This window comes from Geobacillus sp. 47C-IIb, assembly GCF_014679705.1.
GTDB lineage: Bacteria > Bacillota > Bacilli > Bacillales > Anoxybacillaceae > Geobacillus > Geobacillus thermodenitrificans.
The window spans coordinates 1,626,963-1,684,633 of sequence record NZ_CP061473.1; the positions used below are offsets into that span (position 1 = coordinate 1,626,963).

At 48.4% G+C, this 57,671-nt stretch carries 50 protein-coding genes and 4 pseudogenes (1 of these 54 only partly in view); 17 read left to right on the forward strand and 37 right to left on the reverse strand.

The features are described from left to right. The first annotated feature begins 252 nt into the window (after positions 1–252). The 4 genes and pseudogenes from IC804_RS08305 to IC804_RS08320 all read left to right on the forward strand — a co-directional run bounded on the left by IC804_RS08305 (position 253) and on the right by IC804_RS08320 (position 2,740). Entirely contained in the window at positions 253–615 is a 363-nt protein-coding gene (locus tag IC804_RS08305) for a hypothetical protein (protein WP_011888272.1), read from the forward strand. 657 nt (positions 616–1,272) lie between these two features. Continuing rightward, positions 1,273–1,417: pseudogene (locus tag IC804_RS08310) on the forward strand (pre-toxin TG domain-containing protein); the annotation flags it as partial. 218 nt (positions 1,418–1,635) lie between these two features. Continuing rightward, a pseudogene (locus IC804_RS08315) lies at positions 1,636–2,058 on the forward strand (helix-turn-helix transcriptional regulator); the annotation flags it as partial. Between the two features lie 379 nt (positions 2,059–2,437). Then, positions 2,438–2,740 (forward strand): contact-dependent growth inhibition system immunity protein, encoded by a 303-nt coding sequence (locus IC804_RS08320; protein ID WP_008881307.1) that lies wholly within the window; start codon positions 2,438–2,440, stop codon positions 2,738–2,740. A gap of 155 nt (positions 2,741–2,895) precedes the next feature. Here IC804_RS08320 and IC804_RS08325 read toward each other — a convergent pair whose 3' ends face one another. The 4 genes from IC804_RS08325 to IC804_RS18845 all read right to left on the reverse strand — a co-directional run bounded on the left by IC804_RS08325 (position 2,896) and on the right by IC804_RS18845 (position 4,659). Continuing rightward, complete coding sequence (locus IC804_RS08325; protein WP_081157638.1) at positions 2,896–3,336, reverse strand: DUF4275 family protein; 441 nt, start codon at positions 3,334–3,336, stop codon at positions 2,896–2,898. Positions 3,337–3,725: 389 nt separating this feature from the next. Then, positions 3,726–4,109, reverse strand: coding sequence for a DUF1360 domain-containing protein (locus IC804_RS08330; protein ID WP_008881309.1), 384 nt, complete (start codon positions 4,107–4,109; stop codon positions 3,726–3,728). A gap of 221 nt (positions 4,110–4,330) precedes the next feature. Beyond that, entirely contained in the window at positions 4,331–4,489 is a 159-nt protein-coding gene (locus IC804_RS18840; RefSeq protein ID WP_370543787.1) for a DUF188 domain-containing protein, read from the reverse strand. Beyond that, positions 4,483–4,659 (reverse strand): DUF188 domain-containing protein, encoded by a 177-nt coding sequence (locus tag IC804_RS18845; RefSeq protein ID WP_255505909.1) that lies wholly within the window; start codon positions 4,657–4,659, stop codon positions 4,483–4,485. Before IC804_RS18845 ends, IC804_RS18840 begins: the two co-directional genes overlap by 7 nt. 297 nt (positions 4,660–4,956) lie before the next feature. Between IC804_RS18845 and gdhA the strand changes: the two genes are divergently transcribed. Then, complete coding sequence (gene gdhA, locus IC804_RS08340) at positions 4,957–6,282, forward strand: NADP-specific glutamate dehydrogenase (RefSeq protein ID WP_190300697.1); 1,326 nt, start codon at positions 4,957–4,959, stop codon at positions 6,280–6,282. 382 nt (positions 6,283–6,664) lie between these two features. On the opposite strand, the gene IC804_RS08345 is transcribed toward gdhA, so the two are convergent. Continuing rightward, a complete protein-coding gene (locus tag IC804_RS08345; protein ID WP_050772218.1) occupies positions 6,665–7,300 on the reverse strand; it encodes a TetR/AcrR family transcriptional regulator in 636 nt (211 codons plus the stop codon). A 144-nt stretch (positions 7,301–7,444) separates the two neighbouring features. On the opposite strand from IC804_RS08345, the gene kynU reads away from it, so the two are divergent. The 4 genes from kynU to kynB are packed head-to-tail and all read left to right on the forward strand — an operon-like array spanning position 7,445 to position 11,747. After that, positions 7,445–8,752, forward strand: coding sequence for a kynureninase (gene kynU, locus IC804_RS08350; RefSeq protein WP_081157308.1), 1,308 nt, complete (start codon positions 7,445–7,447; stop codon positions 8,750–8,752). Between the two features lie 19 nt (positions 8,753–8,771). Beyond that, positions 8,772–10,211 carry an amino acid permease gene (locus IC804_RS08355; protein WP_081157307.1) on the forward strand — a complete coding sequence of 480 codons (1,440 nt, stop codon included), beginning with the start codon at positions 8,772–8,774 and terminating at the stop codon, positions 10,209–10,211. A gap of 39 nt (positions 10,212–10,250) precedes the next feature. Continuing rightward, entirely contained in the window at positions 10,251–11,093 is an 843-nt protein-coding gene (gene kynA / locus IC804_RS08360; RefSeq protein WP_008881314.1) for a tryptophan 2,3-dioxygenase, read from the forward strand. A gap of 27 nt (positions 11,094–11,120) precedes the next feature. Then, a complete protein-coding gene (gene kynB / locus IC804_RS08365) occupies positions 11,121–11,747 on the forward strand; it encodes an arylformamidase (RefSeq protein WP_190300698.1) in 627 nt (208 codons plus the stop codon). Between the two features lie 265 nt (positions 11,748–12,012). Here kynB and rbsB read toward each other — a convergent pair. The 9 genes and pseudogenes from rbsB to IC804_RS08405 all read right to left on the reverse strand — a co-directional run bounded on the left by rbsB (position 12,013) and on the right by IC804_RS08405 (position 19,247). After that, positions 12,013–12,944: pseudogene (gene rbsB / locus IC804_RS08370) on the reverse strand (ribose ABC transporter substrate-binding protein RbsB). Between the two features lie 30 nt (positions 12,945–12,974). After that, positions 12,975–13,918, reverse strand: a pseudogene (rbsC, locus tag IC804_RS08375) (ribose ABC transporter permease). Then, positions 13,918–15,408, reverse strand: a complete 1,491-nt coding sequence (locus IC804_RS08380; RefSeq protein WP_011888299.1) for a sugar ABC transporter ATP-binding protein — start codon at positions 15,406–15,408, stop codon at positions 13,918–13,920. Before IC804_RS08380 ends, rbsC begins: the two are co-directional and overlap by 1 nt. A 33-nt stretch (positions 15,409–15,441) precedes the next feature. After that, positions 15,442–15,840, reverse strand: a complete 399-nt coding sequence (gene rbsD, locus IC804_RS08385; RefSeq protein ID WP_008881319.1) for a D-ribose pyranase — start codon at positions 15,838–15,840, stop codon at positions 15,442–15,444. Then, entirely contained in the window at positions 15,837–16,733 is an 897-nt protein-coding gene (gene rbsK, locus IC804_RS08390) for a ribokinase (RefSeq protein ID WP_081157305.1), read from the reverse strand. The genes rbsD and rbsK overlap by 4 nt, the downstream gene beginning before the upstream one ends. Beyond that, positions 16,730–17,719 carry a LacI family DNA-binding transcriptional regulator gene (locus IC804_RS08395; protein ID WP_008881321.1) on the reverse strand — a complete coding sequence of 330 codons (990 nt, stop codon included), beginning with the start codon at positions 17,717–17,719 and terminating at the stop codon, positions 16,730–16,732. The genes rbsK and IC804_RS08395 overlap by 4 nt, the downstream gene beginning before the upstream one ends. A gap of 285 nt (positions 17,720–18,004) precedes the next feature. Then, a complete protein-coding gene (locus IC804_RS18555) occupies positions 18,005–18,112 on the reverse strand; it encodes a putative holin-like toxin (protein ID WP_223812920.1) in 108 nt (35 codons plus the stop codon). Between the two features lie 350 nt (positions 18,113–18,462). Continuing rightward, a complete protein-coding gene (locus IC804_RS08400) occupies positions 18,463–18,942 on the reverse strand; it encodes a VanZ family protein (RefSeq protein WP_011888301.1) in 480 nt (159 codons plus the stop codon). Positions 18,943–18,944: 2 nt separating this feature from the next. Continuing rightward, positions 18,945–19,247, reverse strand: a complete 303-nt coding sequence (locus tag IC804_RS08405) for a TIGR04104 family putative zinc finger protein (protein ID WP_008881324.1) — start codon at positions 19,245–19,247, stop codon at positions 18,945–18,947. A gap of 388 nt (positions 19,248–19,635) precedes the next feature. Here IC804_RS08405 and IC804_RS08410 point away from each other — a divergent pair, with 388 nt between their 5' ends. The 4 genes from IC804_RS08410 to IC804_RS08425 all read left to right on the forward strand — a co-directional run bounded on the left by IC804_RS08410 (position 19,636) and on the right by IC804_RS08425 (position 23,339). Then, complete coding sequence (locus IC804_RS08410) at positions 19,636–19,980, forward strand: DUF3870 domain-containing protein (RefSeq protein ID WP_008881326.1); 345 nt, start codon at positions 19,636–19,638, stop codon at positions 19,978–19,980. A 79-nt stretch (positions 19,981–20,059) separates the two neighbouring features. Continuing rightward, positions 20,060–21,223, forward strand: a complete 1,164-nt coding sequence (locus IC804_RS08415; protein WP_008881327.1) for a DUF819 family protein — start codon at positions 20,060–20,062, stop codon at positions 21,221–21,223. A 22-nt stretch (positions 21,224–21,245) separates the two neighbouring features. Beyond that, a complete protein-coding gene (locus IC804_RS08420; RefSeq protein ID WP_011888302.1) occupies positions 21,246–22,313 on the forward strand; it encodes a dipeptide epimerase in 1,068 nt (355 codons plus the stop codon). Positions 22,314–22,331: 18 nt separating this feature from the next. After that, positions 22,332–23,339, forward strand: coding sequence for a C40 family peptidase (locus tag IC804_RS08425; protein WP_081157304.1), 1,008 nt, complete (start codon positions 22,332–22,334; stop codon positions 23,337–23,339). Between the two features lie 165 nt (positions 23,340–23,504). Here IC804_RS08425 and IC804_RS08430 read toward each other — a convergent pair whose 3' ends face one another. From IC804_RS08430 to brnQ, 6 genes are all read right to left on the reverse strand, one after another. Then, complete coding sequence (locus IC804_RS08430) at positions 23,505–24,977, reverse strand: sodium:solute symporter family protein (RefSeq protein ID WP_008881330.1); 1,473 nt, start codon at positions 24,975–24,977, stop codon at positions 23,505–23,507. Beyond that, positions 24,974–25,174, reverse strand: coding sequence for a DUF3311 domain-containing protein (locus IC804_RS08435; protein WP_008881331.1), 201 nt, complete (start codon positions 25,172–25,174; stop codon positions 24,974–24,976). Before IC804_RS08435 ends, IC804_RS08430 begins: the two co-directional genes overlap by 4 nt. Positions 25,175–25,217: 43 nt before the next feature. Beyond that, positions 25,218–26,402, reverse strand: a complete 1,185-nt coding sequence (locus tag IC804_RS08440) for a M20 family metallopeptidase (protein WP_008881332.1) — start codon at positions 26,400–26,402, stop codon at positions 25,218–25,220. 175 nt (positions 26,403–26,577) lie between these two features. Further along, positions 26,578–27,807 carry a hydantoinase/carbamoylase family amidase gene (locus tag IC804_RS08445; protein WP_081157303.1) on the reverse strand — a complete coding sequence of 410 codons (1,230 nt, stop codon included), beginning with the start codon at positions 27,805–27,807 and terminating at the stop codon, positions 26,578–26,580. A gap of 245 nt (positions 27,808–28,052) precedes the next feature. Next, positions 28,053–29,360, reverse strand: a complete 1,308-nt coding sequence (locus IC804_RS08450) for a helix-turn-helix domain-containing protein (protein WP_008881334.1) — start codon at positions 29,358–29,360, stop codon at positions 28,053–28,055. A 465-nt stretch (positions 29,361–29,825) separates the two neighbouring features. Then, positions 29,826–31,136 carry a branched-chain amino acid transport system II carrier protein gene (brnQ, locus tag IC804_RS08455; protein ID WP_008881335.1) on the reverse strand — a complete coding sequence of 437 codons (1,311 nt, stop codon included), beginning with the start codon at positions 31,134–31,136 and terminating at the stop codon, positions 29,826–29,828. A 346-nt stretch (positions 31,137–31,482) separates the two neighbouring features. Between brnQ and IC804_RS08460 the strand changes: the two genes are divergently transcribed. Beyond that, positions 31,483–31,716, forward strand: a complete 234-nt coding sequence (locus tag IC804_RS08460) for a hypothetical protein (RefSeq protein ID WP_008881336.1) — start codon at positions 31,483–31,485, stop codon at positions 31,714–31,716. 88 nt (positions 31,717–31,804) lie between these two features. Here the strand turns inward: IC804_RS08460 and IC804_RS08465 are convergent, their stop codons facing one another. After that, entirely contained in the window at positions 31,805–33,154 is a 1,350-nt protein-coding gene (locus IC804_RS08465; RefSeq protein WP_081157302.1) for an N-acetylmuramoyl-L-alanine amidase family protein, read from the reverse strand. Between the two features lie 394 nt (positions 33,155–33,548). After that, the gene (locus IC804_RS08470; RefSeq protein WP_081157301.1) at positions 33,549–35,669 is read right to left on the reverse strand and encodes a YecA family protein; all 2,121 of its coding nucleotides are present in this window, start codon (positions 35,667–35,669) and stop codon (positions 33,549–33,551) included. 125 nt (positions 35,670–35,794) lie between these two features. Here IC804_RS08470 and IC804_RS08475 point away from each other — a divergent pair, with 125 nt between their 5' ends. Beyond that, positions 35,795–36,511 carry a plasmid pRiA4b ORF-3 family protein gene (locus IC804_RS08475; RefSeq protein ID WP_081157300.1) on the forward strand — a complete coding sequence of 239 codons (717 nt, stop codon included), beginning with the start codon at positions 35,795–35,797 and terminating at the stop codon, positions 36,509–36,511. Positions 36,512–36,576: 65 nt separating this feature from the next. On the opposite strand, the gene IC804_RS08480 is transcribed toward IC804_RS08475, so the two are convergent. The 4 genes from IC804_RS08480 to IC804_RS08495 form a co-directional block, all read right to left on the reverse strand. Then, the gene (locus tag IC804_RS08480; RefSeq protein WP_081157299.1) at positions 36,577–37,896 is read right to left on the reverse strand and encodes a YecA family protein; all 1,320 of its coding nucleotides are present in this window, start codon (positions 37,894–37,896) and stop codon (positions 36,577–36,579) included. Positions 37,897–37,992: 96 nt separating this feature from the next. Next, positions 37,993–38,196, reverse strand: a complete 204-nt coding sequence (locus IC804_RS08485) for a hypothetical protein (protein ID WP_042382202.1) — start codon at positions 38,194–38,196, stop codon at positions 37,993–37,995. 226 nt (positions 38,197–38,422) lie between these two features. Continuing rightward, a complete protein-coding gene (locus IC804_RS08490; protein ID WP_050367910.1) occupies positions 38,423–40,618 on the reverse strand; it encodes a YecA family protein in 2,196 nt (731 codons plus the stop codon). A gap of 297 nt (positions 40,619–40,915) precedes the next feature. Then, positions 40,916–42,202, reverse strand: coding sequence for an SEC-C domain-containing protein (locus tag IC804_RS08495; protein ID WP_087960277.1), 1,287 nt, complete (start codon positions 42,200–42,202; stop codon positions 40,916–40,918). Positions 42,203–42,409: 207 nt separating this feature from the next. Between IC804_RS08495 and IC804_RS08500 the strand changes: the two genes are divergently transcribed. Both IC804_RS08500 and IC804_RS08505 read left to right on the forward strand, forming a co-directional pair. Then, positions 42,410–44,017: a hypothetical protein gene (locus IC804_RS08500; RefSeq protein WP_060476277.1), complete on the forward strand. Its 1,608-nt coding sequence runs from the start codon at positions 42,410–42,412 to the stop codon at positions 44,015–44,017. Next, entirely contained in the window at positions 44,014–46,794 is a 2,781-nt protein-coding gene (locus IC804_RS08505) for a DEAD/DEAH box helicase (protein ID WP_081157297.1), read from the forward strand. Before IC804_RS08500 ends, IC804_RS08505 begins: the two co-directional genes overlap by 4 nt. 436 nt (positions 46,795–47,230) lie before the next feature. Here IC804_RS08505 and IC804_RS08510 read toward each other — a convergent pair whose 3' ends face one another. The 11 genes from IC804_RS08510 to IC804_RS08560 form a co-directional block, all read right to left on the reverse strand. Continuing rightward, complete coding sequence (locus IC804_RS08510) at positions 47,231–47,794, reverse strand: Uma2 family endonuclease (protein ID WP_081157296.1); 564 nt, start codon at positions 47,792–47,794, stop codon at positions 47,231–47,233. 380 nt (positions 47,795–48,174) lie between these two features. Next, entirely contained in the window at positions 48,175–49,146 is a 972-nt protein-coding gene (locus IC804_RS08515) for an MTP-1 family protein (RefSeq protein WP_081157295.1), read from the reverse strand. Positions 49,147–49,430: 284 nt separating this feature from the next. Continuing rightward, positions 49,431–49,907 (reverse strand): macro domain-containing protein, encoded by a 477-nt coding sequence (locus IC804_RS08520; protein WP_081157294.1) that lies wholly within the window; start codon positions 49,905–49,907, stop codon positions 49,431–49,433. A 30-nt stretch (positions 49,908–49,937) separates the two neighbouring features. Then, a complete protein-coding gene (locus tag IC804_RS08525) occupies positions 49,938–50,315 on the reverse strand; it encodes a DUF488 domain-containing protein (RefSeq protein ID WP_081157293.1) in 378 nt (125 codons plus the stop codon). Positions 50,316–50,647: 332 nt separating this feature from the next. Continuing rightward, on the reverse strand, positions 50,648–51,532 hold the full coding sequence (gene galU / locus IC804_RS08530) for a UTP--glucose-1-phosphate uridylyltransferase GalU (RefSeq protein WP_008881347.1): 885 nt from the start codon (positions 51,530–51,532) through the stop codon (positions 50,648–50,650). A gap of 17 nt (positions 51,533–51,549) precedes the next feature. Continuing rightward, on the reverse strand, positions 51,550–52,902 hold the full coding sequence (locus IC804_RS08535; RefSeq protein ID WP_081157292.1) for a TrkH family potassium uptake protein: 1,353 nt from the start codon (positions 52,900–52,902) through the stop codon (positions 51,550–51,552). Between the two features lie 259 nt (positions 52,903–53,161). Then, complete coding sequence (locus tag IC804_RS08540) at positions 53,162–54,220, reverse strand: BtaManbiosPhlase (RefSeq protein WP_081157312.1); 1,059 nt, start codon at positions 54,218–54,220, stop codon at positions 53,162–53,164. 2 nt (positions 54,221–54,222) lie between these two features. Then, positions 54,223–55,170 carry an MTP-1 family protein gene (locus IC804_RS08545; RefSeq protein ID WP_029761191.1) on the reverse strand — a complete coding sequence of 316 codons (948 nt, stop codon included), beginning with the start codon at positions 55,168–55,170 and terminating at the stop codon, positions 54,223–54,225. Between the two features lie 39 nt (positions 55,171–55,209). After that, positions 55,210–56,040: a carbohydrate ABC transporter permease gene (locus IC804_RS08550; protein WP_008881351.1), complete on the reverse strand. Its 831-nt coding sequence runs from the start codon at positions 56,038–56,040 to the stop codon at positions 55,210–55,212. After that, a complete protein-coding gene (locus tag IC804_RS08555; protein ID WP_008881352.1) occupies positions 56,027–56,905 on the reverse strand; it encodes a carbohydrate ABC transporter permease in 879 nt (292 codons plus the stop codon). The genes IC804_RS08550 and IC804_RS08555 overlap by 14 nt, the downstream gene beginning before the upstream one ends. A gap of 1 nt (position 56,906) precedes the next feature. After that, positions 56,907–57,671 carry the 3' portion of an extracellular solute-binding protein gene (locus IC804_RS08560; RefSeq protein ID WP_081157291.1) on the reverse strand. 561 nt of this gene lie beyond the right edge of the window, so the window shows 765 of its 1,326 coding nt (coding positions 562–1,326); its start codon lies off the right edge, out of view — the gene reads right to left on this strand; its stop codon occupies positions 56,907–56,909.

Below are 57,671 nucleotides of genomic sequence, written 5' to 3' on the forward strand. Positions count from 1 at the left end.
TAACCGTCGCATAATCTTAACCGATGGCTCGCGGCATGATTGTTGAGACAATTCCACATTCTAACAATGGAAGTCAACAGATGAAATGACCATGGGCCTTTCATATGATTCTTTCTTTATAATAATAAACGGAGGGTAAAGGATAATTTATATGAAGCGACTTTACCTAACGGTATGAAAATTCATATGAGATTAGACGCTAATGGTAAAATTTTAACGGTTTATCCAATATATTAATGGAGTGTGGAAAGTATGAAATATGAAATTAAGTTTAGGGAAACCGAAGGCGGTATTGTGGTAGATGTTCCAGATGCTATTTCTCCTGTAGCAATACTTCTAATGGGCGATATTCAAGGTAGTTGTCAACCGTGGTTAGATTTAATAAACAGAGTTTTAAGTGGCGAGTCAAATTATGAGGAAAGTACAGGTAACAATTGTACATTGGAGATTAATAAAGAAACAACAAAAATAATTGAGGGAGAAAGTGAATGTGTAATTGAAACAAATGAGTTAAAAAAGATAATAGAACTTTGGTCAGAAAAAAAGTTCGGTAAAATAAATGTTAAAATCTTGAATGGCGTTATGTTAATCACGTCTTCTGGGGCTACCCATTGACAATACTTTTTTGTCAAATAGTGTTGGTTAAACTTTTAAATGATTTTCACTTGATAAAATATGATTATCGAGTAGCTTAGCGGGATAATGTATATAAAAAGTCACACCTCCTCGTAGGAAAATTATCAAATGCAGGGGGAGGTGTTTTCTTTCCAAACTGAAAGTAAAAAGATAAGATAGAAGAAAATCCAGTCTTGTATTAATCTAAAATGATAACTAAGAATCAATTTTATACCTTGATTGGTTTAATTCCTTTCAGGGTTTCTTTTTTCGCAAGAGGGCTGCCCAGTAACGATTAGTTCAATACTTACTCAGTAAAAATTAGTAACTCCTGTAATCCTTTTATGATGTTTTACGAATAATCTAGTACGTACAACAACTTCAAAACGTTGCCCTTTTTATCCTTTATTTTATGACGTAAATAACCATAATATCATCAGCTACCACCATTTCGATTCTCCAATTCCATTCCTTTACTTTCTCCCTGCTTTGTAAATTTTCCGCAACTTTTACGTACAAAAGAACGATTGTAAAGTTGAGAGGACTACTCCAACTCGATTAACTCCTGAATGTCGATGCCCAACACTTTGCACATCGTTCTTTTCCGTTTTTTTACACTACAGTTGGTTCAGTAGCTTCCCTGTCTCGACGCTGCACCAAGCGAACCAAACGCTCGCCGACAATATGAAGGAATTGGGTTGGGAGTTTTTTCGAATGGTACGACGTGCAGCACCTATTCGGTGAGTATGATCCGGTCACTGGCGAGCACCTGTCGGCTGGAGATCGGCTACTGGCATGCGGATGTTGCTATTATGAGTTTTAATACCGTTGTACGTGAAGTTAGTCATAGTACACTTTTAAAACGCTTTACGTTAAGATGAACTATGCAAAAAACAAGAATTTCTCACTCGCAAACCAAAAGTTGCGCCTCGTGCAACCTATATCTTTACTTGAGATACATACTTAATGAATACTGGAAATAAAGAAAAGGGGGATCAATATGTTTTTTAGTGAACGGTTGAAAAAAGAGGTTGGTCACAAGCTGAACTCGCTGAAAAAATTCATGTTAGTCGACAATCAGTTTCAAAATGGGAAACTGGTAAGAACTATCCAAGTATCGAAGTAATCATTGCTTTAAGTGATTTATTCGGTATTACAATCGATGAAATGATGAGGAGTGATAAAGCATTGAAGGAAAAAATCATTCGTGATGGTAAGAAATTGGCCTATCCAAAATGGAAAGCATTCTTTGATGGCGTATTTTTATTAGGGGTATTTTTATTAGTGGCAAAACTACTGATTATAGCGTTAAATCGCTTGGTCGGCTTGGATATTATCCTTCCAGAAGGCTTACCAAAGATCATGTCCAATATCTTACCATTAGCTTTACTCATCATCGGGCGTATAGGATCAGACCAATTAAAAAATAAATACATTGATTAACAATCATATCTGAGTTGGTTTTAAAAAGGTTACCTGGTAACATAAACACTACCAGGTAACTAATTAGTAATGAACGGATGAAAAGGAAACATGCACCTAACTCCTTATGTTGCAATCCATGTATCATCAGTCTGTCACAAGGAGGTTCCTGCCTCGTAAATCGATGAGCATATGGTCAATGAATCCACAAGTTTGTCGCAGGATTAGCCTTTTCTTTTTCAAAACCTGTTCTGAAGCATCTCATTTTGATCATCAATAATTGAACAGCCAAGGGATATTCAGGAATGTGGACCGATCGCCATCAGCAAAAAAGAGAGACTCCCGTATACATCATAAAAAATACTCATCTATGGCCAATCACAGAAGGAAGCAAAGATGCTTGTTCGTCAAACATAATCCGGAAGATCCCGTTTTTCAGTTTCTCACTGGAACTTTTCATCAAGACATCGATTCGACTGAGGAGGCATTACAAGAATTCGTAACGGAAGAAAGTAAGGAATATCTCGAATCTGCGATTGTATTTTTAACGGAATTCATAAATAGCGAGCATTCAGATGATGAAAAGAATGAATACATTCAACACTGTGTAGACGGATTGTATTTTCCCTCCCTTGGACTGACTCCAATTCAATGGCTAAAAACTGTGGTAGAACAATTAAAGGAAGCCGTCAAAACAAAATAGGCAGTCACATGCTAGTTCTTCCCCAAAAGAAATGTTTGATTTTTCAAGATGTGATCCGGATGCAAGGAACTGTATACCAATCGCTGCGGATGCACTTGATATTCAGCAAACACTCGAACTTGTCAAGTACATGGTGTGGTGATGAACCATCACTCTCACCTTCGGCTAAAATAAGGGCCAAGCCATCCTCTTTCGTGCGTGATGACAAACGTCCAATTGAACTCACTGTCAACCACGTATAGATTGGCATACTCGCCGTTTTCAGTGACCAAATCTACGGCTTTCAAACCGGAAGCATCCTCCACTTTGAACGCATCATCGCTATGTTGAAAGAAAATATAGCAGCACTTTTTCTCTTCCCTATCAAACGCCGCCTCCGCTTCTTCTTCCGTTAAACAGTCTTTCGTTTCATAACTAAAAACATGCCATAAGTAACCGTTTGCCCCATCGTCATCATAAAGGGGGATGTTTCGTTTTTCTTCCGCAGTCAAATGACGGGCAAACACCTCTTCCCACTGTTGTCTCCATTTCGCCCCGAATCCGGATTGTTTGCTGATTGTGATGTTTCGACGCGCTAACTTATGAAATAACTCCATTCGGCTCCTCCCCCAAATGATTCTGATAGGCTTTTTCAAAAATCATTTTTGTCTATCCTCGTTTCATTCCTAAGTTCCTCAACCAGCTCTTGATCAATCAGTGGCTCTTATCCATTATACACACACTTAATCATCTGAATACTCTTTTCTAGTCCTGCCTATCTTGTGATCGGAGATTTGCCGCAACAAATAAGGATGGAATTTTCTTCAGTTTTCCTCTCCTTGCACATGATCTTGTTCCCCATTCAATTACGATTCCTATAGGGGGAGGGAATGGACAATCTCGCTTCATCGAGTATTTTCTCAAATTGAGAAATTCTATAGCAGCTATGTTTCCTTTTTAATCAAGAACAAGTGATGAAAGGAACTAGCTGCTTTTCACTGTTCTTCTAGTCCATCCGCTTTTTCGCCGCTGACAGCAGGTCGATCGCCTTCGTTCCGACCCCGACAAACGTCTCAAGAATCGCCTGCGCCCCTGCGATCGAAAAAATGAAAATCAACGGCATAGCGATGTTCGGAATGAAAAAATAACCGAGTGCGATCAAAATAGCGCTCCACACGCCAGCGCACCAATAACAATTCAACAAGTAGCCAAATTTGGAGGCCGGCACTTTCTTGATTTCCGTATGGCCGTCCTCACTGCGAACTTTTTCTTTTTTCATAAACGGCTCGCGCAGAAATTCAGTAATTTTGTCAAACACGATCAAATGGGTAAACCGATAGCTAGCCAACATCATCATGATGTACGTCATCCAATCAAGGTCGCGAAGCATAGCGGGTCCCTTTCTTTTGCAATCTTTTCCTTTAGTATGAACCAAGAAGCGCTTCGTTATGAACCTAGATAGATGCTGAAATCGATCGAGGGAAGAAGCGATATAGACTTTCGTGACAAAGCCATCCCCTATGGCCAGCTGAGATTAGTTCCGTTTTATCGATATTGAGGAAAAGGATTAGCAGTTGAAGAGGCTAATAAAACGGTTTGTTCACAAATTTGTCAAAATTTTATTTTGAGGTTCAAATTATTTTTCTCCTGGCGTCTTTTCGGACCTTTTGTTCTACCACCTGCACGGGGAAATTTTGCATTTTCATGCCGAAAAAATAGCAGTTGATCAACATTTTCGTCTGTAAATTCTTTTCCATTTCGATTCAACAAAAGGAAAACTTATCCAAACACAGGTCAGCCAACTCATAATCTCGAGGAATGATAAAACTATATTTTGAAACCGCATTCAATACTGAGAAATCAATGGAATCTCGCCCTTCTGACACTTGAATTATTATTGCATCCTCTCTTTCTATGAGATAAGAATTATCGCAAAACAAGAACGGTTTTATCTCATATTGAGATAAAAAAGCCCAGCAATATCAATGACTGAACAGGCATCTACATCAATCAAAACGGAGAGCATACGCCTCAATCCTTTCACCCAAAATATAGAAATTATATTATTATGATATAATTTTATTTCGTTGATTTTACCAATTTATTTTCCCCTGGTAAAAAAAATAATGATTGAATTGTAAAAAAAATCATAATACCATTTTCTCGTAAGCTTTTTAGGGGAGGGAGAACGACCATGACAACTGCCGTAAAAAAGTCCATCAAAGGCAAAAGAGTATATCGATTCTGTATATCATCAACTTCAAGATAAATACGGTTATCAACCAGAATTTTTACAAGCCGTAAAAGAAGTATTTTCCACATTAGTTCCCGTATTTGAACAACATCCAGAATACATTGAGCATAATATTCTTTCACGAATCGTAGAACCTGATCGCATCATCACTTTCCGTGTCACATGGCAAGATGATCAAAATCGAGTTCATGTCAACCGCGGTTATCGTGTCCAGTTTAACAATGTTGTCGGTCCTTATAAAGGTGGTTTACGCTTCCATCCAACAGTAAACGAATCGATCATGAAATTTTTAGCATTTGAACAAATTTTTAAAAACGCATTAACTGGCCTGCCCATTGGCGGTGCAAAAGGCGGCTCTGATTTTGACCCAAAAGGAAAATCCGATACAGAAATCATGCGTTTCTGCCAAGCATTCATGACAGAGTTATATCGTCACATCGGTCCTGATGTCGATGTTCCTGCTGGAGATATTGGCGTAGGCGCCCGTGAAATCGGTTATTTATGGGGACAGTATAAACGCATAAAAGCAATGCATGAAGCGGGTATTCTTACTGGCAAACAACCAGGTTATGGCGGTTCTTTAGTTCGCAAAGAAGCAACAGGATACGGACTCATTTACTTTGTAGAGGAAATGTTACGTGATGTTAATGATTCTCTTGAAGGAAAAACGGTGGTTGTTTCTGGATCTGGAAATGTTGCTATTTATGCGATGGAAAAAGCACAACAATTAGGAGCGAAAGTGGTCGCTTGCTCTGATTCCAATGGTTATGTTTACGATCCAGATGGCATTGATTTAAATGCTATAAAAGAAATCAAAGAAGTGAAAGGCGAACGAATGAACAACTATGTGAAGTATCGTCCAAAAGCGACCTATACCGAGGGTTGCAAAGGCATTTGGACCATTCCATGCGACATCGCTCTTCCATGCGCCACACAAAACGAAATTGACGGAGAATCTGCACGGATTTTAATTGCGAACGGAGTGAAAGTGGTCGCAGAAGGTGCGAACATGCCTTCCACTCCTGAAGCAATCGATGAATATTTATCCAACGGTGTATTATTCGGACCTGCGAAAGCAGCCAATGCAGGTGGGGTGGCCACTTCCGCATTAGAAATGGCACAAAATTCAAGTCGCATCTACTGGTCCTTTAATGAAGTCGACGAAAAGCTGCGTGACATTATGAAACACATTTATCAAACAAGTAAAGAATGCGCAGAAAAATACGGTTCCCCTGGAAACCTCATGGTCGGTGCGAATATTGCCGGATTTGTCAAAGTTGCTAATGGAATGATTGCTGAAGGAGTCTAATGTTCATTTGATATGGGGGAGTTTTTACAAAGGGGGTCATCGATAAAACGGCAAAAGCCAATTGAAATGGGCTTAAAAGTTCATTTCAATTGGCTTTCTTTTTGTCTATTGAAACCGATTTATCAAATATGGTTCAATCCGTCGCTAAGAGGTTTATGGATGAACGAAATACATACACATGAGCCAGAAACGTTCAATCTCCTTTTCACCATATGATTACATTCCAAAAGAATCGCTCGCTGCATCATCGAAAAAAATTTCCTTTCCTTCATTGAGCGCGCGGTTAAACATATCGCCCGCCCCAGTCGTATCGACAACCGGAACGTGGGAGCTTAGGATGAGCTCCTCTTTTTAACTAACAACAAAACAAGTGAATAAACCGTCATCGATACAGCCCTTCCGTATACACCGCAGTGATCGTCCGAGCAATTTCCTCTATGGAACATTTACGATGATGACCACGCACAATGTCCCATAAGTACATTTCATTCGTAAAAAACCAACCACGCGCCACTAATTCAGGATTTAATTCCGTCCTAGCGAGTCCTTTGCGTTGGGAATAAGAAATATCTTGAGAAATTCGTTGGACAAATCGCTCACGGATTTCTGCCCATTTCGCCGATACGGCTTGGGAAACACCAATAGCTTGCTCGAATACCTGTAACATATCGCGCTCCGCTTCCGCCATTTTCAAAAATGAATACGCTTGACGTTGAATCATCTGCTGTGCTTCCTCCTTTGATGTAGGAAAAAAGGGAAGCTCAGCGATTTGATAAAACTGCCCCATCACATCCTCCATCAACGTAATCAAAATATCATCTTTCCCTTTAAAGTAAACGTAAGCCGTACCATACCCTACCCCTGCCTTTTTGATAATTTGAGTGACAGTGGTATGATGGAATCCCTCTCGGATAAACACTTCCCGTGCTGCTTGCAATATTTTTTGGCGTGTGGCCGCGGAACGCATATGACGACGATCGACTGTTTTTTTATGCTCCACTGTATCCCTCCTTGCCATCCTCCCTTGCTTACTAGCATAAGGGGTATCCAATCAAAATGAAAGAAGAAGACAAAAAACGAACAACAAAATATAATATTTAAAAAATTTAATAATTGACATCATGTCAACTTTTTATGTAAAATTTTTTTAACATCTCACCGAATGGAACAGGAGGTTATATTCGTGAACAGCACAGCCCTGGAACCTACATTAGAATTCGCTCGAAAACTTGACCAAGAAGACCCATTACGTCATTTTCGCGATGAATTTTACTTACCGCCGAATTCCATTTATATGGATGGCAACTCACTAGGTCTTCTTTCCAAAAGGGCGGAAAAAACACTATTCACCATATTACAAGATTGGAAATTGTTAGGGATCGATGGGTGGACAAAAGGAACCTATCCATGGTTCGACCTATCGGAGAAGATAGGAGCTATGTTGGCGCCATTAGTCGGTGCTTCACCGGAAGAAGTGATTGCTACAGGTTCTACCACTGTCAATTTGCACCAGCTAGTTTCTACCTTTTACCAACCAGAAGGAAAGAGGACAAAGATTTTAGCTGATGAATTGACCTTCCCATCAGACATTTATGCGTTGCAAAGTCAGCTTCGTATTCACGGTTATGATCCCAGCACTCATCTGATTCGAGTGAAAAGTCGTGATGGGCGTTTTTTGGAAGAAGAAGATATTATTGCAGCCATGTCCGAAGACGTTGCCTTAGTTGTTTTGCCGACTGTGTTATACCGCAGTGGTCAAATTTTGGACATCCAACTTCTGACTGATGAAGCACATAAGCGTGGCATCTTGATCGGATTCGATGCTTGCCACTCCATTGGAGCCATTCCGCATTCATTTAGCGAATGGGGAGTTGATTTCGCTTTTTGGTGCAACTACAAGTATATGAACGGGGGACCTGGCTGTGTCGCAGGACTCTACGTCCATCGTAAACATTTCGGTTCAGCACCTGGCTTGGCTGGATGGTTTGGCTCGAAAAAAGATAAACAATTTGATATGGAACATACATTCACCCCTTCCTTGACGGCTGGAGCTTATCAAATTGGAACTCCACATCTTTTGAGTCTAGCTCCTTTGATTGGATCCTTAGAAATCTTCCAAGAAGCCGGAATTGAACGGATTCGTCAAAAGTCGTTGCAACTGACTAATTACTTGATGTACTTAATCGAACAAGAGCTTTCCCATTTCGGCTTTATCATTGGCAATCCGAAAGACGATGTGCGCCGTGGAGGACATATTAGCTTGGAACACGAGGAAGCTGCCCGCATTTGCAAGTCATTAAAAGAAAATGGTGTCATTCCAGACTTCCGAGCACCAAATATTATTCGCTTAGCGCCTATTGCTTTGTACACATCTTATGAAGAAGTATGGAACGTTGTACAAATTATGAAGAAAATCATGCAAGAGAAACAGTATAAGAAGTTTTCCAACGAGCGTGAAGTAGTCGCCTAAATATAAGGGGGGAGAGAGAATGGCCAAGCAAAATCATGATACGCGTAAATCGCAAGAAAAGGACACCGGGTTACATCGTGAATTAAAGACGAACCAACTAACCATGATCGCTATGGGATGTGCCATTGGTACTGGGCTGTTCCTTGGGAGCGGCCTTGCTATTCAAACGGCGGGACCTAGCGTTTTACTTAGTTATGCCATTGGCGCTTTCATTGTATTGTTGTTGATGGGGTGTTTAGCTGAAATGACGGTCGCCCATCCAACATCAGGTTCTTTTGGAACCATTGCTGACCGGTACATCCACCCCTATGCAGGTTTTATCGTCCGCTATTCGTATTGGATCGCCAATGTCCTCGCCGTAGGGGTGGAAGTGAGTGCCATTGCCGTTTATATGAGATACTGGTTTCCGCATACACCAGGGATCGTATGGATTCTACTATTTGGAGGCATTCTCATTTACGTCAATGCTACCAACGTCCATACGTTTGCTACTTTTGAGTACTGGTTCTCGATGATCAAGGTGAGTGCAGTCATCCTTTTTATTCTCCTTGGAACGTATGTTATATTCGGAGCATCGGAACAATCTGGAATTGGGCCTGCCAATTTCGTCAATGATGGTGGATTTCTCCCATTTGGCTGGTGGGGAATGTGGGTAGCTATTTTTATTTCCCTATTTAGTTTCTTAGGAACAGAAATGATAGCGGTTACATCAGGTGAAGCAAAGGAGCCCGAAGTTGCCGTTCCCAAAGCATTAAAAGCAACGGTTTTTCGTTTGTCTACTTTTTATGTACTCACGCTCGCCATCATGTTGATGATCGTTCCGTGGAAAGCAGCAGGAATTGACAAAAGTCCTTTTGTGAAAGTAATGGAAATCTTAAACATCCCTGGTGCTTCCGGTGTGGTAAATTTCATTGTTCTCACTGCGGCGCTATCGGCCATGAATAGTCAGTTATATGCATCAACGAGAATGATGTTCTCATTGGCGCAAGAAAAGTATGCTCCCTCTTTCTTTGCTGAGGTGAACAAAAAAGGAGTCCCGATCAAGGCATTACTTATTTCTACTGCTGGAATTGCCATTTCAGCCATCGTTTCAGCTTTTCTTCCTGATACATCGTATACTGTCATGATGGGTATTTCGATGTTTGGGGCAATTTTCACTTGGTTTATGGTTTTTGTTTCCCATCTCTTTTTCCGAAACAAGTGGAATCAAATGAATGGTCGACCATTGCCCATCAAAATGATTGGATTTCCTTACTTAACCATTTTAGGTGGCGTATTATTACTCAGCTTGATGATTACGACATGGTTTACACCATTTAAAACGATGCTGCAATTCGGAATTCCTTGGTTACTGTTGCTATCCATTGCGTATGTCCTTTGGAAAAGGGTTCATACCACATACCATAACGCAACTCCTTCTACACCATCCGATGAAACAGTCACTAGCGCGAATCAATGATCGTATCAATCGACCATTCTACGAAAAGGGTGAGAACATATGCAAAATAAACAAAATCAATTCGAACTGGAGAAAGGCATTCATACAGATTTCCAAGAAGAAATGTCGTACGCAGGCTATCTTCAGCTTGATAAAATTTTATCGAGTCAACAGCGGTTATCTAATCATCATGATGAGATGCTATTTATCATTATTCACCAAACAAGTGAACTTTGGATGAAACTCATTTTACATGAAATGGAAGCCGCTATTCAATGTATTTTAGATGACGATTTAGAACCATCCTTTAAAATGTTTGCCCGTATCTCAAGAATCCAACAACAGCTCATTCAATCATGGAGCGTCCTTTCGACGCTGACTCCGTCAGAGTACATGGAATTTCGTGAATGTCTAGGCCATGCTTCCGGGTTCCAGTCTTATCAAAACCGTTTAATCGAATTTGCACTTGGGCAGAAAAATGCACATGTTTTGCCTGTTTTCCAACACGATCCGGAAATTTATGAAAAGATGACAAGAGCACTCCACTCCCCAAGCGTGTATGACGCAGCGATCAAAGCATTGGCCGTCCGGGGGTTGCCTATCGATGAAGACGTTCTTCATCGAGATTACTCACAAACCTACCAGCCAAATGCTAGCGTGGAAGAAGCATGGTTGACGGTATATCGAAATGTTGATCGATATTGGGATTTATATGAGCTAGCCGAAAAGCTAGTAGATATCGGCAGCCAACAACAAACATGGCGTTACATGCACATGAATACAGTGGAACGAATTATTGGCTACAAAAAAGGAACCGGAGGATCATCGGGCGTCTCCTACTTAAAAAAATCGCTCGATCGCTCGTTCTTTCCTGAGCTATGGACATTAAGAACAAAACTATAGATTCAGAGAACTTCAGGAGGCAAAATGATGAATCCATGGATCGATATCTCCCAACGACTTGATGAGCATATTCCAGTATGGCCAGGCGATACACCTTTTTCCTATCGCACTCGTTGGAACAAGGCGGAAAGTGGATCCGTGAATGTGGGCCAAATCACGATGAGCACACATACAGGCACACACATTGATGCTCCCTTTCACTTTGATAATGAAGGAAAGAGAGTCATCGATCTTGATTTAAATATCTATATCGGACCTGCCCGTGTAATCCATCTTTCAAATCCGAAAAAAATCGGGATCGATGAATTGCAAACGATAGATTTACATGGAGTGACGCGCTTATTAATCTACACGGGGGCATGGACGAATCGGACAACATTCCCTGAAACTATTCCCTATATTGATCCGCCACTCGCTCCATACTTGAAAAAATATGGAGTTCGTCTGATCGGGATCGATTTGCCCTCTGTCGACCCGTTAACAAGCAAACAATTGCCTGCCCATCACGAATTGCATCGTTGTGGAATTCATATTTTAGAAGGGCTCTTGTTAGACCATGTTTCCCCTGGGGACTATGAACTAGCGGCTCTTCCTCTCCCCTTAGTCAATGCCGATGGAAGCCCTGTGCGGGCGGCATTACGAAAGATGGGATAAAACCATACAAAAGCATTGGCTTGTTGCTTCGCGTCGGTCGAATACCCATGTCATACAACATGAAAGGTGATGGGCCCCAAAATATGTCTGCCTATCTTCGAGAGAGCCCTCACGGAAGCGCTCAGCATTCAAAAGGGGGCTAACTCAAAAGGCTGTCTGCTCTCCGGTGAAACAACAGATATAGTGATTCGTCCGGCACGTATATGCAAAATGAAGAGGGTGTCTCGTTGCTTTGGAGACACCCTCTTTATGTTTCCAACCGTTATTATTTTTGAACCAACTCCAGCGAAATCGGGATAAATTCGTCCACTTTCTCTTCTTTGTGAACACTGATTGCTACTTTTACCGCCTTTTCACCAATTAATGCTGGTTTTTGGGCGATGGTCGCCGCCATTTTGCCTTCTTTTACCGCTTTGACCGCATCATCAGTAGCATCGAATCCGACTACAAGAACATCGTCCATTCCGCGCGCTTGCAACGCCTCTAAAGCTCCTAAGGCCATTTCATCATTATGCGCAAAAACCGCTTGAATGTCTTTATGGCTTTGCAAAATGTTTTCCATAACCGACAAGCCTTTAGCCCGGTCAAAATCGGCTGCTTGTTTTGCCACTACTTTTATATTAGTTGCTTTGTCAATCACTTTGTGGAATCCTTCTCCGCGTTCACGGGCTGCGGACGAACCAGGAATCCCTTCTAGTTCTACAACATTCCCTCCATTTTTCAAGTGTTCAACAAGAAACTGTGCCGCCATTTCTCCGCCAGCCACGTTGTCTGAAGCAATGTGAGCAACTACTTCCCCACCACTTGCACTGCGATCCACTGTAATCACTGGAATGTTGGCGTTATTAGCTGACTCAATGGCTGAAACTACTGCACTGGAATCTGTTGGGTTTACAAGCAGTATGTCGACATTTTGTTGGATTAAGTCCTCAATGTCGTTAATTTGTTTCGCCGAGTCATTTTGGGCATCGACGACAATTAGCTCAGCCTCTTCGTCTTTTGCAGCTTTTTCAGCTCCTCTTTTAATGTGACAAAGAATGGATTATTGAGCGTTGAAATCGATAAACCGATCTTTACTTCTCCATCTTCTTGCGTTTTCTCTTTGTTGTCCGCGGCATTGTTTTGATCCAGTGAACATCCAGCCAATACGGCTCCTGCAAATAACACAGCGGTAAACAAACGAAATGCCTTTTTCATTTTGACTTCCCCCTTCATTTGGTTTATAGATCAAGCTTCTTTGCGGCGATCTAACAACACCGCAAGAAGAATGACCGCCCCTTTTATCACTTGTTGATAGAACGATGACACGTTCAACAAATTTAATCCATTATTCAACACACCAATAATGAGTGCGCCGACTAGTGTACCGAAAATCCATCCTTTTCCCCCAGATAAACTTGTACCTCCTAAGACAACAGCGGCAATTGCATCCAATTCATACGCTGTCCCCGCTGTCGGCTGTGCCGAATTCAGACGGGATGTTAAAATGAGACCAGCTAAAGCTGATAACGTTCCAGTTAACGCATACACGTAGATTTTGAGCCGATCGACACGCAAACCCGATAACCGACTCGCTTCCTCATTCCCACCAATCGCATACGTATGACGGCCAAATGTCGTCTTTTTCAATACGACATACAAAACGATATAAACAACAAGCATCAATACAATCGGTACAGGAACACCAAAGAAATAACCACGTCCCATCATCTGAAACATGATATCATCGGACGCAAATCCTGTAATCGGACGACCATCCGTATAGACGAGTGTTAACCCGCGAAAAGCGGTCATCGTTGCTAATGTCGCAATAAACGGTGCAACCCTCCCTTTCGTAATGATGATTCCATTTAGCACCCCCATTACCGTACCTGATAATAAGCCGATTAAAATGGCCAAAAACCCATCGACACCTTGAGCCATTAAACCTGCCGTAATAGCGCTTGACAGCGCTAACACAGAACCGACTGATAAATCGATGCCGCCTGTTAAAATGACAAAGGTCATACCAAAAGCGATCAATGCATTAATCGACACTTGGCGCAACAGGTTCAGCCAATTATTCATCGTTAAAAATCTTCACTTAGTATGGACAATACGATGCATAATAATGCTAAACCAATAAGGGGCCCAAGCTTTTTTACATCCCACTTTCGCTTCGCTTCCATCATCAATTCCCCCCTGTCGCTGCACGCATGACGGTTTCCTGATCCAACTCATTGTTCTCTAAGATGGCTTGAACTCTTCCTTCGTGGATCACCATGACACGATCACTCATTCCTAGTACTTCAGGAAGCTCGGAAGAAACCATAATGATTGCAACACCTTGCGCAGCTAGTTCATTAATCATTTCGTATATTTCTTTCTTCGCGCCCACATCGACGCCACGTGTTGGCTCATCCAAAATAAGAATCTGAGGATTCATTGCTAACCATTTTCCGAATACAACTTTTTGCTGATTTCCTCCGCTTAATGCTTTCACCGCTAAATCAGGTGAAGAAGTTTTGATATTCAACCGCTGAATAAAGGACGACACAATATCTCGTTCTTTGGATGACTGAATGAATCCCGCTGTCGCCAATTGTTCCGACTTTGGCAAGGTTAGATTCTCATGAACGCTCATATTCAAGATGAGTCCTTTTTGTTTTCGATCTTCGGTAATCATTGCAATGCCATGTTCCACCGCTTGGCGTGGAGAACGGATGTGCACGGGGCGTCCGTCAATATATATATTTCCTTCATCGAATGGTCTAGCACCAAAAATTGCTTCCATTATTTCCGTTCGTCCCGATCCCATCAGCCCCGCCACACCAAGCACCTCACCAGCTCGCACAGAAAACGATACGCCCTCAAATACTCCCTTTTTCGTCAGCTGTTCAACACGCAATCGTTCTTTCCCGATCGTGACACTCCTTTTTGGAAAGCGTTCCCCAATTTGTCGTCCAACCATCATTTGAACAATTTCATCAAAATTCGTTTCTTCAATCCGCTTCGTCCCAATGAACTGGCCATCACGAAGAACAGAAATCCGGTCGCAGATGGTAAAAATCTCTTCCATCCGATGAGAAATGTACACAATCGCAATGCCTTGCTCTTTCAATGTACGAATGATGGAAAATAAGGCCTGGATTTCCCGCTCCGTGAGTGCTGCTGTCGGTTCGTCCATAATGAGGCACTTGGCATTCGTCGAAATCGCCCTAGCAATCTCGATCATCTGCTGTTTCCCGACCGATAATTGGCCGGTGAGTTCTCTCGGGTGAAGATCCATTCCTAATCGTCGCAAATAGGAGGCCGCCTGTTTTTCCATTTCTTTATGACGGATGATACCCGTCCTCCCAATTTTGGGCTCACGCCCAAGAAAAATGTTTTCTGCCACCGTCAATGTCGGAATAACGTTCAACTCTTGATGAATGACAACAATTCCATCCTGCTCTGCCTCTTTCGGATGGCGGTAATGCACTTCGCGCCCATTGACAACAATCGTTCCTCCATCCCGCTCGTAAATGCCCGTCAACACTTTGATGAGCGTTGATTTTCCGGCTCCATTCTCACCCATTAACGCGTGCACTTCACCAGGAAGCACTTCAAAATCAACGCCGTTGAGAACGGTATGGGAACCAAATGATTTTTGAATTGACCGCATGTCAATCAAGGGCTTCATCGATTCTGCCCTCCTTTTCTTTCAGACATTTTCCTATGAAAAGTTCACACCAGAACGAAGAATGATATTGGCATAAGGAGTTGCCTCCCCTGTACGAATCACTGCTTTCGCCTGTTTTGTCATTTCCTTAAATTCTTCATGTCGAACAAATTGAATAGGCACATCACTCATTCTTGCTTTGATGCTTTCATACACATCTGGATTTTGGGTTTTGATTTCCTCAGCTAGTACAATCTCTTCGACTACCAACTCATTAATTACCGCATCCAAAACGGATAAAAAGGGCGGAAATCCTTTGACAAGTGCTAAGTCAATACGAGCCTCTTCGTTTGGAATCGGCAGCCCACAATCAGCAATCACGATCGTATCGGTATGCCCTAGCGAAGCAAGCAATGTGTTCAATTCTTTATTCAAGATCCCATTCTTTTTCATCCTTGATTCCCTTTCTGTTTAGCTAAAAATGATTCCACATCCTCTCGTGTCGGCATCCCAGCCTGCGCTCCGAGCTTGGTGACCGATAGCGCTGCGGCCGCGTTGGCAAACCGGCACGCTTCATCGAGCGGCTTCCCTTCCGCCAGCGCAACGGCGAGCGCGCCGTTAAACGTATCGCCCGCCCCAGTCGTATCGACAACCGGAACGCGGAAACTCGGGATGAGCTGTTCCTGTCCATCCTGCCAAATGCGCACCCCTTTGGCCCCTTCGGTGACGATCAGTTTATTGACAAACTTGCCCTCGTCTATCCCAGCAAACAGCAACGCGCGTTCATGTTCGTTTGGCGTTAGAAAATCGACCTGCTCGAGCACTGACGGCGACAGTGGCTGCGCTGGAGCCGGGTTAACAATGACACGCACACCATGGCGATGAGCCAACGAAACGGCCCGTTCGACAACCGGAATCGGAATTTCCAATTGCAATAGGCAAACATCGCTTTGGGCGATGATCGACTCGCACTTGTCAAGATCTTCTGGAGTCAAGGCATGGTTCGCCCCGGGCACGACGATAATGCGATTGTCTTGTTCAGAAATCGTGATCGAAGCAATGCCGGTATGTTCATGTGTAACCGGTTTCACATCCTGGATAGAAATGCCTTCGTTTCGCAATGAGCGAAGGAGCTCCTTTCCGAATGTATCCTCGCCAACAGCGCCAATCATCCGCACGTTAGCACCAAGGCGAGCGGCTGCCACCGCCTGATTCGCCCCCTTGCCGCCAGGAGTGGTGAGAAACTGTTTACCTAAAATCGTCTCCCCCTGATTCGGAAAGCGGGCAGCCACAGTTACTAAGTCCATATTGATACTGCCGATCACAGTAATGATAGGCTTGTTCACATTTGTTCCCTCCTTGACGTGGATTGCCGTACAATCAATTGAACCGGAAGTTGGTAATGAAGTTTTTCTAGTGGTTTTCCTTCGATTTGTTTGATTAAAATTCTTGCTGCGATTGCCCCCATATCGTAAATAGGCTGAGATACAGTTGAGAGCTCAGGGGTTGTCATTTCCGTCAGCGGGATGCCATCGTAACCAATAATCGCAATATCATCGGGAACCCGCAACCCACATTGTTGAACCGCTTTCAAAGCACCCACTGCCATCGCGTCATTGCCGGCAAAAATTCCGTCGATCTCCTGTTGGGCCAAAGCCGCCATCACTGCTTCTTTTGCCTGCTTGAGCTGGTAGTTCCCCTGAATCACCAACCGCTGCTCCCAAATCCCTAACTCCATCATTTCATCTTGATAACCACGAAAACGTTCAACGGCGTTCACCACATACATAGGCCCTTGAATATGGGCGATGCGTCGACACCCCATATCATATAAATGTCTAGTCGCTAAACGAGCCCCTCGATAGTTATCAACAACCACGGACGGATACTTCTCATTGAATGGACGATCTAGCACAACAATGGGAACATCCCATTCATCCACTTCATCCGGCGTCAATTGATTAGTTGTCAAAATGACACCGTCCACATATTTTTGCTTTAACACCTCGATGTATTCCCGTTCTTTTTCGGCTTTCTCATCGGAATTGCATAGAATAACCGTATAGTCATAAATATTCATCACATCTTCTACAGCGCGAACAAGTTCCGGGAAAAATGGGTTCGTAATATCAGGGACAATGAGCCCAACCGTTTTTGAGGTTTTTTTAAACAACGCCCTCGCCACTTCACTCGGCTTATAGTTCAGCTCCTTCATCGCCCGTCTGACGCGTTTCTCCGTTTCCTCATTCACGTACCCATTTTGATTTAACACGCGTGACACGGTGGCGACAGAGACGCCTGCACGCTTTGCTACATCACGAATCGTTGCCATTGTTAATTCCTTCTTTTCACTTTATGTAACCGGTTACACAAAGTATACATGATTTTGACTAAGCCATCAAGCATTTTCTTATCCCGAGAATACTTTTGAACATACGCGTCAGTCATATTGTGATTTTGCGCACGTATGGTTATAATAAAGGTGGAAAACATACGATAAAAGCAGGACATTGGCAGCCACCAATGTCCTGATCGACACGCACGGCTACTGCAAGAAGTGCAGTGGCCCAGAAGCAAGCAGGAGTAACCCACCCTTACCTAGGCCGAGCAGGGTGGGTTACTTCTCTTTTGACACCACAATGACTGCCACGACAAGCGACGCAAAGGAAATCATTAGCGACAACGCCTCCGCAACAGTCATCAATCCAGCAGCACCCCCTTTCATCAAGGGAGTGGCCACTGCCCACCCTGCGTAAACCGTGCATATGTATTATACCACGTCCGCTCTTAGCAACAAATATGTATTGGGAAATTCAGGACGTTTTTCCATAATACAAAAAACTCCTTGCCTGACGCAAGGAGTTTTCTTTGCTATTCTTTTTCCCATCGTTCACTCGCTTCATCCGCCCGTTTGGCGGCCACCATCATGCTCATGATGACAAGCATCACGAATGAACCAACAAACATTCCAGCAACAAACGCGGCCATGGGCATCTCTCCCTTTTCTCCGAAACTGGTTATTTATCATTCTTTCCTTTTTCGTCTCGGCCTATACATGGGGAGAGTTTGTTATAATCATATGCCGCGATGGAGCGAACGATGCCTTGCTTTCAGCCAACGGCGACAAACAAAGACAATCACCAACGCAATCAGCGCCCCGCACGAGTCGATCACGACATCTTTCGGCGTCGCCGTCCGCCCAGGTTCAAACGATTGATGCCATTCATCCGTCGCCGCATAAGCGGTCGCAAACAGCCAAGCACCGATATACGACGCCCGCCTCGGGAACAGCGCTCGCCAGACCAACACAGCCAAAATGCCGAATTCGGTCAAATGCGCCGCTTTACGAATAAGGAAGTTCAAGAAAGAAGGACCTTCCTCCTCCCCACCGCCAAACGGCAAATACGAGAGAATCACTTGCAGAACTTGAGCGGTATTCGCTCCAGTGAACCACGAAGACTCGCTAAACGTGTAAATGACTAGACACCAAAGGATGACGGGAAGCCAGCGGGAGAGAAGATCCTTGATTTTTTCACGTGTTGAATCTTTCTGCATGGTTACCAAAGCGGTTCCTCCTGATTAGATAACTCGATAAAAAATGGTTGTATCATCAATGATAAGAGCGTACCCATTACCATCAGGGCAATCGCTGTCAATAGTGAAACGTTAAACGAAAGACTGAGAAAAAGGATGAGCGGTGACACAAGATTGAATACTCCATTCCTTCTTCTCGATCTAGCACTATAATATTGCTTATTTTGACAGTATGGACACATCAGCTTCGTTCCCAACGTAAACATCCTACAAAAGGTTTGCCGCCATGTCCATTGTTTCTTACAATGTTGACAAATAGGCATCATTGCACACTCCTCTCATCATTTGATGAATGGGTTTCATCGATGGATTTCCTTTTATCTTCTTAGGTTCACGAAACGAAGTATTCCAATAAAAAACATGTTTTCAATATGCTATCTATAATACCATTTTAATCATAATGAAAAGAATCTCCACTCCCGTGGCAACCGTTAATAGGCGTCAATCTAGTCACCGCTATAACCTTCTATTCCCGATGTCTTCCGTCATCATATGACGATAAGCAGATAAAAACAAAAAATAAAAATAATATTGACTATTTTATCCCCTTTTGTAAAAATAATTATAAAAGGCAAATGCGTATTGTGAGCACGTGTATGAATGTTTTTCATAACTCCCTCTCACAATGCCCGTATTTGCTCCGGAGGATCTGTTATGTTTGGCGATCATACCATTTATATCATTGGTGAAGCCAAAGCCCCTTCCAACAATCCAATCACTCAACAGTACAAACTATTCTTCATCGGACTTGTGGTGGATAGAGAAACAGGCAAAATTGTTGACGCGGACTGCACAACCACCATTGATTTAACGAGAGCCTTTATCCGAAGTCTATTCGTAGGTCAATCCATCTTGGATATCGAAGGGGTTTCTCAACAAATCCAAACACGCTATTTTGGCTCATCACAAAAAGCATTGACGGTTGCGTTTAAAAACGCAAGTTTAAAATACCAATCGATTCTTTCAGCTGCTTCATCTGTCTCGTCAAAACGCAGATGAAACCCAGCGAATAGAGGCGTCTCTTACTCTATTTGCTGGGTTTTTTCTTTTTACAAAACCAAAAAGGAGGAGAAGCTTTATGATTCAAGATGGAATCGTTTACTTAAGCGTCTTGCTAGCCTTTGCAGCTCTCGTTGCACTAGCAGAGCAAAAATCACGATCCAAGCTGTTTAAGGCAGTTCCCGGCATTATCTTTATTTATATTGGCGGGGCACTAATGCAAACGATGGGAGTTTTCGGGACATCCGAATCGATCGATCAAACCTATAGCACCGTTCGGAGTGTACTTCTTCCCGCCATGCTGATTCTCATGTTACTTCACTGCGATCTGCGCAAAATTATTAAGATGGGGCCAAAGATTCTTTTAACCTTTTTCGCCGCTTCACTCACCATTATTTTAGGTTTTACTATCACCTATGTATTGTTTAAAGGCTTGTATGCAGAAGGAACATGGAAAGCGTTTGCCGCGCTGAGCGGAAGCTGGACAGGTGGCTCCGCCAATATGGTTGCTTTACAAAGCATCTTGTCCGTTCCCGAAAATATTTTTGGCTATGCACTCATTATGGACACGGTGAACTACTCGATATGGGTTATGTTTATGTTTTGGCTTGTACCATTTGCTGACCGTTTCAACCGTTGGACGAAGGCCAATACAGTCACCATTCCAGCCGTAAACGATCAAATCGCTGCGGCGAATGAAAATCGCTCTGCAAGCATAGGCTTTACAGAGTTGATGATGATTATCGGGTTCAGCCTCCTCTTATCAACGATTTGTACCAAAATCGGTAATACATTACCTGAAATTGGAGCCGTTTTCAATGCATCCACTTGGGCTGTAGTCATCGCCTCCATCATCGGAATGGTTCTGGCCATGACTAAAGTAGCTGATATTCCGGGAACCAACGAGGTATCCAAAGTGATGCTGTACACGATTATTGCCTTAATTGCATCACAAGCTGACTTTTCTCAACTCTTTCAGGCGCCGATTTACATCGTCTCTGGATTTATGATTTTGCTGATTCACGCCGTTCTCATGCTCGTTCTAGCCAAATTGTTCAAACTTGATTTGTTTACAATGGGAGTTGCTTCTTTAGCCAATATCGGAGGAGTTGCATCCGCTCCTATTTTGGCAGGGGCTTACCATCAGTCTCTGATTCCAGTTGGCATTCTCATGGCGTTGCTTGGCAATTTGCTTGGCACCTATTACGGACTGCTTACCGCCCATATTTTATCATCATTGTGATGCGCGAAAGGATGTTTGATTCATGAAAATAAAGCAGATCAACGTCACTACCCAATCCATTCCACTCGTGAAGCCATTTAAAACAGCCTTGCGAACAGTTACGCAAATTGAAAGCATCCTAGTCAAAGTCACCCTTGACAATGGGATTGAAGGATATGGAGCTACAGTTCCGACAGAAGCCATCACAGGGGAAACAAAACAAAGCATCATAGGAGTCTTGCAATATAGACTCATTCCGGTCGTCATCGGCCGCGATATTGAAATGATCGCGAAAAACACAAAAGACGTGCAAACATGTTGTGTCGGCAATACAAGTGCCAAAGCAGCACTAGACATGGCCATGCACGATGCACTTGGCAAACACTTAGGAATCCCCCTTTATCAATGGTTCGGTGGAAAAACTCATGATCATGTAAACGATATGACCATCAGTGTCAATCCAACAGAGCAGATGATTCGCGATGCAGAAATAGCAATCAACCACGGATTCTCCGTTCTAAAAATCAAAGTGGGGAAAGAGGCTAAAAAAGATATAGAACGAATCAAGCGGATTTACGAAGCGATTGGACCGAACGTAGTGCTGCGCATTGATGCCAATCAAGGATGGACGGCAAAAGAAGCTGTTCGTATTATTCGTCAATTGGAACAAAGCAACCTCCCAATCGAGTTTATCGAACAACCTGTTCCGAAATATGATATTGAAGGATTGCGCTTTATTCGCGAACGAGTCAACATCCCCATTATGGCAGACGAGAGCGTGTTTTCTGCTCACGATGCTCTCACACTCATTCGCTGCCAAGCAGTGGATTTGATCAATATTAAGCTGATGAAAACCGGAGGATTACGAGAAGCGTATACTATCGCCAGCCTTGCGGAATCAGCGGGCATACAATGCATGATTGGAAGCATGATGGAACCGACACTTTCCGTATTAGCGGCAGCCCATTTAGCAGCGGCTCACCCCAACATTACAAGAGTCGACTTAGATGCGCCACTATGGCTCGATGACAGCAACCAGTTCCCGTTCTTTCAAGGAAGCGAAATTCATCTTCCGAACTCTCCTGGGATTGGTATCTCCTATCCATCTTAATTTAAAGGAGGAAATGCTATGAATCTATGGAGAAGGATGATCACCGGTGTACTTTGCTTAATCTTCCTCTTTTCCCTTTTTACCCCTGTACACGCTAAAGCGGATGATAGCGAAACCGCCTATGTAGATGTAGCGGTTGCCACTCTTTGGGTTGAACCGGGAATAACCCGAAGCATTGATTCGCCATCCCTGTCCAACCCGGTTGATCTATGGACATGGACGAAAAGCATGTCCTATGAAGAAAAACTGTGGCTAGTCGGGAACCTCGAAACCCAAGCGCTATATGGCACCAAAGTAACGATATTGGAAAAACAAGGAGATTGGGTAAAAGTAGCCGTTCACGGCCAACCGACCCCTCGCCATTCGTTTGGCTACCCAGGTTGGATGCCGATTCACCAACTGACAAAAGGAACAGCGTTTTCCCAATTTCAGTCTAAGCCGTTTGCCCAAATCATCAAACCAACCGCTTGGCTTTACCATGATCCAAACAGCCGCAAACGGTTCATAGAAATCAGTTTTGCAACTCGTCTTCCAGTCATATCGACTACTAAGCACGCTGTAAAAGTGATGACACCTAGCGACGGAGCAAAATGGTTGAAACAGGAAGACGTCCAAATTTTCCGGACTGAAGCAGACATCCCGGCTCCTACTGGAGAAGATGTCGTTCGTACCGCCAAACAATTTTTAGGATTGCCATACTTATGGGCGGGGACGTCCGGGTTCGGGTTTGACTGTTCGGGATTTACCCATACCATTTATAAAGCCCACGGTATTACCATTCCACGCGACTCATCAGTGCAGGCGCAGTTTGGCCTCCCAGTTTCAGAAAAGGATTTACAGCCGGGGGATCTCCTCTTCTTCGCCTATGATCAAGGCAAAGGAAGAGTACATCATGTAGGGATGTATATTGGTAATGGAAAAATGATTCACTCTCCAAACTCTAGCAGTACGGTTCGTATCGATGACTACCGTGCTCCGGGATATGGCGAGGAATTCGCAGGTGCTAGACGATACATTCAACGTTAATCTTTTCAGAGAATAGGCTACAAATTCCTTTTCAGACTATTGGATGACAAAAACAAAGAAAACCGTTCTTTTTCGGTTGCGACAACGTAACCAAAAAAGAACGGTTTTTTCCTTATAACCTGAATGTGTCTCTCCAACCAATGACGGACAACCAATCCTTCTTCCTTACACCACCCGTTTTTCGGCATCAGCACGAACCGAACGAAACGGAATCAAGCTGACTGTGATAGTCACCGCAGTGTTGACGATCAACGCGACAATGCCGACGTTTAAATCTTGTACGACTTGCGGCAGTGATGGAAACAAAGTACCGACGCTGCTATCGGATAACGTTATGTACGCGACCGTAGCGACACCAGCTAAAATGCCAGCAAACGCTCCTTGCTTCGTGACAAAATTTTGCTTCTGCAAGCTTAAGACAAATGCGGGAAACAATTGCGTCACAAGGCTGTATCCCATAAGAAGCAACGCCACGATCGTATCACCGCCCCGGAACGTAAAGTACAATGAAACAAGAGCGATGACCGGGACGAGATATTTCGCCAACTTGGCGACTTGCTCGTCCGTTGCGGATGGCACAAACACTTGATACACATTTTTCACAAGTAACGTCGATGCGCTCATCAAAATCATCGACCCTGGCACCATCGCGGTGAGCAGCCCAGCGGCGCCAATGACCCCAACAACCCACGGGTCAAACGTTTGAATGGACAATTTTAATAATGCCAAGTCTGCATCCGAACCTTCAAGCCCTGGCACTTGCAAAATAGCCGTGAAGCCAACAAAAAAGACAAATAACAACACTAACTGATAAATCGGCAAAATAATGGCATTTTTCCGAAAGACATTGGCACTTTTTGCCGAATAAATCGAGCCAAACGTATGAGGCCACATGTAAAAACCAAGCGCTGTCAACAACACGGTTGAAATGAACCATGAAGCGCTCATCCCTTTGTCCGGCAACGCTAAAAATCCGGGTTTCGCCTGCTCGACCGCCTCAAACATCGGTTGAATTCCGCCGTAATAGTGGAACGGAAGATAGATCCCTAAAAAGACGGCGACGACTAAAATCATGATATCTTTCACAACTGCCGTCCATGCTGAACCGTGAATGCCTGAAATCATTACGTAAATCGTGACCGCCAATACACCGATCCAAATCGCAGCAGTCGGGGAAATCGTGCCGTAGGAAGCTTCGGAAACGATGATACCCAGCCCTTTCAGTTGCAGCACTAAATACGGAATGAGCGCCACAACCCCTACCAGCGCTACGAGAACACCGAGCATCGGGCTGTCGTACTTGCGAGCGAAGAAATCTGATTGGGACATCAACCGATGCTCTTTCGCGTACTTCCATACTTTCGGCAGCATCCAATACGATAACACATAAGCTAGGCAGCCGTAAGCGATGATGTAAAACGTTGGCCCGCCTTTGCCATACGCCCAACCACTTCCACCAAGGAATGTAAATGTCGTATAAATCTCACCAGCCATCAAGAGAAACACAAAGATCGTACCAAACCCGCGGCCGCCGACCGTCCATTGCTCCAAGTTCATGTCTTTCCCCCTGCGCGCCTGCAGCCCCAGATAAAGAGAAAACAACAAGAAAGCAAAAATAATGATTAACGCCGCGTTCATGCTTGCTCATCCTCCTTCACCGCGGGATCAAAGCGATAAACAATCGCCATAATGACCGAAGTCACGATTACCCAAGCAACCAGCCAAAATAGCAGAAACGGCATTCCTAATACGTAAGGCTCCACCCGGTTCACAAATGGGATGCCACCAAGCATACCAAGAAACGGCAACACCATCAGCCAACGAATCGATTTCATCCTCTCCCCCCTCCCCTCATTGGATGAACGAAGGCGAAAACGGTTATTCCGCTTCCGCCAATAATTTCAACGTTGCACCGACAAACAATTGCACACCGATTTCGAGCGCATCTTCGTCAATCGTAAAGCGCGGATGGTGATGCGGATACACAATTCCCTTTTCTTCGTTTCTAGCGCCGACGTAGAAGAAGCTGCCTGGCGCTTTTTGCAAGAAGGCGGAGAAATCTTCGCCACCCATGTTCGGTTTCAAGCGGGCGACAGCTTCCTCCCCAAACAGTTCACGCGCTGTGTCTTCAATGACGCGCGTCACTTCATCGTAGTTCACAACCGGGCGATAGCCGTAGTTAAATTCGAACTCGTACGAGGCGCCATGCGCTTCGGTAATGCCTTTCACAATGCGCTCCATCCATTGCGGCACCGTGTGACGCAACGTGTCATCAAACGTGCGCACCGTCCCTTGGATTTCGACCTCTCCAGGCAGGACGTTATGCGCCGTGCCGGCGACAAATTGCGTCACGGACAAAACGAGCGGCTCGACCGGGTCAACGTAGCGCGAGACGATATGTTGCAAATTCGTCACGACTTGCGCCCCGATCGCGATAGCATCGATCGTTTGGTGCGGCATGGCTCCATGGCCACCCTTGCCGATAATGCGAATGAAAAAGCGGTCCGGCGCGGCCATCATCGGTCCGTACACAATGCCGACTTTTCCAAGATCAAGCGGCGACCAAAGGTGAGTGCCGATGACGACATCGACCCCGTCCATGACGCCAGCTTGCACCATCTCTTCCGCTCCTCCTGGGAACAGCTCTTCCGCGTGTTGGAACAAAAAGCGAATCTCACCACGGATCGTATCGCGCAACTGGGAAAAAATTTTTGCCGCGCCAAGAAGCATCGCCGTATGGCCGTCATGACCGCACGCATGCATGACGCCAGGGTTTTTTGAGGCAAACTCAAACGTATTTTCCTCTTGAATCGGCAGCGCGTCCATATCAGCGCGAATGGCGACGACCCGTCCCGGCTGCTTGCCGACAAGCCGCGCCATCACGCTTGTTTTCGTCGGCCTTGAAAGCTCAAGATGACCGAACGATTGCAGCGTCTCGTAGACAAACTGCGCGGTTTTCTCTTCTTGGAACGACAATTCAGGATGAGCATGTAGATGGCGGCGCCAGGCAATGACGTCCGCTTTCACTTCATCAACGAGTCGTTTAATTTCTTCCCTTGTCATCCAAGTTCTCCCCCTGTTCTTTTTTGTTCCTGTCGCCCTTGACGTCGCTTTTGTCCCTTTGGCGGACGTTGATCAAGGTCAACTTCAACTCTAGGCATGTCATACGATGCTCAATGAAATGGCTCGTATGAGAGGTTCGTTAAACGTTTGACGCACCCTTCGTTTGTCTTTTTCGTTATTGTCCCTGAGCCAGCTGCCATACAGTATGATAAAGAACAGCCGCCCCTGCCACGCAATCATCTTTTGTGCTCCATTCTGCAGGGCTATGGCTCACCCCGTCTTGAGAGCGGACAAAAATCATTCCGATTGGACAGAGAGGAGCGAGCTGCACCCCGTCATGGGCTGCGCCGCTTGGCAGCCAAAACGGCGGATAACCGAGCTGCTTGCACGCTGCTTCCGCGGCATGCTTCACCTCGTCGGAACATAACACCGGCGGCATGTCTTGCAGCCATTCAGTCGTGACGCGAACGTTCCGTTCCTTCGCGATCACTTGTGCCCGCGCAGCCACCGTCTGCCACACTTGATCGCGCACCTCAGTCTGCAAGTCACGCAAGTCCAACACAAATTCGACCCGTTCCGGGATAATATTAATGCCGCCTGGAAACACGTGAAGCTGTCCGACCGTTCCGACCGTTGTCCCGGTTCGTCGCGCCTCTTCCTCAATTACTGCGATGATTTGAGCGGCCGCGGCCATCGGGTCGCGACGCAACGACATCGGTGTCGCGCCGGCATGCTCCGCCTTTCCTTCGACGGTGAATTTGACCCAGACAAGCCCGGCGATGCCGGTGACGATGCCAACAGGAAGTCCTGCCTCCTCAAGTACCCGTCCTTGTTCAATATGTAATTCAACATACGCTTTGACCGTCCCAGGTTTTCGTGCCGCTTCATGCAAGCGGTGCGGGTCAAGCCCCGCCTGCCTCATCGCCTCGGCGATGGAAATTCCATTCGCATCACAGTAATTGAGCGCTTCTGACGGCAACGTCCCAGCCATGGCGCGACTGCCGATCATGCCGAAACGAAAGCGGGCTCCTTCTTCGTCCGTAAACGCCACAACTTCAATCGGGTGATGTGTCTTCACTCCTTGCTCGTTCATCGTCTGAACGACCTCGATGCCTGCCAACACCCCGAGCGGACCGTCAAAACACCCACCGTTGTAAACCGAATCGACATGTGAGCCAATGAGCACCACCGGAGCCTCCGGATTCGTGCCTTCTTTCCGCCCGATCAAGTTGCCCGCTGCGTCTTCGTACACGGACAGACCTGCTTCGCGCATATAAGCGGCAACCAAGTCTTTCGCTCGCCGTTCCTCCGTGGTGAATGAGAGTCGTGTAATACCGCCGCCTGGCTGCTTCCCAACTTCCCCTAGTTCCATGAGTCGTCGCCAAAGACGTTCCCCCTGAACCAATTTACTCCCCACTTTCTCCTTCAGGAGATTTACGGATGAATTTCGGTTATGTCCTTAATTATAACGCATTAAACGAAATTTTCAAATATTACAAATCATAATGAATAGAATAAATATTATCTCAGCGAGCCCCTAGTTTTCTCTACTAGCGAGCGGCCCATTTCACCTTGACGACCGCACCTTTTTAGCCAAAACGATAAAAATCGGCTTCCACAAACAGCAGAAGCCGATTCACCATCTGATGATTATAAAAAAATGCGATACACTTTCCGCGGGCGTCCACGGGGATACGGACTGGTTTCCCCGATCGCCTCGGCAAGGCCAGCAGCCTCTAATTCTTTTAAAATCCGGCGGGCACTGCGCGGCAAAATTCCCATGTAGACAGCCAACTCATGTGCCTCAATCTCGTTCTTTCCTCGCTTGCGCAAAACAGCCTGAAGCTTGCCAAGCGTCGCAGCGCTTAAACTCGTGCGGCTGGCCAGTTGCCGCAGCTCCTCATCGCCGAGCGAGTAACGAATTCGCTCCCCCTTTCCTAACGGACCTGCAATCGTCCCATCATCAAAGGCAACCATCCAAGCTCCTCTTCCGCAGTGTTTCGCATGCAAAAATGCCTTTCCCGCTTGGATTTCCGCCTCGTACGCTGTTCGCCCGATGCCGATGCCGCACGCCACGATTTCGTCATAAAGGTGTGCCATCTCCTCCTCAGAAGGAATCGTTTTATAGCTGGCGGTCATCTCTTTTAACGCACCTCTTGTTGTAAAAATGACGTAGCGACCCGGTCCGGCGCATTTGAGCGATCCTTGTACTTTTTTCGTATACTGCAACAGTTTTTCTGTCGCCTTCAGTTCCATTTTATAAATCTCATCCGTTGAAAATGCCTCCGGGGATGTAATCATCATCGAATCCACTTCGATCATCTGCACGGCGACTTGTGCATCTTGTACATGGAGCATTTCCCCTGTGCGAATGATCGTTTGCACGACCGCTTCAACAGCTGAACGAGCGGGTAGCACCCGATACACTGGCATCCCCATTTTTTCCATTTCCAGATGAGCGGTTCGTAGGCAAGTGACGGCGGCTTTCGTTTTCCCTTGCCTCCATAAGTCGTAATGATAACTAGCAAGCTCTTGAGCGGAAATGCCTCCTTCGTAATGCTTGATATGCGGAACCGGCTCTTTAATGTCGGCTTCCTCAAGCAGTCGCTCCACTTCGCCGCGCTCATATGTATCAAAGCTTAGCTGAGAGATCGGAATTTGGTTGGTATAATACGCCTGCAGCAACGTACGATATAAGCTCGCCCCGGTATGCGGCACGTAAAACAGCGGCACCTCGATCTCACCGGACTGCTTGGCGATTGAATATGGCACTTGTCCGGAAAACAGCCACATATCGACCTCAGAGGCAAGCGGACGAATCAAGTCGAGAATTTCACTTTCGTTCCAATAAACGACTGGAAGGCAAACGAATTCTTTATATTCCTCCACCACCGATTGAATAATCGGTAACGAGTCGTCTGCTCCTAATATACCTAACCGAATGCGAATGACGCACACCTCCCCGCCCGAGGGCTAACAACGTCCTCATCTGCATGTCTTGCTTCCCCGAAACTCCTCTGATTGCCCGTTCGGGAACATCAACCTACGTCAAAGCCGTTGCTGTAGGCGCTTGAGCGAACATCCCACAGCATTTCAATACCGCTCTACCCTAACATTGGGCACATGTCTTTAGTCAAACAAATCGCGGTCACAAGACCAACATCTCCCGTTCCCGCAATCGCCATCTTCACGGTTTCTCACACCTTTATCCATCCATTGCGGCGATAACGGCTTGTCCCTATTATATCGAATCACCTGCGGATATTCACAGGTTTCACCGAACTGCTTGAGTAACAGCGAAAAAAGAGGATGCCTCAAAAGCAACGAGGCACCCTTTTAATACCATATATACACACCAAACACCTTTATTATTCTATCATTTTTTGTTTAACTAGAGAGCGGAGGGTCTGTTAAGTCAGTCCCTTACGCAGCATGTTTCCGTCTCGTTGCGGACGGCCGGTCCATGATAAAGCCGAGCACAGCACCGATCAATGCTGGTACGATCCAACCGAGCCCGACCGAAAACAGCGGCGCCCACGAGAGGAGCGGTTCTAACCATGCCGTTTCCAACCCGATCGCTTTTAAACCGTCGTACAAGCTAAACACGCCGGTAAAGAGCAACGCAACACCGTACACTTTCGTCGAACCGCGGTAAAAGCGGCGGAAAAACGATAAAGCAACCAACACGATCGCCAATGGATATATCATCGTCAACACCGGAACAGAAACGGCGATCAGCGCATTTAACCCTATGTTCGACATCAAAAAGCTAAATACAGTCAGCACAGCGACATACGACCGGTACGAAACCGTCGGTGTAAGCTCCTGAAAATATTGCGCACAAGCGGTAACAAGGCCAACCGCCGTCGTCAAGCAAGCAAGAGCTACGATCACACCCAACAGCAACTTCCCGCCGTTGCCAAACAGCAGCGATGACACGTATGACAACAGCTCCGCTCCGTTGGCAAATGAGCCGGCATCAGCCATTCTTGCACCAATGATAGCAATGCCAGTATAAACGAGCGCGAGTCCTAATCCGGCGATCATCCCGGCTTGAATCGTCGCCTTTGCCTGCGACGCCGGCTGGTTAACTCCGCGGTCACGAAGCGCGTGGATGACGACGATGCCAAAAGCAAGGGCAGCGATCGTATCCATCGTTAAATACCCTTCCAGTACCCCTTTCGCAAACGGCGCAGAGGCGTACTTCTCCGCCGGCACCGCATGCGGGTTATCAAGCCGGATCAAACCGGTAATGCAAAGCACAGCAATCGAAAGCAGCAAGAGCGGCGTTAATAGTTGGCCGATTCGATCGACAAGCTTCGATGGGTTTAAACTAAGCCAGTACACAAGGGCGAAAAAGATGCCAGTAAACAACCACATCGCGAAAGAAGCGCTTTCAGAAAAAAACGGCTTGACCCCAATTTCATAGGCAACGCTGGCCGCGCGCGGAATGCCGAAAAACGGACCAATTGCCAAATACACAGCGAGCGAAAAGCAAAGGCTGAACACCGGATGGACCGCGTTGCCGAGCGAACGGACACCGTCTTTGGCGAACGCCACCGCCGCGACCGACAATAGCGGCAACCCAACACCGGTAACGATAAATCCAAGAATTGCTGGCCATACCGCCGTTCCTGCTTCCATTCCTAAATATGGAGGAAAAATCAAGTTCCCCGCGCCAAAAAAGAGAGAAAATAGCATCAATCCTGTAAACAGCACATCTCTCGTTTTCATCATATCCCTCATTTCTATGTTAGTAAAATGAATTGAATATTCTGATATATCACAAAACAAACGCGCCACTTAGGATTATAATGAAATATTACTATCCTAATACGTTTTAAATATTATACTTTTTTTACTATTTTGTCAAGCCCCTGTTCTGGCTATTTCGTCCCAGCAGCCATCGAGCAAAGGCATGATCAGTCTTCAAAAGCCAACGAACCTCTGTGATTGGCTAACAATCTCCCTAAACAAGAAGGGGTATAGGTATATTTTACCTATAGAGACAATCTCTTGATGAAAGGAAGCTAGATTGACAAAAAAGTTACTCTCATAGAAACATGGAAGATGAACTAGTATGGATGGAAGAGAAGACAAAGATTGTTTGCTCGTTGCCAATCAATATCATGTCCAAACCAACACTTTAGAAAAACAAAATGAAGGACAAATAGGGATGTTGGTTGTCATTAGGCAAGTACATATCAATGTCTCAAAACTTCCCCCTCATGGTATGTGCAATAAGTGCCAGGAATTACTCTTCCCCCGTGTGCTCATGCCGAGAAATGAAGGCTTTCTCGATTTGAAATGGTAAAAAAGCGCCCCGAAAATCGGGACGCTTTTTGTCGTGCGGCCTGTATGCCGCAGATCCGTTGCCTATTTTTGGCAAAATGACCGGTTTGTTATTGAAAATAATGGCGCACGGCGTTCACGATAGCCGTCGTCACTGTTTCTTGATAGCTGTCTGTCGCCACAACCTCGGCATCCGACCGATTGCTTAAATAGCCAAGCTCAAGCAGCACAGACGGTCGTTCATTTTCCCGCAGTACGTAATAGTTGCCAAAGGCGAGGCCGCGAAATGGCAAAGCAGAGAGCTTTGAGAACGGCCCTTGGAACGATTGCGCCAACCCGTAGTCGGCGAACCGATCGTAATAGTAGGCGGTGATGCCAGAAGCATCTTCATCCTCCGCGCTGTCGTAGTGTAAACTAATAAACGCATCCGCCTGGTACAAACGGGCGGTGGCCACGCGTGCCGACAGCGGCACGTAATCATCATTGACACGTGTCAACACCACGCGCGCTCCGTATGTTTCGAGCTTTTCTTTCAACCGCTCGGCCGTTTCCATTGTCAATGTTTTTTCCGTTACGCCATTGACGCTTTCCGCTCCCCCGTCTTTGCCGCCATGGCCGGCGTCAAGCACGATCGTTTTTCCGGCAAGCACTTGAACAGGTGTGCGCGTCCATTTTTTTACATATTGACGCGGCCCATTTTCCTGAATAGTGACAAGGTCAACAGCAGCAGGCGAAGCCGATTCAGCCACTGCCTCTTCCTGATTCCCGACGGCCTGTCCATTTTTCATTTCGATGTACTCCGCCGCCACCCAACCACCTAGCCCGGAACGGGTAACGATCTTATACCAATCTCGCTTTGTTTCGACAATCTCAACGCGCTCACCGTGCAAAAGCCGTCCGATCCGCTCCGCATCCAATGACGGCGCAACCCGCACGTTCAGTGAATCAGCCGTCACGACTCCTGTCTGCCGTGAACCAGTTGGAGATTCGGCATCTGCCAAATACGATGCCGCCACCCAACCAACAGCCTTTTTCGTGACGATTTGTTTCCATTCTCCCTTTTCTTTGATGACAATGACTTGATCCCCCTGTGCCAGATGGCCAATAATACGCCCATCTAGCCCCGGCTCTTGCCGAAGACGAAGCCGATCTTCTTGCACGATTTCCATTTCGCGCACAGGAGCGGCATACGATGCGGCAATCCATCCGATTTTATTCTTCTTCCATTCTATTTTCAACCAGCCGTCTTTTATATCGATCAACCGATACGTTTCACCACGGTGAACGTTCGCCAACGGACGGTACGGCACACCCGGCCCTTGGCGGACGTTCACCCGATCAACCGTCACGACAGCCAATCGTTCCTTCTTCTTATTTTCCCCTTTCACCTCTGCCGGCCAGGCAGCTGTAACCAAACAACACAAACAAACCAATATGGCGAACCATCTTCTTGGCCTCATGCACCTTCCCTCCTAGATGTCTCTCGTTCTACTATATGGTTCGCACGTAAGAGTCGATTTCCTGTCTGTCGGTCGGGAAAACCGCTCGACAGAACGAGCGCCAGCACGACGATAAACCGACAACGGATGCCCTATTTCCACACAATATTCCCTAGCACGACAGCTGCCAAATGAAAAAGATACGAGCGTTGCCGAGTAACGGCGAAAACATTCTTTGCGTTCTCTCAGTGTCCCCCGCTCAGCACGGCTGATCCGTCCTTCCATCACTCCAAACGACAGAAAAATAACCATAAACAAGTTTTGCACTCCACCCAAGTGTGAAAATAGCACCCCAAGGCATATACATTTTCACAGAAAAAGAGGATGCCCCACAACGGGACATCCTCCCACATCTTTACACCTTAGCCAATGGCTGATCAAACTGAACGAACGATTCTAGATAAGGAGCGGCCTGTGGCGGGTACACACGCTGAACAGAAGCCAGCTCTCCGTCTTTGTTGAAGGTGGCTTTTACGTACATACCAGGCTCTACATACGATGTAGCCGACGGAGTCAGACGCCAGTGAAGCTGCTCACCCGTCTCCAACCAGTCGAGTATGGCTTCTTCCTGGTCGACGTTCACCACTCGGAATGTCCCCGTCCGGTGCTCCCCTTTGTTTTCCATCATCTGTTCTGAAGCAGTATCTGCCATCACCACCGCTGAGTCAGACCGGTGATACAACCGGAGAAGACGGACGGCCTTCAACAACGGCTCGCTCAATTCCGCAACGAGTTGGCGCACGACCGGAGCATGGTTTGTCTGATAGCGGCCATCAAGCCATTTCGCGAACGCCTGAACGGCGCTTAATACTTGTTTCGCTTGATTGATGCTTATGTCAGGAGAAAACATGACGTAGTGAAATGCCAAACATTGCTGCCAATGGCGCGCTTCTAGCGCATCCCACGATGACAGCGGCGTCGTCTGCAAGTAATGGCCGACCGCCGTCACACCGAGGCGGTATTTCGCTTTCGTCGCCTCTGATTTTCCTTCCGTTTTTTCTTGGTAAAAACGGACGAGGTCGGCGCCGAAAAAGCGCATTTTCCATTCCGCCGGCATGGCAAAATATCCGCCCTCATCGAGCCGTTGCAATACTTGAACAGACGTTGTCCGCTTGATCTTAGGCGTCACAAATGGCGAGAGCGGCAAACCGTAGCGGGAACGGATGCTGTTCGTATCGACCATCACCGGACTGCCTTCTTGGCGGAGAAGTTCGAATGCATGGTGCTCATATGCGCGCAGCCATTGCTCCACTGTTTCCTGCTCGCCGCTCATGGCCAATTCGTGAACGGACCGTCCCCCCCATTCTTCATGCGGCACATGCAGCGTCTGCTCTAACATCACCGCACTGTTGGCCACGAGCGCCATATATGACGGCTCACCCGGCGGCAACTCGACATGGTAGGACAGCAGCTTCACCCCTTTGGGAACAAGGTGCGTCTTTACAGAGCGCGACACCACGTTGGCCCGCATCCCCATAGCTTTAAGCGCCTCTGTCAGCACTCGTTCGGCGTCCGCATCAAAGGTGGAGAGCGTCATCGTCCGCCCCTGCCCCTCTACAAAGCCGGCTAGTTCGTTCAGATAAATCGGGCTGGAGGCAAGATCATCGTGATATTCATACGTCACACCGCGCAGTGAACCTTTGACGGCTTCGTCCGTTTCCTCATCCACGATCACGATTCCATGTCGTTCCAGCTGACGGAGGGCGTTGCGCGCATCAGGCATGTCGTAGACGACCGTCCATTGTTCAACTGCTTCCGTCCCGCGCTCCTGTAATGAAGAAGCACTGTGACACGCGTCGACAATATCAAGAAAACGGGAAAATGCCAACTCTTCGTACGGCATGTTCGTCTCTTGAAGGAGAGAACGCATTCGTTCCTCGGCCTTCTTCACTCCGTCCGGCCCAACGATGGAGGCAGCCCCTTGGATATAATGACCGCCGTCAAACGGCTCGAGAAACGCAAACATACCGCCCCAAGGCACTACATCCGGCATCGTCTCGCTAAATGGCAGAAACAACGTTTCCCCCGTCAATCGGTCGACCGCTGTCCCCCCGTCTTCACCGCGGTCCACAAACTGAACGAGACGCGGAACAAGCCGAACCCACCGGTCAAGCATGTTTTGCAATTCCGAAGATAAACGGCGTCCTTTCTCGCGCCAAAACCATTCAACGCCGCGCATCCCGTTTGGGAAACGGTGAACGAACAAGTACCAAAGCGTTTCAAGCGGCTCAAGCATCTCACTGTGTTTCATTTCCCGAACGGCCTGACGGAACGCGTGCTTTATCGCCCGTTGTTCGGCGTAGGAGAGCGCCTCCTCTAAGAAACGGTGCACTTGTTGCGACAGCTCATACTTCTGTTCAAAAAACCGATGTTGCCGCGCCCTTTTCGCCTCTTCCTCCATCGCTTTGTTCATGCAGCATTTTTTATACTTTTTCCCGCTCCCGCACGGACACGGGTCGTTTCGGCCGACCGACATACGGCTCCCTCCTTGAATCAATTTCGTTTTCTAATTTCTATCACCATTATTATTATTTTGATTCTTTCAGAAACAGGTTAAACTATAAGTATACAAAAACAATCCTAAAAAAGGAGACGATATTCATGGAAGAGAAAAGACTCATCGACTTGATCGACGAATTGATGACGAAGCTTAATTCAACGAAAACTTCCCATCCGCACGGTCGATGGACGGAAACACCAAAAAGCAAAAGCACGACATCAAAGAAACCGCGTCGCTCCAAAACCGCCTATCAGTTAAAAATATCCTTAAACGGCATCCGTCCGCCGATTTGGCGGCGCGTCCTTGTTCCCGGACATGCAACATTTCACGATCTTCATCTCATCATCCAAGAAGCAATGGGTTGGGAACAAGCTCATTTATACGAGTTCGATCTCAGAAACGCGCTTGTAAGCATCCCGGACGATTGGGACTCGTTCCACTTTGGAAAAGAGCGGTTGGACGCCCGCCGCATTCAATTGCAGCAATGGCTGACGGAAGAAAAACAAAAGTTTCTGTACATTTACGATTTTGGCGACTACTGGCGCCATACCATCACCGTCGAAAAGATTGAAACACTCCCCAAACCGCTGGAACGCGCCACTTGCCTGAAAGGGAAACGGGCATGCCCTCCCGAGGATTGCGGCGGCGTCTATGGTTATTTGGAGCTGCTCGAATCAGCAGCAAACCAAGACTCCCTTACGGATCCGGAACTGCTTGAACGACTTGACTGGATGTATGACATGAAAGGCGAAGATTTTGATCCCGATGCGTTTAACATCGAGGAGGTGAACAAGCGGTTATCCTACATCCATCTGTAGCAAAGGGGGAGAAGGCGTCCAAAACAACGGCTGGGCACCTTCTCCCATGGATGCGCTGTATGTTCTTAACAAAACCCCCGCCCCGCAAATGTTTGCCAGACGAGCTCCTCGAGTTCTTCACGCAGTTCGGCTTCGTCGACTCCCTCAAGCAAACCGTCCTTTTTCCATGTTCGGATCGCTTTGTCGATCAAGCGATGGACTTGATCGGTGTCCCAACCTTCGTCGTCAAACAGTTCTTCGACTTCGTCAAGCCATTCGTCAATCGCGGCATCCAACTCATCGCCGTCTATCATGCCTTCTTCGAAATCCCACTCATCATCAAGCCATTCCTCATCGTCATCATCCCACTCGCCATCCTCATCGCGATCCAGCATCTCGACCGCGAACAAGATAAATTCCATGGAAGTTGATTCGACTTCCTCGGCCGCCACTCCGTAGCGTGCAGCCGCTTCCTCTGCATCCATGAACTCCTCTTCCGCCATCTGACCGGCAACATGGCGAAGCGCGGCTGCATACACGACCGGGTCATCGATGGCCGGTTCATCTTGTTCGCAATACATGCGCCAAAAGAACGCCGCATGGCTAAGCACCCGGGACGATGTCTTTTCTTCTCTCCGCTTCAGCTCGTGAAGAACCGCTTCTTCGTCAGGATCGTTCCACTCCAATTCAGCCGACAGCTGCCATAGCCATTCGTGAAGAGCCAGATCGAGCGCTTCTGGAAACGATGTTCGCCAAAACGCGTCTGCCGCTTTCCCGCTTCGTTTTCTCTCCGCCTCAATCGCATGGGCGAGCCGTGTTCTTCCGTTCTTTGGAAACGGCAGAGCGGCTATAAAGTACGTAAACTCTTCCCCATATGGAAGGAGGAAGCCAAGCAAAACGTCCCCTTCTTCAGCCGGCGGAACGGGCTCGGACGTTAAAAAACGGACGCGTTTTTCTTCCCCGCTCACAAGATCGCGCACCATGAGACGCCGCTCTTCGTCGAAACGGACGATCTCACCAAACGACGGAATTCCCTCCGTCCATCGCTCCAAATGCGCTTGCACCGCCGGCCGCCAACGGTTGCGGCGCCGGTCTTGCATGTACGCCGAAAAGATTGTTGTCCCCTTCTCATCCACCGGCCGGCAAAAAACAGCCCAATCCGTCAACAATAAATGAGCGCCCGCCTCTAACTCTTCCGGAAACCATTGAAACGAGCATTCCGCCATCGTTTCCACCAACACGTCCTCGTATCGCTCCGACGCAAACAAGACCACATCCTGCATGCATTCGACCAGCTCGCGCTCAATAATAGATGCAATCGATACCGCCTCTTGCTTTCCACAACAATGCTTGTACATTTTCCCACTGCCGCATGGACAAAGATTGTTTCGCGATGCCTTCGCCATATAGCTACCTACTTTCTTTGTATCATAGTCATTGAACGTTCTCCCCCTCTACGCTAACGCTCGGGCCAGCTAAACACCTTGGGGAGACATTCACGATCAACGTGTGATGGAACTGCTTTCAGCAACACATATCGCAAGCACTTTGGGACTTCCGCCGCTCATGTCGAGAACATCGATTCGCATTCCATTTTTTATGCCTAACCAAAATCCTGGTTCTTCACCAAAAGGTGCCCTTGGCTTTTTCAAAACATGCCATATTTCCTTCTCCAAGGAGAAAATCAGCCAATCCATGATTTTCATGCCGGTTGACACTCCGCACTCCTAAAGGTGTAGGATTCTTGGATCATTCGCGTCCTCATCCGTTTCTAGGTAAAACGAGAAAAACCCTGCTTCTCAAGCACACGTTATGGTGATGGACCAAAATCCTAAGAATATGAATGACTCTTACCATTGGTCTTGCCTGCATAATGGAGAATCATAGAGGCCGAGCCGAGAGAAACAAGCGCCCCGTCATTCATCGGGACGCCTACGGCCGGCGAAGCAAACGGGACAACGAGACAAGCAGGCGCTCTTGAAACGCAGCCCGTTCTTTCTCCACCTTGTCTGGCCACTCTTGCAACGCCTGAAGCCACGGCTCTACGTACGGAGAGAAAGACGGCGGATACACGCGGGCAAGATCGTCCAGCTTGCCGTTGCGATCGGTCGCGGCGACGATATACATGCCCGGCAACAGATGCGGCTCTGCCCGCTTCGGAATGTCCCATGTCACCGTTCGGTTATGGGCAAGCCAATCCAGCACCGCCTTCCCCTGTTCCACACGCTTGACGCGGAAAAACGAGAAACCGACGGAAAGGGGAATAGGCAAACCAAACAAACGAGCAAGCTGCCAAGCCATCAGTTCCTCATCCGCCTTTCCGTTCTCGCCCCTCCATTCATCCAGCAAAGCAAAGCAATGTTCCAATTCGCTTCTGACCTCTTCCAGCACGGCACAAACAACAGTTCGATGATTCGTTCCATAACGGCGGTCCAGCCAATCGGCCCACTCAAGCAACATATCGAGCGCTCGGCTCACCACTTCCCATGAAAACGAACTCCATCTTGACGGGATTTGCTCGACGATGCATTGTTTCCATTCTTCTTCTCCTACGTCCTCCCACGATGAAAACGTCCGCCCGGTCATATATTCACACACGAGCAAAACCACGGCCCAACACGCCTCTTTGGCCTCTTTTTCTCCGCTCACGATGACTTCGTTATAAAACGCCAATGCGTCATCGGTAAAATACATCCCTTCCCATTCCGCGCGGATCAACAATGTCTCGGTTCTTTCCGGCCCCATCCATTTCATTTTCCATAAGTCCGAAAGACGATGTGATGAGCTAAACGGAGATGGGGGCAATCCATAACGGGAGCGAATGGGATTCACTCCGATGAGCACCGGCAAATTGGCTCGTTCTTGCATGTTAAACAAATGGAATTCATACTCTTTCAGCCACTCATCCACTTCCTGCACACGCCCCTCGCGCGCCATTTCGTGAGGGGTTTTTCCATTCCATTTCTCAAGCGGGGTGTGAAGGGCTTTTTCCATTTGAACATCCAATCCGGCCATCGTTGCCACCCAAGGGGGAGAGTCTGGGTCTGAATCAATATGAAGCGAAACGTTTTCGATCCCTTTTCGGCGCAAAACGGCTTCTGTCCCCCGTTTTCGTTCTTTTGGGGAATACCCAAACGCCTGCAGCAGCGACACGAGCTGTTCGGCCGTCCCTTCCTCCTCGGTAGACAACACGAGACGCGACCGATGAGCGGATAATGACCCGCCTAATTCAAACACATGAATCGGCTTGGGGGAAATCACTCCGACATAATGGTACACATTGGTGCACCATGAACCTTCCACTTTCTCCCCATCGTCATGATCAATGTGAGCGCGTCCGATCGAAGCAAGCTTCCTCATCGCCTCAGCGGCTTCCTGGCATTCGTATTCATACGTCCATCGCGTGCGCTCCTCTTGCACATCGTCCGCCCTCGGAGGATAGCCTGCATCAACGATATCGAGAAAATGTTCAACGGCTACCTTTTCATACGGCCAATCGGTTTGCGTCAACAAGACGCGAATGTTCTCTTCCGCCCGTTCCACGCCCTTCGGATCCACAATCGATGATACACCGCAAACGTAATAGCCGCCGTCAAAGGGCTCCAAAAAGGCAAACATGCCGCCCCAAGGGCGCACAACCTCCAATGTCTCGCAATACGGCATGAGAAGTTTCTCGCCCGTCAACCGGTCGACCGCCACTCCTCCTTCATCATGCAAATCGACAAATTGCACAAGGCGCGGCACAAGTCGAACCCAGCGGTCCAACATTTCCTTGAGCTCCGGAGACAGACGACGCCCTTTTTCCTGTTGAAACCATTCAACGCCGCGCAATCCATTCGGATAACGATGGAGGAAAAAACGCCAAAGCGTCTCAAACACCTTCAACTCTTCACGATGATCCTTTTGTTCGATCATTCGGCGAAATGTACGGTTGACCGCTTCGCGTTCATCATAAGACAGCGATTCATCCAAAAACCGCTGCACCATTTGCGACAGCTCATATTTTTGGTCAAAAAAGCGGCGCTGCCGCACCCGCTTGATTTCACGCTCCTGCTGTTTGTTCATGCAGCACTTCTTATACTTTTTCCCGCTTCCGCACGGGCACGGGTCATTTCGGCCGATTGCCATGCAAAATCCTCCCTTCTAATCATTCCTTTCCAAAACGGCGACCAAGATATTAAAAACTGTCGGAATCGCGCACAAAGCCATTTTTCCCAATCCATTATGGATTCGGTCAAAACCGATCGTTCCCCGCCGCTTTTTTTGGAGTTTCACGAATGGAACGCATTCCATTCCCTGTTTCTACTTATAGAGGGCTTGGGTTGAGCCCAATGATGTTTGAATGAGAGAGCCCTTGTGGAACCGGCTTTCCTTTCTGACGAAATGCCGCTGACTTGCGCGCAGCGCCCGTTTTTCTGCCAGCTTCTAGATGAATCCCCGATCGGTGAAGATCTCCCACGCTACATCGCGGAGTTCTTTACGCAATTCTTTTTCATTCACTTCCTCAAGCAGGCCCTCATCCCTCCACGAACGGATGGCGCGGTCAATATGACGGTTGACTCGCTTCTCGTCCCATCCTTCACGCATCAACATCAGATCGATGTCATCGATCCATTCATTGATGCGCGCATCAAGCTCATCCCCTTCCTCTTCGAACCAGTCTTCCTCCCAGTCATCGAGCCATTGCTCGTCGTCTTCATCATCAACAGCCATCAGGAAAAAATCCAACGCCGCCGATCGCACATCTTCTGGCATCACGTCATACCGATCGGCGATGTCTTCCACCTCCGATCCTTCCGCCTTCATCAAATGCCCAGCCACATAGCGGAGCGCCGCCGCGTAGACGGGAACCGAATAAGGGAGGCGGGATGTTTTTCCGCAATAGATCGCCCATATGGCGAACGCTTGATTGAGCAGCGCCGCTGGCGCCTCCGGCTCGTTTTCATCGAGCTCGCGAATGACGGCCGCTTGTTTCGGATCATCCCATTTGAACTGTTTGGCGAACTGCCAAAGCCACTCCAAGAGCACATCGGAAAGCACAGCGACGAACCGATCGCGCATCCATAAAGCCGATGGCTGACCGCTCCACTCCCCTTCTTGTTGAATCGCCCGAAGCAATCGATCTTTCCCTGACGCCGGGAGCGGAAACACCGCTGTGAAACACGTGAACACGTCTTGGTACGGCACAAGGAAGCCGAACACCACATCTCCTGTTTCGATCACGCTCGGCCATTGATCGGAAGTCAATAAATGAACGATCTTTTCCTCTCCCGTCAACAAATCCCGGACAACGGGGCGATTGTCGTCATCATAGCCGATGAACTCGCCAAGCGACGGAACGGCTCCTTCCCACCTCTCGATGTGCGCCTGAACGGACGGGCGCCACCGCTCCCAATGACGGCTTTTCCGGTAAGCAGAAAAGATCGTTTGTCCTGTTTCATCAACCGGCCAACAAAACAACATCCAGTTCACCGCCATGATCTGCACGCCAAGCTCGAGTTCCTCCGGCATCTCATCAAGCGGGAACTGGTCTAAAAGCTCTTCCGCCTCCCTCTCATACCGCTGCAAAACAAACTGACGCATATCATTCATGCATTCGATCAACTCGCGGTCAATCAATGACGAAATCGAAACCGCCTCTTGCTTTCCACAACAATGCTTGTACTTTTTGCCGCTGCCGCACGGACAAAGGGCATTCCGCGACACCGTCATATCGTCACCCGCTTTCCTTCGATTCGGCCTTGCCGTTATGTTCATTGTATCATAACAGAGAGAAAATTAGGAATAAATCCCACGCCAAACAAACATAGCAACAGTACAATCCGCCATGCTATAATAAGTAGATATAAAGAATGAACGGAAAACGGGGGCTTTCTTCGGGAACCCATGATGCACAATGGACGGAAAGGACGGACTGATATGTTGCAGACCGCAATCTCCAAACCTCTGTTGCAAAAAGCCGCTGCCGACTTGCAGCGGGAATGGCCGTTTTCTCTCTTCCAACATGTCATCCAAAAAGGGCGGGAATTGTCACGGCAAGGGTTGGTGTATAACGTCATGGTCATAGACAGCGATTTTATCGAAGGAAAAGTCATCGACACCGCCATTCATGACGTGACGCTTGATTTGTCGGACATCTCCCTCCACAGCTGCCCATGCGGGGCGGAAGATCTTTGCCCGCACGTACTGGCGCTGTTCTTTTACGTGTACGGAAATGTATTTGACAACGGCGAGTTGTTGCGGCAATGGAAACAAGGAAAGAAAAAACCGAACCGGAAAGCGGCATCGGTCCAAACACCGTCTGAACCAAACACAGCGGAATCGGTCGCCCAATGGCGGAAGCAGTTCGCCGACCTATTGGACGAGTGGAGCGCCCGCCACCGCCGCCGCAATGATTGGCCGTACCGCTTGTCCCATCAACTGTTTCCGCAACTCGTCAAAAACAGCCCGAAACACAGCGCTGTCCGTTCGTTGCATCGCTTTCATGCGGCCTTGTTTTTGCTTGACCATTTGTTCGAATACGGACGCGAACGCGGTTGGGACCGTGGGCTGTTGTTCGGATCATACGAGCAGTTTTCGTGGCAACAAGACGTCGATTATATCGCCGACGAATGGTTCGAAACGTTGGAACGGTTTCCGTCCGAACTGCTGCCCCCGTCTGTTGAAACGCACATCGAACAGACGATCCCGTATGTACGGGAGTTGTTGCTGCGGTGGGGAAAGGCGTCCCCTTCACTCGTCTACAGCCTATACACAACCGCTTGGGAGCTGCTGTTCACGAAAGAAGCGCAGCGCCGGCAAGAGAAAGAAACGCTGATCCGCCTGGCAACGGAAAAACAGTCAACCACTCTGTTGCTAGCTGCCGCCCATCTCGCCTTTTTACTCGGCGAAGATGACGAAGCGCTCGCCATCTACCGCCAACATCCCAAGGAAGCGGCTCCGTTTTTTATCGATTGGATGGAGCGGTTCGCATCCTCGCATTCGCCGGAACGTTTCGCATCATTTTGGGCGAAAGGAAAGCAAGAGCTTGCCTTCTACATATCCGCTCTTCCAGAGATGGAGCGGTCGCCGTTTGTCAACGAAATCGGTCGGCTGTACGAATCATACGCTCGCCAACACAACAAATGGGACGACTATGAGAAGCTGTTGGCCGCATGCTTCCCATACAGCGCGAACCGCTACGTTCATTGGCTGCTCGGTCAAAGGCGCTACCATGATGTAGTCGACTTATACTTATGGGTGGACGCCACCGCCCATGACATTGATCCAACATTTCTCGCCATGCTGCAAAAACAAAACCCGGCGCTCGTCTTGCCATTGTATCACCGAGCGGTCATGCGTTTTGTCGAGGCGAAAAACCGCGCAAGCTATCGCGTCGCCGTGCAATATTTAAAAAAATTGCGTGCGTGCTACCGATCGTTGAAACGAATGAACGAATGGCAGATGTATCTTGAACAGCTGCTAGCCAAAACAGCGCGCATGCGCGCGTTTCATGAAGAAGTGGAGAAAGGAAAATTGCTTCTATGATGGAACAAGCGTTGCAGACGATCACCCTTTCATGTGAGTGGAGCGAAGAAGGACGATGCTTCTGGCTCAGCGGCCCGGACCGTGTTTCGAGCTGGGCGCCGCTTGTGTTCGCCTGGCATGAAGAAACCTTTTACGGCACCTTGCTTGATGTCGCGACCGTCCACGGACGCGACGCGGTGCGGCTGTCCCCGTGGCAGGCGCTCACGTTTTTCGCCTGGCGCCCGTCCAACCGTTTTCTTTCCATCAAATGGGGAGATGAGTTCACCGCCCAGCTTGAAACATGGGCGAAGCAAATCATCGACGATGTGCGCACACGCTGCTTCCGTCCCGATTTCTCGGCGTGGAAACAAGGGCAGCCGTCTGAATGGGCCGAAGCTGAGCGGACGCGTTGGCGCGGGCTCAAAGACGATCCGCACCCGCTTGTTGCGGCATGGCGGTCGCTGGCAATCGCCGACTGGCTGTCGCGCGACCCAGAGCTGCGCGGCATTTGGGGCGACATCGTTCGCGCTTATCCATTAATCGCCTCCCCCAGCGGCCAATGGATCGGAACGGAAGACGATTGGCTGGAACAAATCGGCTGGCTCGGCGACCGGCCGCCGTTTACGGTCGGGCTTCGCCTCGTCGAGCCGCCTGAGGACGGCGACGCATGGACGCTGGAAGCGGTGTTCATCGCCATCGACGACAGCGTCATCGCCTCTGCCCGTGATATTCCGCGCGCCTGGCGCCCATATGAATCATCGATCCAGCGCGCCATTCGCCGCATTTGCGCGATCGTGCCGTGGCTTGACGCCGGGGAGGGTCTGCGGACGGAACTGTCTAATGAAGAAGCGTGGCGTTTTTTGTCCGAAGACAGCTTAAAGCTCACCGAAGCGGGCGTACGCCTCTTGCTTCCCGACTGGTGGCACGACATCCGCCAGGCGCAGCTGTCGATCAAAGCGAAACTGTCGCCTTCCGTCAACGCCGAATCACTGTTCGGCCTTGAGCGGCTCGCTGATTTCGATTGGCGCGTCGCGACCAACGGGATTGAGCTGACGGAAGAGGAGTTTGCCGCTTTGGCGGAACAAAAGCGGCGCCTCATTCGCCTGCGCGGCCAATGGCTCATCCTTGACCCCGCCCTTGTCCGCCGCACCCAGGCGCTCATGGAAAAGGCGAAAAAAGAAGGCGTGCCGATCCACGATATCGTGGCGCAAACGCTGCTTTCAGAAGCAGAGGAGCGCGAAGAGGCAACGGACGAATCGATCCCGATCCACATTGACGTCCATGATCAGTTCCGCGCGTTCATCCGCCAGCTCCAGCAGCTGGATGGATTGCCGAAAGCGAATGTGCCGCCGTCGTTTCGCGGCACGCTCCGCCCGTACCAGCAGCGCGGCGTCGACTGGCTCGTCTTTTTGCGCCGATTCGGCTTTGGCGCCTGCTTGGCCGATGACATGGGGCTAGGCAAAACGGTGCAGCTGCTTGCTTATTTGGCGCACGTCAAAGAAATCGAACGCCCGGACACGCCGGCGTTGCTCATCTGCCCGACAAGCGTGATCGGCAACTGGCAAAAGGAATGCGCCCGCTTCACCCCAGACTTGCGCGTCTACGTGCACCATGGACCGAACCGGGCGAAAAACGATGCGTTCGTGCAAACGGCAGGCGAGGCCGATCTCGTCATTACGTCTTACAACCTTGCCCATTTAGACCATGACGATTTAAAACAGATGCACTGGCACGTCATTTGCTTGGATGAAGCGCAAAACATTAAAAACGCGCAAACAAAACAAGCGCGCGCCATCCGCCGCTTGAGCGGAAAACATAAAATCGCCTTATCCGGCACGCCGGTTGAAAACCGTCTCGGCGAACTTTGGAGCATCTTCCACTTCCTCAACCCGGGCTACCTCGGCAGTGCGGCCGAGTTTGAACGCCGCTTTGCCGGACCGATCGAAAAAGAAGGCGATGCCCATAAAAAAGCGGCGCTGCAAACACTCATCCGTCCGTTTCTCTTGCGGCGGACGAAAACGGATGAAGCGGTTGCGCTCAACTTGCCGGATAAGCTCGAACAAAAAGAATACTGCCCGCTCACAGCTGAACAGGCGGCTTTGTACGAGCAGCTCGTCAACGACACACTCGAACGGGCAAAGGAAGCCAGTCCGTTTGCGCGGCGCGGCTTGATTTTGCAAATGCTAAACGGTGTGAAGCAAATTTGCGACCATCCGGCGCTGTATTTGAAAGAACGCCGCCCCCGCCAGCTCGTTGAACGGTCGCACAAGCTCGAAAAGCTCATCGAACTGATCGAGCAAATCCGCGCCAACGACGAATCGTGCCTCATCTTCACGCAATACGTGCGAATGGGCGAGATGATCCAACAGCTGCTTTCCGACTTGTTTGATGAGCCGGTGTTGTTTTTGCACGGAGGCGTCCCAAAACAAACGCGCGACCGAATGGTGGATGAGTTCCAAGCGAAAAAAGCGCCGATTTTCCTTTTGTCGCTCAAAGCAGGCGGCACCGGGCTCAACTTAACCGCCGCCAACCACGTCATCCATTTCGACCGTTGGTGGAACCCCGCCGTCGAAAACCAGGCGACTGACCGCGCCTACCGTATCGGGCAAACGAAATTCGTCCACGTCCATAAGCTGATCACGACCGGGACAATTGAAGAAAAAATTGACGAGATGCTCGAACAAAAGCAAGCGCTCGCTGATGTGATCACTGAAGGCGAAACGTGGATCACCGAGCTGTCTGACGATGAGCTGCGCGACTTGCTCGCCTTATCGGCCGCAGCGAAAGGAGGCGCTTGAGCATGGCGGAAGAAAAACGAAAGCGCAAGAAAAAAACGGCGGAAAACCCGTGGGAAAAGTTGCTGAAGCGGATGGAAGAGAAAATGAAGGAGCGGGAAAAGCGGCAAAAACAACCGTAAAGGACATCACGCAGGCGATAAACATCCTGTTGGACACAGAAAAAACTTCATCAACAAGTGTTGTTCTTTGTCCAGCCATGAAAAGGATCATCCAGGCACGTGTGTTCATCGAAACATCTCATGGGCAACGTTTTGCCCTTCACCCGGGCATGAACATGAATCATCAAGGCACGCGCATTTTCACGGAAAGGTCCATGGGCAGCACGCTTTGCCCTCCACCCGGGGATGAAAATCACGCGCCAGTCCTGCATTTTCACGAAAACAGCGTGGGATTGATCCCACGCTGTTCGCTTTCAAGCCATCCTCTCAGCACCTTGTCAACGAAACAATTCGGGCATGTCGATTGCAAGCCCCGGAAAATACACGGAGCGAACCGTTCCCGTTTTCACTTGAACATCCGCCTGCTCATACAGCCGTTCCTTATTGAGCACATACACCGTCACAGCCTGCTTCATCGGATTGACGATCCAATATTCATGGACCCCGCATGCCATGTACAAATTGAACTTGGTGACAAGATCATGCGCCTGGTTCGACGGACTTAAAATCTCGACGATCAGCGGCGGCACTCCGATATACTTCGTTCCATCCAACCGTTCTTCGCCGCAAATAACCGTCAAGTCGGGAACGACCACATGTCGTTCCCCTGTTTGCTCATCAACAAGCTCCACATCAAGCGGCGCCGCCAGCACATCGCACGGCTTTCCTCGAAAAAACAAACTGAACGGAAAATGAAGCCGGCTCGAGATGAGCTGATGCCGCACGCTTGGCGACGGGGTCATATACACGGCCCGATCAATATACTCTAAACGATCATCGCTTTGTTCACGCAGGACCCAATAGCGCTCGTACGACACGCCAGAAGCAAGCGGCAAAGACAATGAAGGCCCCTCCCCATTCCCTTTTTTCTCAGTATACTGGATGGCTTCGAAAGGGGCAATGGGAGGTGAAAAGGGTCTTCCTTAAGAATCCGTCCAATGGATTGAAGTCAACGAATATGAACGCAAAATCTTCCGTTTTATACATTGTGAACATTTTTTGGATCCATATCCGCCAAAATGGTTTCGTCCGACCGACTCCTAGGAGAACAACGCGGCTCTAACTGCTGCTGGCTATTATGGTCTATCGCGCAAACAAGTCACGTTTATGTCAAACCGAAGCCCTTCGCACAAGGCAAGAAACATAGCCGGCCAAATGTGAAAAAGGACCGGCCGCCAACCTTCCCCATTCATAGAGAAGGTCTGTCGCACCGATCCTTTCGCTAAACGGAAGCATACATCCGATCAAGCTCTTGCGCTTCGTATTTCGCAAACGGGTCGATCAGCGAAATTTTTTGCGCCTCGGCATCGCTCACACCAGCGTACAGCTCAGCCGTCCCGTCCCCTTTGCGGATGAGTCCGCCACTAAAGACAACGTTCGCTAAATCCGGCCGTTTCGCCGGCCCGTCTAAAAAGTGAGAGCGAAGCGCAAGCAATTCCAGTTCAGAGCGCTCCATCGTCTCTGGATTTAAGACGAACACCATCGGGTAGTAATGACGGTTGCCGTGCTCGTCAAAGCAGGCGATATGGCCGAGCGCACCGACAAGCCCGTTCGCCAACAAATGCGCCTCATTCACGCCGCCCCATTCCTCATCAGTGAATTGGGCGTCAAGAAGCGGAGCTGCTTCAATCACATCCGGCGTCAAGTCATCGAGCGAAAAAATGCGAGTAAAACCAATTTTCCCTCGGCCGCCCTTTTCTCCTTGCGGGCGAGTAAAGACGCCGATCGAGCCGTCTTTCAGTTCGACAAGGCGGATATCTTTCATCCCATCCGGCCCTTCCGCAAATTTTTTCAACCCACGGATGTTTGCGCCACGGTAAAAGACTGTCCGCCAGCTGAGCGCGCCATCAAACACCGGATGTGGAAACGTTTCCACCCCACCAAACACAAGTTGCCCGTGAATGCGCGCTACAAACGGATCTTGCAAAGCAAACACTGGCGCTCCTTCGCGCGGAACCCAGACGCCCTCGCGCTCAACGAAAAAGTACACTTCCGATTGCTCACTGTCGCGCGACTCAACGCGCCCAGCAATGACAAACTCACCGTCATCTTCAAACGGCGCGGAAATATTATAAACGTCCCGGTCCCCGACACCCGCAAAGCGCAATTTTTTCGGTTCAAACGGCTGCGGAGCCAGACGAAACTCGTCAACTAGCATTTCACATGTCTTTAAAGTTGGGAATTGAAATAACATGATTCATCCCTCCGGACGATGCCAAAAACGCCATAGACGGCATTTTTGGCCGTTTTTCCTGGTCGCGGTTCGAACAGGAAACGCCAAACTTCCTTTTCACACCGGCTTCATCACTCGGACACCAACGACGATGCCACCTCCCGTTAGCCGGATCAGGAAGTGAAGAAACTTTTTTGTGTTTTATATTATAATATGATATGGTGAATCACGAAACGTGTTATTCTTTGCCAAAAAAAAGAAGGGCCGAGCGTTGTCAAGGCCCTTTTTCTTCCTTATTTGTTTAACTAAACCTGCTGGATAAACGACTCATCGATATCGACCACGACAAACTCCACATCCATCACAGGCTCAAGCACCTCACGAAACAGCTTTGCCACTTTCCCTTTATCCAGCCCACCAACTCCTGTTCCTAAAGCTGGAAGCGCCACGTGCTTAATCCCGTGCTCCCGACAATATGTGATCAGCCGCTCAAGGCATTGGCGGACGATCGCATACGATGTCTGCCCTGCGGGCTGCTTCATCGTCACGAGATGAATGACACCACGAAACGGCAACGTCCCTGCTCCGGTCACATACAAATCCCCTGGTTGTGGATCTTGCGCTTGGCAGATGCGGATTGCTTCCTCTTCAATGACGCGGCCGCCTGCCCGACGGATCGCCGCCGCCACTCCGCCGCCCATCGGTCCAATGCCGTTGGCGGCATTGCAAATGTACTCGACCCCTTCCACCTTCGTCAAATCACCGATGATCGCGCGAATCATCGCTTATCCCTCCTCGTCGTTCGCTCGTTCTCAGCCCATTCGGCGCAAAAACTCGCAAAGAACAACGGCATGGTTATGTCGCTCATCTTTGGCCGCGTAAAGCAACGTCACCGTCCCGGAAAGCGAAAGCAGCTTGCTCACAAGCGCCCGCTTCGTTTCATCGGTGGCCAACTCCCACTCGTACTTTCTGGCAAACTCGGCAAACCGCTCCGGCCGATGGCCGAACCATTGCCGCAACTCGGGACTCGGGGCGATCTCCTTCAGCCAACCGTCGAGGCGCGCCGCGCTTTTCGCCACCCCGCGCGGCCAAAGACGGTCAACAAGAATGCGGGTGCCATCGGAATCGTCGTATTGTTCATAAATTCTTTTTACTTGGAAACGGCCATTCTGCTTTGATTCGTTCGCCATTGTTCATCCGTCCCCCTGCTGTTTCGCGTGCGCCACTTGCTGTGCCAACGTTCATCGACACTGAAAAAGCCAGTGAACACCGCGGTTTCTGCATACTAGTGACTTTAGAGAACGCTACACATCAATGGTTATCTATTAGAAAAACATTTTTTACGCTTTGTTGTTGATGGCATCATTCCTCTGATATTGAACACTTCTCCCTGCGCTCACGCTAGGAAGTAGCGGGCCTCTCGGCTTAGGATAAAGCTCAAGACCAAGAGATTTCGCGGTTTGAAACTCCCTCTAACCGCCCGACTCTTGATCGTTGCTAGCAGAGGCGTGCGGCGAATCGTTCACTCAGCCGATCCTTTCGCCTCTGTCACCATCCGCTCTAAAAACGAAAGCAAATCGTCGCGCAGCTCCTTGTTTTGCAAGGCAAACTCGATCGTCGTTTCGATAAAGCCGAGCTTCTCCCCGACATCGTACCGTTTCCCTTCGAACTCATAGGCGAAGACACGCTGAATTTCATTGAGCCGCCCGATCGCATCGGTCAGCTGAATCTCCCCACCCGCACCGACTTCTTGCTTCTCTAAAAACAAGAAAATCTCCGGCGTCAATACATAACGGCCAACGATCGCCAAATTGGACGGCGCCGTGCCTGGAGCCGGTTTTTCGACAAAACGACGCACTTGGTAGCGGCGGCCCCGCTGCTCGAGCGGATCGATGATCCCGTAACGGTGCGTCTCTTCCTCCGGCACACGCTTGACGCCGATCACCGAGCTGAATGTTTGCTCGTATTGATCAATGAGCTGCTTTAAGCACGGCGTTTCCGCTTGAACGATGTCGTCACCCAACAACACCGCAAACGGTTCATCCCCGATGAAACTGCGGGCGCACCACACCGCATGCCCTAATCCTTTCGGCTCTTTTTGGCGAATGTAGTGGATGTCTACTTTGGATGGCTCTTTCACTTTTTCCAACAAATCGAGCTTCCCTTTTTGCTTGAGCAGCTGCTCGAGCTCAAACGCATGGTCGAAATGGTCTTCAATCGCCCGCTTCCCTTTCCCGGTGACGATAATAATGTCTTCAATGCCTGATGCCATCGCCTCTTCCACAATATATTGAATCGTCGGCTTATCGACAATCGGAAGCATCTCCTTCGGCATCGCCTTTGTCGCCGGCAAAAATCGCGTTCCAAGCCCTGCCGCAGGAATGATCGCTTTGCGCACTTTCTTCATGATTCCTTCCCCCTATTCTAGCCGATAATGACCCGTTCTTTCGGGTAATGGTAGCTATCTTTCACCGCTCGGCCACGGATCAGCCATAAAAATGAAATGATGCCGACCCGACCGATAAACATCAACATCACCAACACAAGCTTGCCAAACGGGCTAAGCTCGGGGGTAACACCGAGCGACAGCCCGGTCGTCCCAAATGCCGAACATATTTCAAACAAAAGCGTGACCACAGGGAGTGACGACTCCGAGACGGAAAGCGTAAGAACCGCCGCAAAACAAAGAAACAGCGCCGCAATAAAAACGACAAACGATTTTAAAATATCTTCCTCGTGAATTTCGCGCCCGAACACTTTGACTGCTGAGCGCCCTTTCGCATAATGCCAAACCGTTAACAAAATGACCGCCAACGTCGTCGTCCGAATCCCGCCACCGACGCTACTCGGAGAAGCACCGATGAACATCATCGCGCTCAAAAGCAATAACGTCGGGTGGGAAAACTCGTTCATATCCATCGTCGCCAGCCCACCGCTGCGCGATGACACGGACTGAAACAGCGCATAAAAGAGCGAACGATGCCACGACTCTCCAGCCAAAAAATGATTCCATTCAAGCGCATAAATCGCCACCGTACCAAAGATGACAAGGGCAAAAAACGTCACGGTCGTCAATTTCGTAAATAGCGAAAACCGATAGCTTCCTCGGTTGCGCGCAAACAAAAACTCTTTCACCTCAATGAGCACCGGAAATCCGATCGCTCCTAGAATGATGAGGAGCATATGGACGATTTGCACGAAATAATCGCCGGCGAACGGAATAAGCGACTTGCCGGTAATGTCAAACCCCGCATTCGTCGTCGCGCTGACCGACGCAAACACGGCCTGCAAAAACGCTTCTGGCCACGTCGGAAAATACCGCAAAAAATACACGCCCAAAACAAGCGCACCGACCGCTTCAATCGCGAGAATCAAGAAAAAGATTTCCCGCGCGAGCTTCACGAGCCCTGACAACGCGAGCCGGTTCTGGTCTGCCATGATCAGCTGCCGCTCACGAAATCCGATTTTTTTGCCAAACAACAGCCAAATGAACGTACTCAGCACCATCAACCCGATGCCGCCAACTTGCATCATCACAACTAAAACGACAACACCGAGCGTATTAAACGTCTCCGGAACCGATACGACCGTCAACCCGGTCACACTAATGGCGCTTGCCGCGGTAAACAGCGCGTCAATCCAGCGAAGCTCCACCCCCGGCCGGTGCATAACCGGCAACCATAGCAATACCGTCGACACCGCGACCGCCACCAAATAAAACAGAATGATCAATTGAATCGTTGACAGCTTCAACCATAATGAACGTTTGATTGCCACGTGGCCATTCACCCACCATTGCCTCGACCAGCGCAGGAACGGCTTCCTCACACTGATCCTGCTCAGTATTTATACGTACGATCAATCAATGTTGTTTTCCATTATATCAAATCTTCTTAGCCGAAAAGAAATTTATTTCGATTCTTTTTAAACAGAAAGAGAGAGCAATACACCATTGTCACGATCAGCCCCACAAAAAAAGAAACGCCTAATCTGTTTAGGCGTTTCTGTCCATGCTCCAATGTGTGGGTTTTCTTTTTCATCCCTTACCAAGCGAAGCCAAAATATCGCTAAGCCGCAGCTCAACACAAGCCATTGACGTATCCGCGGCGCCGTAATACATTTTCACGATGTCACCGTCAACGAGCGCTCCGCATGAGAATACGACGCGCCCGAAAAAGCCGTTCACTTCGTAATCCGCTTCCGGCTCGACAAGCGGCTGCTCCGAGCGGGCAATGACTTTCGATGGGTCATCTAAATCCAACAACACCGCCCCCATGCAATAGCGGTGGTCTTCTGACGCACCGTGGTACAACTCAAGCCAGCCGTGCTCCGTCTTGATTGGCACCGCACCGCCGCCGATGCGGGCGCTGTCCCATTTCCCTTCCCGCAAGCCGAACAAAAAGCGGTGATTTCCCCAGTAACGCAAATTGTCCGACTCAGCGATCCACACCTCAGGACGGCCGTTGCTTCTTGGCACCGGGCGGTGAAGCGCATAATACTTGCCGTTAATCTTCTCCGGAAAAATGAGCACGTCTTTATTCTCCGGTGCAAAAATCATCCCGTGATGCTCAACCGTCCGAAAATCGGTCGTCGACACCATCACCTCGCCGACCCCTTTGGGCGACACAGCGCTGAAATAAATGTAATACGTCCCGTCAATGTACGTAATGCGCGGGTCTTCCACTCCAAATGTCTCTAACTCATTCGAAGGATAGATCAACGGCCGATCGTCAATCGTAAAGCGCCGCCCGTCTTGACTGCGGGCAAGACGCAAATACGATAGTGACGTCAAATACAAAAATCGTTCCGTCCCTGCCTCTTTAATGACCCTTGGATCGGAAAAATCATAGCGCGGGTCGTCCTTGTGAAACTCATAAATATCGACCTTCCCTGTCTTTGAATTCCACACCGGCGCCTTCACCACGTTCGGGTCATCCGACACGGGACGTTCTGCCACCCGAAGCAACAACAACACATCCCCTTGAAACCTCGCCACCCCGGCGTTAAACGCACCGATCACTTCAAACCCATCATGATACGGCAGCACATCATTCGGCGTAATGAGCGGATTTTCTTCATAACGGTAAAGGTGCATCATCATCCCTGCCTCTCGTATTTCATAAATGGATCAACAATCGTTAGCTTTTGTGCTTCGGCATCGCTTGTTCCAGCGTAAAAATCAGCTGTGCCATCCCCTTTGCGCACGAGTCCGCCGCTGAATACAACGTCTGCCAAATCGGGGCGTTTCGCCGGCCCATCGAGGAAATGAGACCTTGTGGCGATCAACTCCATTTCCGACGCTTCCCCAGTATCTGGATTGAACGCAAATACCATCGGATAATAATGACGGTTCCGTTCCTGATCGAAACAAGCGATATGACCAAGGACACCGACAAGTCCATTGGCAAGCAAATGCGCTTCATTCACGCCTCCCCATTCTTCATCGGTAAACTGACCGTGAATCAAAGGAGCGTCTTGAATCGCTTTGACCGTCAGTTCATCGAGCGAGCCGACGCGGGTGAACCCAATTTTTCCGCGACCACCTTTTTCACCTTGTGGGCGAGTGAACACACCGACAGATCCATCCCGCAATTCAACAAGCCGAATATCCTTCATTCCATCAGGTCCAGTAAAAAAGTGCATCAATTCATTCATCGTTTTTCCACGATAAAACACCGTCCGCCAATATAACTTCCCATGAAGCACAGGGTGCGGAAACGTCTCCACCCCACCAAACACGAGATGCCCGTGCACACGCGAAATAAACGGATCCTGCAACGCGAACACCGGGGCCCCTTCGCGCGGCACCCATGTTCCCTCACGTTCGACAAAAAAGTAAACTTCCGACTGCTCGCTATCCCTCTCTTCCACCCGTCCGGCAATCACCCACTCACCGTCATCTTCGAACGGCGCGGAAATGTTGTACACATCGCGACCTCCAACACCGGCAAATGCCAGCTTCTCCGCTCGAAACGGTCGTGGAGCACGCGCGAGCTCCTCAAGCAATGTTTTGCATGTTTTCATTGTCGGCATCCTCGTCTGCATAACGTCTCTCCCTGCTCTCTTTTCCATCGTGATGTTTCATTATTTTAATATGAACTGCATACCTTCTTTAAAATTCTTGCTAAACAAAATGAACAAAATCAAAATCGGCAGCGTGAGTAACACTGAGGCGGCATACATTGGCCCCGGATACCCCCCATACGGCCCAAACATTTGCGCCAACAATACATTTAATGTCAACATCTTTTCGTTATTGACGACCAGCATATCCCAAAGAAGTTCCACCCATCGTTCCATGAAAAGGAACAAGAAAATAATCGTTGTGATCGAGCGCGACATCGGCCAGATAATGCGGCGAATGATGGTGAGATGTCCTGCCCCATCCATCTTGGCGGCTTCGATCAATTCATCAGGAATGCTGCGGAAAAAGTTCGTATACATAAAGATCGCCCACAAGTTGACGGCCTTCGGCAAGATCATCGCCCAATACGTGTTGTACCAGCCGAAATACCGGACGATCAAAAACAGCGGAATCAACAAAATGATCGACGGATAAAACATTTGAAACAAAATCGCGTTATTGACCCATTGTCTCCCCTTAAAGGTCACTTTCGACAACGCATATCCGACCATCACCGCCGTCACCAGCATAAGAAGCGTTGATGCCGATGTGACAAGCAAACTGTTGAAAAACGCCCGAAGCCACGGCCGCGGCACGACATCTTCACCGCCTTGAAACAGCCATTCATACGAGCGCAATGTCAATGACGACGGAATCAACTTTCGATCGACTTCATCCCATGGAGCAAGCGAGCCTAACACCATATACAAATACGGGAAAACCATGACGAACAAAACCGCAAACGCCAGCACATAAAGCAAGCCAACCTTCCATCGTTTACTCCCAACCATGTCTGCCACCCCATTTTTCCAACAGCTTGCGAAAGATGAAAATCGACGCAAAGGTGACGATCGAATTGATGATCGCGACCGCCGTTCCGTAACCTGCGTTTAATTTTTCAAACGCCTGGTTGTAAATCTCTAGCTGCCACGTATGGGTCGCATACTCCGGCCCGCCGCCCGTCAACACATATGGCTCCGTGAAAATGCCAAACATCAAGCCGACTGCTAAAATCGTCACCGTATAAAACGAAGGGTACAGCATTGGAATAGTCACGTGCCAAACCCGCTTCCAGCCGACCGCACCGTCGATTTCAGCCGCCTCATAGACTTCTTTCGGAATACTTTCAAGACCCGATAAAAACAAGAGCGCATAGTAACCGACAAACTTCCACGCCATCATCAGCACGATCACTAGCGCCGCCAAGGTCGGAGACCCGAGCCAGTCAATATCGAGACCAAACACATCTCGCAAAAATTGATTGAACGGACTGTTATAAGAAATAACCCCTTTGACGACAATCGCCGATGCTACTCCTGACGCTAAGTACGGCAAAAAATACCCAACGGCAAAGAGTCCTTTCCACCGTGGCAGATGATGAATGATCAACGCCAAAATCAGCGAGCCAGCGATAACGATCGGCACAAACATCAGCATAAACTTGTACGTCACCCAAAACGCAGCCCGCACACTCGGACTGAACAACGCATCGATAAAATTTTGAACCCCTACTGTCTCATATTCTGGAGAAATCAAGTTCCAGTTCGTAAAGGCGAGATATAACGCCCAAAATAAAGGGATTAAAAAGAAAATAGCGGAATAGATAAGGTATGGGCTGGCGAGCAGCCAACCCACTTTTGCCGTGTGCTTATTCATGTTACTTTAACACCCCATCGATCGCTTTCTCCATATCCTTCCAAGCTTTTTCAGGGGTTTTCTCCCCTTTAACAACGGGGTTCAACGCTTGTTTGCCGATCAATTCTTGAATTTCAACCATTTGGGCATTATCCATCGGCGGCAACGCATTCGGGATATTTTCCGCATACAGTTTCAACTGCGGATTTTCCTCAAAATAGGAGACAAACGCCTCGTTCGTTGACAAATCATCCCGCGCTGGCGGCAAATTCGTCTCTTTCAGCCATTCCAAATCGTTTTGTGGGTCAGAGTACACCCATTTGACGAAATCAAACGCAGCTTGTTGTTGCTCTTTCGTCGCTGAAGCGTAAATGACTAGCCCTTTTGTATCGGCAAACGTTTTTGCTTGCGCTGGATCCATTCCATCCGGCACCGGCGGCATGGATAAAACGTATGTTTCGTTAAATTTCATTTCCGGAAACTTCTCCGCCCAATAAGGGAACGTCCATGGTCCTAAATCGACCATCACCGACGTGCCGTTTTCAAACGGATCTTTCGTCTCCCTCGTCAGTACTAGGTGATTTTTACTTAAATCCGCAAAGAATTGAAGTGTTTTTACTCCTGCGTCGCGATCCGCGCTCAGTTTATTCCCATCAATAAAATGAGTTCCATTCGACGCGGCGTTATACAGCATAAAGAAGTCAAACCATCTTGCCCACCATGTCGGTTTGGCCAAATCGGCTCTCGCCCACAAAAACTTGTCTGGATATTTTTCTTTTAGCTTTTT

What these genes read in the sequence shown, in the direction of transcription:
- IC804_RS08380 (WP_011888299.1), bottom strand. Translation starts at nt 15,408, where the DNA reads ATGAAGCCCTTGATTGACATGCGGTCAATTCAAAAATCATTTGGTTCC.
- IC804_RS08555 (WP_008881352.1), bottom strand. Translation starts at nt 56,905, where the DNA reads ATGAATAAGCACACGGCAAAAGTGGGTTGGCTGCTCGCCAGCCCATAC.
- kynA (WP_008881314.1), top strand. Translation starts at nt 10,251, where the DNA reads ATGCAAAATAAACAAAATCAATTCGAACTGGAGAAAGGCATTCATACA.
- IC804_RS08550 (WP_008881351.1), bottom strand. Translation starts at nt 56,040, where the DNA reads ATGGTTGGGAGTAAACGATGGAAGGTTGGCTTGCTTTATGTGCTGGCG.
- IC804_RS08540 (WP_081157312.1), bottom strand. Translation starts at nt 54,220, where the DNA reads ATGCACCTTTACCGTTATGAAGAAAATCCGCTCATTACGCCGAATGAT.
- rbsD (WP_008881319.1), bottom strand. Translation starts at nt 15,840, where the DNA reads ATGAAAAAGAATGGGATCTTGAATAAAGAATTGAACACATTGCTTGCT.
- IC804_RS08440 (WP_008881332.1), bottom strand. Translation starts at nt 26,402, where the DNA reads ATGACAAGGGAAGAAATTAAACGACTCGTTGATGAAGTGAAAGCGGAC.
- IC804_RS08415 (WP_008881327.1), top strand. Translation starts at nt 20,060, where the DNA reads ATGATTCAAGATGGAATCGTTTACTTAAGCGTCTTGCTAGCCTTTGCA.
- IC804_RS08345 (WP_050772218.1), bottom strand. Translation starts at nt 7,300, where the DNA reads ATGGCAAGGAGGGATACAGTGGAGCATAAAAAAACAGTCGATCGTCGT.
- IC804_RS08410 (WP_008881326.1), top strand. Translation starts at nt 19,636, where the DNA reads ATGTTTGGCGATCATACCATTTATATCATTGGTGAAGCCAAAGCCCCT.
- IC804_RS08460 (WP_008881336.1), top strand. Translation starts at nt 31,483, where the DNA reads ATGGATGGAAGAGAAGACAAAGATTGTTTGCTCGTTGCCAATCAATAT.
- IC804_RS08505 (WP_081157297.1), top strand. Translation starts at nt 44,014, where the DNA reads ATGATGGAACAAGCGTTGCAGACGATCACCCTTTCATGTGAGTGGAGC.
- kynU (WP_081157308.1), top strand. Translation starts at nt 7,445, where the DNA reads ATGGAACAGGAGGTTATATTCGTGAACAGCACAGCCCTGGAACCTACA.
- IC804_RS08470 (WP_081157301.1), bottom strand. Translation starts at nt 35,669, where the DNA reads ATGTCGGTCGGCCGAAACGACCCGTGTCCGTGCGGGAGCGGGAAAAAG.
- IC804_RS08515 (WP_081157295.1), bottom strand. Translation starts at nt 49,146, where the DNA reads ATGTTATTTCAATTCCCAACTTTAAAGACATGTGAAATGCTAGTTGAC.
- IC804_RS08500 (WP_060476277.1), top strand. Translation starts at nt 42,410, where the DNA reads ATGTTGCAGACCGCAATCTCCAAACCTCTGTTGCAAAAAGCCGCTGCC.
- IC804_RS08465 (WP_081157302.1), bottom strand. Translation starts at nt 33,154, where the DNA reads ATGAGGCCAAGAAGATGGTTCGCCATATTGGTTTGTTTGTGTTGTTTG.
- IC804_RS08495 (WP_087960277.1), bottom strand. Translation starts at nt 42,202, where the DNA reads ATGACGGTGTCGCGGAATGCCCTTTGTCCGTGCGGCAGCGGCAAAAAG.
- IC804_RS08420 (WP_011888302.1), top strand. Translation starts at nt 21,246, where the DNA reads ATGAAAATAAAGCAGATCAACGTCACTACCCAATCCATTCCACTCGTG.
- IC804_RS08480 (WP_081157299.1), bottom strand. Translation starts at nt 37,896, where the DNA reads ATGGCGAAGGCATCGCGAAACAATCTTTGTCCATGCGGCAGTGGGAAA.
- galU (WP_008881347.1), bottom strand. Translation starts at nt 51,532, where the DNA reads ATGAAGAAAGTGCGCAAAGCGATCATTCCTGCGGCAGGGCTTGGAACG.
- IC804_RS08485 (WP_042382202.1), bottom strand. Translation starts at nt 38,196, where the DNA reads ATGAAAATCATGGATTGGCTGATTTTCTCCTTGGAGAAGGAAATATGG.
- kynB (WP_190300698.1), top strand. Translation starts at nt 11,121, where the DNA reads ATGAATCCATGGATCGATATCTCCCAACGACTTGATGAGCATATTCCA.
- brnQ (WP_008881335.1), bottom strand. Translation starts at nt 31,136, where the DNA reads ATGAAAACGAGAGATGTGCTGTTTACAGGATTGATGCTATTTTCTCTC.
- IC804_RS08395 (WP_008881321.1), bottom strand. Translation starts at nt 17,719, where the DNA reads ATGGCAACGATTCGTGATGTAGCAAAGCGTGCAGGCGTCTCTGTCGCC.
- IC804_RS18555 (WP_223812920.1), bottom strand. Translation starts at nt 18,112, where the DNA reads ATGAAAGGGGGTGCTGCTGGATTGATGACTGTTGCGGAGGCGTTGTCG.
- IC804_RS08325 (WP_081157638.1), bottom strand. Translation starts at nt 3,336, where the DNA reads ATGGAGTTATTTCATAAGTTAGCGCGTCGAAACATCACAATCAGCAAA.
- IC804_RS08430 (WP_008881330.1), bottom strand. Translation starts at nt 24,977, where the DNA reads ATGAACGCGGCGTTAATCATTATTTTTGCTTTCTTGTTGTTTTCTCTT.
- IC804_RS08435 (WP_008881331.1), bottom strand. Translation starts at nt 25,174, where the DNA reads ATGAAATCGATTCGTTGGCTGATGGTGTTGCCGTTTCTTGGTATGCTT.
- IC804_RS08545 (WP_029761191.1), bottom strand. Translation starts at nt 55,170, where the DNA reads ATGCAGACGAGGATGCCGACAATGAAAACATGCAAAACATTGCTTGAG.
- IC804_RS08475 (WP_081157300.1), top strand. Translation starts at nt 35,795, where the DNA reads ATGGAAGAGAAAAGACTCATCGACTTGATCGACGAATTGATGACGAAG.
- IC804_RS08400 (WP_011888301.1), bottom strand. Translation starts at nt 18,942, where the DNA reads ATGCAGAAAGATTCAACACGTGAAAAAATCAAGGATCTTCTCTCCCGC.
- IC804_RS08525 (WP_081157293.1), bottom strand. Translation starts at nt 50,315, where the DNA reads ATGGCGAACGAATCAAAGCAGAATGGCCGTTTCCAAGTAAAAAGAATT.
- IC804_RS08520 (WP_081157294.1), bottom strand. Translation starts at nt 49,907, where the DNA reads ATGATTCGCGCGATCATCGGTGATTTGACGAAGGTGGAAGGGGTCGAG.
- IC804_RS08425 (WP_081157304.1), top strand. Translation starts at nt 22,332, where the DNA reads ATGAATCTATGGAGAAGGATGATCACCGGTGTACTTTGCTTAATCTTC.
- IC804_RS08490 (WP_050367910.1), bottom strand. Translation starts at nt 40,618, where the DNA reads ATGGCAATCGGCCGAAATGACCCGTGCCCGTGCGGAAGCGGGAAAAAG.
- IC804_RS08330 (WP_008881309.1), bottom strand. Translation starts at nt 4,109, where the DNA reads ATGCTTCGCGACCTTGATTGGATGACGTACATCATGATGATGTTGGCT.
- IC804_RS08305 (WP_011888272.1), top strand. Translation starts at nt 253, where the DNA reads ATGAAATATGAAATTAAGTTTAGGGAAACCGAAGGCGGTATTGTGGTA.
- IC804_RS08405 (WP_008881324.1), bottom strand. Translation starts at nt 19,247, where the DNA reads ATGATGCCTATTTGTCAACATTGTAAGAAACAATGGACATGGCGGCAA.
- IC804_RS08355 (WP_081157307.1), top strand. Translation starts at nt 8,772, where the DNA reads ATGGCCAAGCAAAATCATGATACGCGTAAATCGCAAGAAAAGGACACC.